The organism is Ruegeria sp. CJ2 (assembly GCF_056536745.1).
The window spans coordinates 220125-277795 of sequence record NZ_JBQFQF010000006.1 but is presented as its reverse complement, the minus strand read 5'-3'; the positions used below and the strand labels follow the sequence as shown (position 1 = coordinate 277795).

Genomic DNA, 57671 nt, shown 5'->3' with positions numbered 1-57671 from the left:
GGCGCTGGCGGATATACCTGGGCGCAGTTCGACGCGATTGCCCTCGACCCAGAGGCATGTGCCCGGCTGGACGTGGAATATTTCCTGGAGGGGTTGCGTGACATCCTGCGCCAACGCCCTGATCAGGAAACCGTCAACATGCTGGCCGCTTACTGCGCCATCACCATTCAGAACGGGCGTGGCCTGAATGAGAAGGCTGATGAGGTGCGCGCGCAGATTCACGAGGCCGCAAACTGGCTGATCCGCGACCACATGACCGAGCTGCATCCGCTGATTTGGGCGCATGCTGCGAATGGGTTCAACAATTCGGTCCGCATCAACTCGCCCGAACGGTTTGCGGCGCGTGGTCACCGCGATGCCCTGCGTGCGATTGGCGATTTGTTCCGCGAAGAATTGCGCAGCGGCATGGACGTCACCTTTACGCCTTCGGGTCTGCACCTGTCAGGTCACTGATTCCCCCTTGCTCCTTTGGCGCAGCGCGCCTAATACGCAGGCTTAGACTTCTGCGGAAATAGAGGCGCGCCATGCTCGACCTGACATACGAAATGCCCAAAATCAAAACCATTGCCGGGGCCAAGCACGATTGGGAACTGGTGATCGGGATGGAGGTGCACGCTCAGGTCTCATCCAACGCCAAGCTGTTTTCCGGTGCCTCGACCCAATTCGGGGCCGAGCCAAACTCGAACGTGGCCTTTGTGGACGCGGCGATGCCGGGGATGCTGCCGGTGATCAACGAATACTGCGTGGAACAGGCGGTGCGCACCGGGCTGGGCCTGAAAGCGGATATCAACCTGAAATCGGCCTTTGACCGCAAGAATTACTTCTACCCCGACCTGCCGCAAGGATATCAGATTTCGCAGCTCTACCACCCCATCGTAGGCGAAGGTGAAGTGCTGGTCGAGATGGGCGACGGCACCGCGCGCATGGTCCGCATCGAACGTATCCATATGGAGCAGGACGCGGGCAAATCCATCCACGACATGGACCCGCATATGTCCTTCGTCGACCTGAACCGGACGGGCGTCTGCCTGATGGAGATCGTCAGCCGCCCCGACATCCGTGGCCCCGAAGAAGCCGCCGCCTATATCGCCAAGCTGCGCCAGATCATGCGGTATCTGGGCACCTGTGACGGGAACATGCAGAACGGCAACTTGCGGGCGGATGTGAACGTCTCAATCTGTTTGCCGGGTGCCTATGAGAAATATCAGGAAACGCAGGATTTCTCGCATCTGGGCACCCGCTGCGAGATCAAAAACATGAACTCGATGCGCTTTATCCAACAGGCCATTGAGGTCGAAGCCCGCCGTCAGATCGCCATTGTCGAAGGTGGTGGCACCGTCGATCAGGAAACCCGCCTGTATGATCCGGACAAGGGTGAAACCCGCTCGATGCGGTCCAAGGAAGAAGCGCATGACTACCGCTATTTCCCCGACCCGGATCTGCTGCCGCTTGAGATCGAGCAGGCGTGGGTCGACGACATCGCCGCCAAGCTACCCGAACTGCCCGACGCCAAGAAAGCGCGGTTCATCGAGGCGTTTGGCCTGACGGATTACGACGCCTCGGTTTTGACTGCCGAGGTGGAAAGCGCCGCGTATTTCGAAGAAGTCGCCAAGGGTCGCAATGGCAAACTGGCCGCGAACTGGGTGATCAACGAACTGTTCGGCCGGTTGAAGAAAGAAGACCACGACATCACGGACAGCCCGGTTTCGCCCGCGCAGTTGGGTGGGATCATCGACCTGATTTCCTCGGACGCGATCTCGGGCAAGATCGCCAAGGACCTGTTCGAGATCGTCTATACCGAAGGCGGCGACCCCGCGCAGATCGTCGAAGATCGCGGCATGAAACAGGTCACCGACACCGGCGCGATTGAGGCTGCGTTGGACGAGATCATCGCCGCCAACCCCGCGCAGGTCGAAAAGGCCAAGGTGAACCCAAAACTGGCGGGCTGGTTCGTCGGTCAGGTGATGAAAGCCACCGGCGGCAAGGCCAACCCCAAGGCTGTGAACGAGCTGGTGAGCAAGAAACTGGGCGGCTAAGTCATCGGAAATTCGTGCAAGGGCGGCATGGGGCATCCCCTCTGCCGCCTTTCTTTTGCGCTGTGCTGTGGCAACACACGCCGCAGACTGCGCGAAGATGACTTTCCCAATAGCCTCAACATGCTAGATTGCCGGGAACGAACAGGTAGGAAGATCCGATGCCGCGCTACGAATACAAAGTTGTCCCCGCCCCGCAAAAAGGCGGCAAGGCGAAAGGAGCCAAAACCGCCGAAGACCGGTTCGCGGCCTCGGTTGAACAGGTGCTGAACCAGATGGGGCAGGACGGCTGGGAATACCAGCGCGCGGAACTGCTGCCCAGCGAAGAGCGTTCGGGCCTGACCAGTTCCACCGTGAACTGGCGCAATGTTCTGGTCTTTCGACGCGAAATTGAAGTGGGCTTTGTCTCAACCCGTGGCCCAAGCGAAACGCCCGAGGGTGTGCCGCTGGCGCAGCCCTTGCCGGGACCTGAGGCCGTAGTTGCCCCAGCTCCGATCGCCGAAGAGGTAAAGGAACCGCCGCTGTCACTGAAAGGGGCAGAAGCCCCCGAGCCTCAGGAAAAACCTTAGCGGGGGTCGAACTTATCCGCAGCACGCCTGCCCTGCTTGGATCGGCGGGCATGGCACTGTTGCGTAAGAGCAGTAGACACAGCAATCACCTTCCAGCGGCTTCAGAACTTCACCACAGGATTTGCATTCGTAAAACCACTGGCACGCGTCTGTTGGCATGGTTTCCGTTTCGACATACCCGCAGGCGGGACACGTCAACGTCGATTCCAGTGTAACGATTGTCTCTTTGGCTTCCATCTCCCCCTCCTCAATAAACGAGCTGGCGCGGTCACTCACCAATATCCAGCGCCAGCGCGTGGATGCGCGGCACGATGTCTCCCAGCGCTTTATGGACCGCCCTGTGACGTGCGACGCGGGATTGTCCCTTGAAGGCCGTGGCGCGGATACGGACGTTGAAATGGCTCTCACCGCCGTCTTGATAGCCGGAATGCCCACGATGGCTTTCGCTGTCGTCGACCACCTCAAGCTCATGCGGATCAAAGGCAGCTTGCAGGCAGGTTCGGATTTCGTCAGTCACAGTCATTTTTACGCCTAGCGGCAAAAATTTTACCGCCCCCCTCTTCTACTTTCGGCTGCTTAGACTAAACTGCTGCCTCCGAGTCGAGAAGATGCGTTCTTAAGGATCACAGCATGACGAAATCAGACCCTTTCGGATTCGATATGTCCGTCTCCAACGCCAAGAAAAAGAACCCGCGCGGGCGTCGGGGGATGTCGGGCGCGTCTGAGACATCGGTGCGAATCTGCGACCACGAAGGCTGTGAAGAGGCGGGCAAATTCCGCGCGCCCAAAGCGCCGGACGTGCTGGACGATTTCTTCTGGTTCTGCCAGCAGCACGTGCGCGAATATAACCAGAAATGGAACTTCTTCGACGGCACGACCGAGGCTGAACTGAACGCGCAGCGATCCAAGGATAAAGTGTGGGAGCGCGAGACCAAGCCCATGGGCGACCCCGAAGCGCGCGCATGGGCCCGTTTGGGCATCGAAGACCCGCATCAGGTTCTGGGCGCGAACGCCACCAAGAACCCCGGCCGCACGTCGGGCGGTGGCGGCCGCCGTCTGCCCCCCACGGAACGCCGCGCGATTGAGATTCTGGAAGCCAATGACAGTTGGACCAAAGCCGAGGTGCGCAAGGCCTACAAGAAACTGATCAAGGTGCTGCACCCGGACATGAACGGCGGCGATCGCAGCCAGGAAGAACAGTTGCAAGAGGTCGTCTGGGCCTGGGATCAGATCAAGGACAGCCGGAACTTCAAATAATTCGGCAGATCGTCAGAACAAACCTTGCAATGCGCTGGCTTCGGCCCGCTTGAGGCAACGCAGCCGCGTTTGTTGCCTTGACCTGTTGCTTTCCAGTTCGGGAAACAGCGCAAGCAATTCGGCGACGTCCTCGCGCTGAAAGGACTTCAGCGCGCGATCCCCAAGAAACAGGCTTTCGCTGCGCAAACCGTGGGAAGTCAGAATGGCGTGTTCCTCGCAGGCGATGTGATAATACGTCACCGGCTTATCTGCTTGCACCTGATGAACCGTATCTCCGTTGACCAGATGAATGGCGGCACAAAATACGCTTTCTTCACCGAACAGCAATTCGGCCCGCCACCCCTCGAGAACGATCCGATGTTGCGGCGACACATATAGATCGCGGTTGGGCAATCCCGCACCCAACGCATCCCGTTGGATCCGCACTGGCCGGTACTTTGGCTGTAAATGCAAGGTCTGTGCAGTAAGGGTTCGCTGACCGATCCAGACAATGGGTAGAGATTGCCCCTCGGCCCCAAGAACCCAATCGCCGACTTTCAGGTCCTCTACCGCGCGTGAACCTTGATCTGTCTCGATCAACGTACCCGCGACAAAGCATGGCGGGTCCGTCGGATCGAGATCGCCCTGATCAATCTTCCAGTTGCCGGTTTGCATTGGGCCAGTCGGATTGTCGGTATCCCAAGCATAGATATTGCCGCCTACTTGGATAAATTCACCGGATTCCCCGGTTCCCCGATAGTTCCCCTGACCAAGATAGGTATAGGGCTGATAGGTCGCCCCCCCATCAAACGAGATTGTCTGGCCATCAATGATTGCAGTTTGCGTCGAGCTGCGAACGGAATAGTCGCCGATGCCATTGGTCCTGACATCATGAAGAAGCACGTCAAATGCCATGCACTGCACCCCTTGCCCGGTAGGGCCTCAAAACGGTCCAGCCATCGCCCGCCATAGCGCGACAATCAGAAGTGGGTTTGACCTTGGAAACCATGACCCCGCACTCAGTACTCTTTACAAAACCCTGCACATCGTGAGCTTAATCATCAACTCGCGCAAATCAAAGCAACATATTAACTGATTATTCGCATGATTGCCGCGGTGCTCTTCGACAATTGCTGGTTCATCCTGACAGAGGAGCGATTTTCAGACGTGCATGGGGCCGTGAATGAACGCAGCTAAACGAAGCCAGCAGCGACATGTCTCAGTGACGAAAAATACACGACTTTGCGGCCAACACCGAAGAAACACTCGCCTGCGTCACGACGCGGGCGGCTTTCCCTTGCCCTCACTCGTAAATTGTTGCACCACACACAGGGTCGGAGGCCCCTCGTGAGGCTGCGGTATCAGGATAAGGACGACAGGCATGGATTGGCCGATTGACGCAAACGCAAAACCATCAGAAGAGATTTCGGTTCGCGAAGTCTTCGGCATCGACACCGACATGCACGTCAAACGCTTCTACGAAGTGACCGAGCGGGTGCCCGAAGTTGATCCGACCTACAAGTTCGACCCTGAAACCACGCTGGCGATTTTGGCTGGATTTACCCACAACCGCCGGGTGATGATCCAAGGCTATCACGGCACGGGTAAATCGACGCATATCGAACAGGTCGCCGCGCGTCTGAACTGGCCCGCCGTGCGCGTGAACCTCGACAGCCACATCAGCCGGATTGACCTGATCGGTAAGGATGCGATCAAGCTGCGCGATGGCGTTCAAATCACTGAATTCAGCGAAGGTATCCTGCCTTGGGCCCTGCGCAATCCGGTTGCGATCGTGTTCGACGAATACGACGCCGGGCGTGCGGACGTGATGTTTGTGCTGCAGCGCGTGCTGGAAGCCAACGGCAGCCTGACCCTGCTGGACCAGAACGAGATTCTGACGCCGCACCGGTATTTCCGTATGTTCGCCACCGCCAACACTGTTGGTCTGGGCGACACGACGGGCCTGTATCACGGTACCCAGCAGATCAACCAGGCCCAGATGGACCGCTGGTCTCTGGTCGCAACGCTGAACTACCTCAGCCACGACGCCGAGACGATGATCGTTCTGTCCAAGGCGCCGCACTATAACACGGCAGAAGGGCGCAAGATCGTCAGCCAGATGGTCACCGTTGCAGACCTGACGCGAACCGCATTCATGAACGGCGATCTGTCGACCGTCATGAGCCCCCGAACCGTCATCAACTGGGCGCAGAACGCCGAGATTTTCCGCAATGTCGGCTACGCGTTCCGCCTGTCCTTCCTGAACAAGTGTGATGAGCTGGAGCGCCAGACGGTCGCGGAATTCTACCAGCGCTGCTTTGACGAGGAACTCCCGGAAAGCGCGGCAAACGCCTCGTTGGGATAAGTCGTAGATGTTGTTCCGATCTGACCCGTGCCCGACCACCGGGCTCGGTGTCTTTGAAGGAATAGTCGACCGGATCATTGTCCTGAGCCTTCCCGAGGCTCAGGAGCGTCGCGATCGTATCCCCTCTCATCTGGCAGAGTTCGGGATCACCTCATTTGAATGGCACGACGCTTTTACGCCGGATCATCCAGCCGTTCAGTCGCTCTATGAAGAACAGCGCATAGCGACCTTCCCGCCGTGTTTTCGGTGCGGGAAGGATGATTGCGATTGCCCCAATAACGTGCTGATTCCTCAGCAGGTCGCAAACTTTGCCAGTCACTTGGACATATGGCGGCTGACCAGCCAGCAGGACGGTCGGGTTCTCGTGATGGAAGATGATATTGTGCTGCACCCGTGGACGTCGCGTGTCTTGCGAAGGCTCTGGCACGGAATCGAGCGTGGAAACATCGACTTCACCCCAAGATCAACAATGATGTTGCGACTTGGGTGGGCATTGTCCAAGGATCATGGCCGTTTCAAGCGGTTCCGCACAAATCACAAGGTCAGAATGTCGAACCCGTGTTATGCGCTCACTCCGGGGTTTGCCGCAAAGCTTATTGATCGCTTCGACCGCGTGGACACGACATCGGATGTGTTTTTGCATGACCAAGTAGCGACGCCAGAGGATTCGCTCACGATATTTCCGCCCGTTGCATCCGATTTGTCTTGGTCCGAAGGCGCAACGGATTCCTATATTCACCCCAAGAAAAACCGCTTGGAATACCTGAAGAAACACAAGCGGGACACGGAACTGGCCGAGTTTGAGCGTCGGTTGAAGCAACATGTTCAACATGTCTATCAACGACCAATTCTATGTGTTGGTCATCCCCGAACCGGAACCGGATTCGTGGCCGAACTCTGTACCAAATCTGGTCTGGATGTCGGCCACGAAGCTGACGGACAAGACGGCATTAGTTCGTGGATGTTTGCGGTGGACGCGGCGGAAAACCCTTGGGCCGCTGACCCTGTTGCCCAAACGCGCAAGGCCCTGAAGTGGCAGTTCATGATCCAAACGGTTCGGGATCCGGCAACCGCCATTCCCTCGATTATCCGCGAAAACGAACATGCCCCCGCCTCGTACGAGTTTCGCCGCACGCATATTCTGGCGGAAACCGGGATTGATCTGAACAGTTTTGAGACGGATATCGAACGGGCCATCGCGTCGCTTTGCTTGTGGGCGACCATCATTCGCGGGCAGAACCCGGACTTTGTATTCCGAATTGAAACCGACTCTGAGGCCCTGATCGACTTTCTTCAGGACAAAGGTTTCAAGGTTCACAAAGACAATCTGGATGTCGGCCCTGTAAACGCCGAGAAGCTCTATAAGGGCAAGCACCACGACAAACCTCAGATAGACGCGAAACAGTGGGAAAAGATCGGCCCACAGGCCCGGGCGCTTCTGAATGAATACTGTGAGGAATATGGCTACAGCTCACCCGTGGGTGCGATGTAGTCAGCGTTTCAGCCTAATCGAACTCTGGCTTAGCGCGCCCATAGGTCAGACCCATATATCGTCAGTTTCGGGATCATACGCCCCAATGTTGTGTATTGATCACATAAACCGATGTAATTTGTATAATTAACGTATATACAATAAATATCCATGCTATAGTCATTGCATGTCGTGTTTCCGATATTTTTCAGTTGTGACCACGGTTGCCGTCTTGTTGGCCTCGCCGGTTCTGGCCCTTCCAACTGGTTCTTCTGACCGGGCCGAGTTATTTGCGGTATGTTCAGGGCGGCTCGAAGCATTGGCCGCGCGTCAAAAGGCCCGTTTGGGTGAAACGGCGGGTTCGGCAGAAACGCTTCATAATCAATTCGACCTGATGCTCGAAGCGGTCTTGCCATGGGCGCTGTCAGAAGGTGTTGAAGAGCATCAGCCCAAACGCTGGCGTGTGCGGGGCTGGGTTGAGGTTGCGTATCTGTTGGCCGATATGGATTACAGCTTTGATGCTCGGATCGCTGCGGGGGCTGAACGGCAGTTGGAACACCGGATATCCGAGTGCCGCGCCGTCCTGTTGTAGCTCAGTTTGTGTGAAAACAGGGCTGGCCCTATGGTCAAGACCCCGGAATGGTTCTAGGTTGCCGGGACAGAACAAGACCGGACCTGCCGCCGATGAGCAAACCAAACGATAACCCCGCTGATCCGTTCAAGAAAGCTTTGGCCGAAGCCACGAAAGTGATGGCTGATGACCCCGAGCTGAACGTCTCATACACGGTCGATCCGTCGGGCATGTCGGGTGAATCGATGCGCCTGCCACAAGTCAGCCGCCGCATGACGCGCGAAGAGGTGCTGCTGGCACGCGGAACCGCAGACGCTTTGGCGCTGCAACGCAAGTACCACGATGACGCAACGCACGCACGCTATGCCCCTCCGGGGGATATGGCGCGGGACCTGTACGAAGCGATGGAGACCGCCCGATGCGAGGCGATGGGTGCGCGGGACATGCCCGGCACCGCGTCCAATATCGACGTGAAAATTGAACATGAGGCGATCCGCCGTGGGTACGATCAGTGCAAGCAACCCGCCGATGCGCCCTTGTCGGTTGCAGCAGGGTACCTGATCCGCCATCTGGCCACTGGTCGCGACCTGCCCCCGGCAGCCGAGAACATCATGACCCTCTGGCGCGGGTTTATCGAAGAACAGGCTGGCGGCACGCTTGAAAGCCTCGATGAAATCCTCTCGGATCAGGCAGAGTTTGCGAAGTTTGCCCGCCAGATGATCAAGGACCTGGGATACGGCGACCAGTTGGGGGATGACCCTGACGAATTGGACGACGAGCAGGAAGATCAGGCCGAGGACGACGCAGAAGAACAGCCCGACCCGGATAGTACCGGTCAGGACGATCAGGATGAGCAGGATGCTGATGCCACCCCTGAGCAATCCCAGGAGGAGCAGCAGGATCAGTCGCAGGCCCAAGTCTCGATGGACGAGATGGCCGACGAAGAGATGGGCGAAGAGGCCGAGATGCCCGAAGGCGAAGCCCCGCTAGAGCCGCCTGCCCCGCCGCCTGCGTCCGAGGCGGACCCTGATTACAAAGTCTACCTGAATACCTTCGACGAAGAGATCGAGGCCGAGGATTTGGCCGAACCCGCCGAACTGGAACGGCTGCGCGCCTATCTCGATCAACAGCTTGAACCGCTGAAGGGTGCGGTTAGCCGTCTGGCCAACAAGCTGCAACGCCGCCTTCAGGCACAGCAAAACCGGTCGTGGGAATTCGACCGCGAAGAAGGCATTCTGGATGCCGGACGTCTGGCGCGTGTCATCGCGAACCCGACGACTCCGCTCAGCTTCAAAGTCGAGAAGGATACCGAGTTCCGCGATACCGTCGTGACGCTGTTGCTGGATAACTCGGGGTCGATGCGTGGGCGTCCGATCTCGATCGCGGCAATCTGCGCCGATGTTCTGGCGCGTACACTTGAACGCTGCAACGTAAAGGTCGAAATTCTGGGCTTCACCACCCGCGCCTGGAAGGGTGGTCAGGCGCGCGAGGCATGGCTGAACGACGGCCGCCCCCAGCAGCCCGGCCGACTGAACGACCTTCGCCATATTATCTACAAGGGCGCAGATGCTCCGTGGCGTCGCGCGCGCCCCAATCTGGGCCTGATGATGAAAGAAGGGCTGCTGAAGGAAAACATCGACGGCGAAGCGTTGGAATGGGCGCATCGACGGATGATGGCCCGGCGCGAACAGCGCAAGATCTTGATGGTGATTTCGGACGGTGCGCCTGTCGATGATTCAACACTCAGCGTTAACCCCGCGAATTATCTGGAAAAACACCTGCGTGACGTGATTGCAATGGTTGAGAAGCGCAAGATGGTCGAACTGCTGGCCATCGGGATCGGCCATGATGTGACGCGGTATTACGACCGCGCGGTCACAATTACGGATGTCGAGCAACTGGCCGGTGCAATGACCGAACAACTGGCCGCACTGTTTGACAGCGACCCAAGGGCACGCGCAAGGGTCATGGGGATGAGGAAAGCAGGCTAAAGCGCCGAATCCTATAACAAAACGGAGTGCACTCCGATCTGAACGAGGTGAGACATGTTTCAATCCTTTGCCGTGACCGCACGTCCGGAACAGGGCCCTCCGCGCTTGGCCGCGTTACGGGCCGAGTTTGCGCAAGAGGGGTTGGATGGGTTCCTGATCCCGCGCGCGGACGCGCATCAGGGCGAATATGTTGCCCCCCGGGACGAACGTCTGGCGTGGTTGACCGGATTTACCGGGTCCGCCGGGTTTTGTGTTGCCCTGTCGGACATCGCGGGTGTGTTTGTTGACGGACGCTACCGCACTCAGGTCAAGGCTCAGGTCGCATCCGATTACACTCCGGTGCCGTGGCCCGAAGTTGGGTTGACTGAATGGTTGAAGGAACAACTGCCCAATGGGGGAAAAGTTGGCTTTGACCCTTGGCTGCACGCCGCCGGGCAGATCTCAGCCGCTCAGAAAGAGTTGTCCGGCAGCAGCATCGAACTGGTGCGCAGCCCCAATTTCGTCGACCGTATCTGGAGCGACCAACCAGAACCGCCGCTCAACCCCGTCAAAGCGCATCCGTTGGACTTTGCCGGTGAAACCACAAAGAGTAAAATCACGCGCCTTGCCAAAGACCTGCGCGATGCAGGATGCTCGGCCGCTGTGATTACCCTGCCGGACTCGATCATGTGGCTGCTGAACATTCGCGGCTCAGATATCGGCTACAACCCTGTGGCACACGGGTTCGCGATCCTACATGCTGATGGGCTGGTGGATCTGTTCATGGCCAAGGAGAAACTGGTCATTCCTCTGGGTGACAGGGTGAATATCCACGAGCCGAACGCGTTCTTGGACAACCTCGCTGCGCTTGAAGGCAAGGTACAGGTCGATCTGAGCACGCTGCCCCAAGCCGTGGCAGATGTCTTGCAAGACCGGATGGTCGACGGCGGCGACCCGTGCGCCCTGCCCAAGGCCTGCAAGAACTCGGCTGAAATCGCCGGCAGCGCCGAGGCGCATTTGCGCGACGCTGTTGCGGTTGTCGAAACCCTGTGCTGGCTGGATGCACAGCCCCCCGGCACAGTGGCCGAAACCCAAGTCGTCACCCGGCTGGAAGAAAACCGGCGCAGGGATAATGCACTTCAGGACATCTCGTTCGACACGATCGCCGGAACCGGCCCGAACGGTGCGATCATGCACTATCGGGTAACCGAAGAAACCGACAGCGTGTTGAACGACGGGCACATACTGGTTCTGGACAGCGGCGGCCAATATTTGGACGGCACCACGGACATCACCCGAACCATCGCCATCGGAAAGGTGGGCGATGAGGAAAAAGCCTGCTTTACTCGCGTGTTGAAGGGCATGATTAACATGTCCATGCTGCGCTGGCCCGTCGGTTTGGCCGGGCGTGACATCGAATGCATCGCGCGGGCACCGCTTTGGGCGGCGGGGCAGGATTTCAACCATGGCGTCGGCCATGGAGTCGGGGCGTATCTAAGCGTTCACGAAGGCCCACAGCGGCTATCGCGTGTCAGCTCAGTCCCACTGCAACCCGGCATGATCCTGTCAAACGAACCGGGTTATTATCGCGAGGGTGCCTTCGGAATCCGGATCGAAAATCTGGTGGTCGTACAGGAGGCGCCTGCCCTGCCCAGTGGTGATACCGAACGCGCGATGCTGAACTGGCGTACTCTGACCTTTGTCCCGATTGACCGGCGGCTGATCGTGGTTGAGATGCTTACCACCGACGAGCGCGATTGGCTGAACGCCTATCACCGCGACGTTGCGGAAAAAATCCGGCCAAGGCTGGGCGCGGAGGCGCAACTGTGGTTGGATGCCGCAACCAGTCCGGTCTGACACCGGACTGTTACAAACACCGGGCAGAGGAGAGGCCCAGAAAAAAGGGAAGGAACAGGCATGACCGAGATCACAATCCGCAAAGCGCCGGGAAAGTGGAGCGTCCGCTCCGGCGGTGCAGTCCTTGGTGAAAGCACAAATGCGCTGGAGCTTTTGGAGGGTGATCTGGAACCTGTAATTTACTTCCCACGGTCAGACATTGCGATGGCGTTTCTGGATCGCACCGACAAACGCACGCATTGCCCGCACAAGGGCGATGCCGCCCACTTTTCGATCGTGAACAAATCCTCTGTCACGGAAAACGCGGCGTGGAGCTATGAAGACCCGATCCCCGCAGTCGCCGAAATCAAGGGATACGTTGCCTTTTACCGGATCGAGTCGGTCAAGGTCGAACAGATCTAAATCGCTTCTTTTACTGCCTCAACTGCCGCCATGTCATGGCGAACACGCCCGTACGCTTGCGCCATTGACGTCAATGTGTGCGGAGGGCAGCCAATCTCGGGCAGGCAAGATGCGTCGATCACGCGGACCTTCCCATTGAAAGCAGATCGCACGACCTGATCCACGGGCTCATGCTGCTGCCCAAGGGTCAACCTGTGGTAATGAAACCCTTGCCCGGGATCGGTGATACCCAAGGCGCCGCGCACGCCATGAGAGGCGAGCCAGTCGAGAAGATGTTGCAAGTTTTCGTCCCTATCCGGGTTCGGCGTCTGTATCGCTTCTATCCGGTCCTGCCCCGGCAGATGGTGAAACTGCACCAGCGTTTTTGGTGTCCAAATTCGCACTGGCTGTACAAAATCAATAATGCGCCCAATGCGCCGACCGCGGAAATGCGGACCCAAGCCGAACCGGGTCGTCAGCATGCTCAGCGGGGCTTGGGACACCGTGTAGACCGAGGCGAACAGCTTACAAAGCCCGTCTTGTTTCCACTTGAGCGTCAGCGCGTTGAAATTCCCCCGGTTCGTATAGCTGCGCGGCGATCCCAGCACACGGCCAAGCCTGAGGCAGTTGATCGTATAGGGTGCATGGTCGCGAAATCTGATCTCGGTCGCTGCTTGCAGGCTGCGCGCCAGCAGGGTTGCCGTGCCAAGGACACCGGCAGCCAGAAACACGCGACGGGCCTTGATCCGGGTGCCGTCGTCAAGCTCCAACCGCACCAGTTCCTGTTCGGTTTCAATACGCTGCACGCGACCGTTGCGGATTTCGACATCCGACATCTGACGCAAGCGTTGTTCCACCGCATTTGCCATAGCGCGCAGTCCGGACCCCGGTTTTTCCTTGGTGCCCGTCAAAAGGCGCGGTGCGCTTTTCTCAAACCCGTTTTCCAGTGACTGCCGCCGAACTCCGCCAACTACCTCGAAATCGGATTGAACGGCTTCACACGCGTCACGATATGCCCTCCAATTTTCCAGGAAGCGTCCCTGCCCCCAAGGGTCATCCCGGTCGTAGACCTGAAGCTGCTTTCCCCAGTAATTGGCCAAACCACCAACTTCTGCGGCAACAAACATAGGAGGGGCATCTCCGGACACAGCCGTTCGTTCGGCCAGATACGCGGGCTCGCGCCGTTCATAGGCGACCGAAACGATCTTGGCCGGTCCACCCTCAAAGGGTTTGGACGTGGCACCCGTGACAACAACCAACGACCCGGAAAAACCTCGCATCGCGGTCAGGGCGGCATAACCTGCGGGACCAGCGCCGATCAGGGCGGCATCAAAAACCCGCATGGCACGACCCTTTTTTGCAAGACGCCAAGTTCAAAACCGGATTTCTATCCCGACAATTCACCGGAACGTGGGCGTGAACCAAGGGCTGCTCTGCGCGTCTTAACGCGGCGGCGTGGAATATTGCGCACTTCAACAAGCGATCCTTGACCCGATTTCTGTCGGGCAACCGCAAAAGCGCCGAACACCACGCGCGCGCGTGGAGTGTTGTGTAATTCAAAGAACACAAAGCGAGACGCAGTAAAAACATAGTAAATTGCCCCCAAATCTCATGAGCCTTGGTGCAAGTTCGTATTTTTGTCGTCTAGTCGTTTGAAATTACGTGTATTTGTAGTGCCAGATACCCGGTTAAGAAGAACGAATTTCGGTTGAATTCTAAAAATAAGCCGGGCCAACTTTGCCGATAATAGCTGAAAATTGCTGTTTGAATCAAGAAAACAAGACGTTCCGATCAGCGCCGGACAAGTTCCACGGGTGGTTTGGCGCGCTCTTAGGCACGTTGGGAAACCTAACGCCCAAGTTTCCCGCCACTGCTCTTTCCGAGCATAAACCCGTTCAGCTTCAGGCACGCCCGAAGCTTTCCTTCACCCGAACATCAGAGATTATTCAGCCTGCTCCCGCAGTGAAACAAGGATATCCACCAAGGCATTAATAACTTCCGGGTCGTCCAGCGCCGGGTCAGGCATCGAGGTTTCTGCGGCCACGGACTGCGGATTGTCCAGAAACGCAACCAATTGCTCGCGCGTCCACTCTCCTCCGACCGAGGCAAGCGATTGAGAATAGTCGAAATCCGTGAGACCCGCGATCTTTCTGCCGTAGACTTCGCCCAAGGACGGGGCGCTGGCGCTTGGGAGTACGCCAAAGCCGTGGCATTCGGCGCAGCCATCCAACGCCGTTTCAACCGCGCTGGCAGTTCTGTTCGACAGATCAAGAGCGCCAATTTTGGCAACAGCAAACTGGTAACTTGGATCAAATTCTCCGACCGTCAGATGCAGCACTTTCTTCTGGTCAGTCCAAAGCACGATCGAGTCATCATGCTGATGGACATAGCGGATACGAAACCCGAGCGGAATGCGCTCTGCAAACAGGATGCTTTCACCGTTCGTGCGGATTCGGAACAGGCTGTTTCCGGCCAGCGATCCCGCGAGCAGATCACCGTCCCACGCAGGATGGAAATCGTCCACCGGCGCCAGCGAGCTTACGGCGACCGAGGGCAACCATGAGTAAGCTGGAAGCTGGAATTCCGGGTGACGGCCATAGTCAAGCGTATCGGGCAGAGGCAGTTTGTTGTAACGCGTGCCCAGTGAAACCTGCGGCCACCCATAATCTGTCCCCTCACGAATGAGGTTCAACTCATCCCCTCCGCGACGGCCATGCTCGACCGTCCACAACCGCCCCTCAGCATCAAGCGCGATCCCCTGCATGTTCGAGTGACCCTGACTGACAACACTGTGGTCACCGGTTGCCGTATCGACGGCAATCACCTTTCCATACATCTGGTCAGGGTCCTGCGACAGCGCCACCGGCGCATATATTCCGTCCATCGCATAGTCGCCGGCGGCCAGGTACAGCATGCCATCATCGTCCACGCGGAACCGGCCACCCGCCATGTGGCCCTGAATCGCGCGTCCATCCGGGTTGGGGGCAAGGCAGGGGTCTGTCGCGTAAAGAATGGTCCAGTCACCCGAACTGATCGAAACCGCGTCGGCAGAGGTGCCGTTCAGCGGAGCAGTCGACAAGGTCGTGCGGTAGCAATTGTCTGCTTCGACCCACTCGGTGAATGAGACGATTAGGTTTCCGTCGACGATGTCTACGTCGTTATAGCGAAAGAAAAAATGCGCAAAGTTGTAGTCCGGGTTGGTCTTCTCGAAGTCAAGCATGGCCTCCCATCCGTTCGGCGGCGGCGCGATATCAAGCGTTACGGCTTCGTCGCCGCTGACTTCGAAGAACCCCCCTTCATGGGTCATGACGATCAGGTCATTTCCCAAACTGGTCAACGCACCACCGCTGCCGGCACGTTCAACCGGGACGTCCAGCTCTTTCATGTTGAGGGCGGTGAAAATGGTTTCGACCTGCGCCACGCGATCACTGGACCAGACCGGGGCGGTATGAGTTATTCCAACGTGACTTTTGCGCAGTTCGTGGACTTCCCACATCATCAGGCCCAGCGAACCCGCCAATGTCACCGAGATAACGGGGCTACTCAACAGTCGTTTCACGATGCTCATTGCCTGACCTCAACCAATTTTTTTGTTATCCGCGATTACTGCGGGTTCTGCTCGGGCTCATAGAAACCGGAAATTCCAACAGTATCAACCCGGCTTACCAATTCCGTCAGGTGGTTGCGGCCATTCGACTGCAGCCATAGCCCGAACCGAACAAACTTCACGCATTCCTCACGCGCCTGTTCAATGCAAGTGATCCGATTTGCAGGCAAAATGGCGAAGCACATCATCGGAGAAAACCATGTCGATCACCCGCCGCAGTTTCGTCGGAACATTTGGGGCTGGGCTTGCCCTGCCGACAGCGTTGTGGGCGCAGTCCGATCCGGTTTTGCAGGCCGTGCGGTCCACGCTTTACGGCAGCAATTCCGAGTTCGCAGAGGGCATGACCTATCTGGTTGAGCGTGGAAACCCGGATGTCGTCCCTGCCCTTCTGACCGCGATGCGCTATGGGCGGCAGCGCAGCAGTGAGATCTCGGGCGTGATGCGCGATCTTACGGGCGAGACGATTGGAACCGATTGGTTCGACTGGATGCTCTGGCAGGAAAACAACCCGCAACTGACCCCGCACCCATCGCTGATTCCGTTCAAGCGCGAGGTGCTATTGGGGATCGACCCCAATTTCGACGACTTTCTGCGCCCCGAATACTTGCAGCCCAAGAAGATGAAAATCCGGCTGGAAGAAATCGCATGGGGCGGCGTTCGTAAGGATGGAATCCCCTCTCTGGACAACCCCACGCTTGTGCCAGTGTCTCGGGCGGACTACCTGAAAGACGATGATCTGGTTTTTGGCGTCTCGATCAACGGGGACCAGCGCGCCTACCCGCTGCGGATCATGGGCTGGCACGAAATGTTCAATGAGGTCATTGGCGGCGTCCCAGTCGCATTGGCCTATTGCACGCTGTGCGGTTCGGGAATTCTGTTTGAAACGCAAGTGGCGGGTCGACGCGCGCCTCTGGTCTTTGGCTCGTCCGGTTTCCTGTACCGCTCGAACAAGCTGATGTTCGACCGCGAGACGCATTCGTTATGGAACCAATATACCGGCAAACCGGTTGTCGGCCCGCTGGTCAACAGCGGGATTGAGCTTAAGCAGCGCCCGGTTGTGATCACCACATGGCAAAGCTGGAAAACATCGCACCCCGACACCAAGGTTCTGTCCGTAAAAACTGGGCACCGGCGAAACTATGGATCAGGCGTGGTCTATCGCGATTATTTCGCATCGTCCGAGCTGATGTTCCCCGCGCTGGTCGATCAATCCAGCCATCAGCAGAAAGATTATGTGTTCGCCATCCGTCAATTCGGCGCGGCACGGGCGTGGCCTCTGAACGCGTTCAGCAAGACCCGCGTGATCAATGACGCAATTAACAACAAAGCGCTGGTTTTGGTCGGAAATCCGGACAAGCGCGCAATCCGGGCCTATGAGAGGAAGTCAAACCGGTTCACGGCATCTGACGGCGGCTTGGTCGATCAGGCGGGCCGGAAATGGACAATGACCGAAGAGGCCTTGATCGGACCTGATGGCACACAATTGCCGCGTGTTGCGGGGCATATCTCGTACTGGTTTGCGTGGGATAACTATCTGGGGGACGCCGCGACTGTGTATCCCGGTTAAGAATGTTCCTCGGCCGCCGTCGCCGCCAAAGCCCGATTATAGGCTTTGAGCGCATCAATATGATACAGGGCGCCAACGGGTTCTTCGCAGCCGTCTTCATCCACCAAGACGACCGGAATGCACGGGATGTCCACCCGGTCGAAATACGGCATTGCGGCCTCTAACGTGGCACTGGCCTGAACGCACAGGCCCTGCTCGATCAGCTCCTGCGCTTCCTCCTTGGTGATTGACCGTGGATCACCGATGGGGCGCATCACTGATCCGGCACGAAGCATCGCCAACAGATAGGCTTGCGGGCCAGCGGCCAGATGGACATCGCGGCGTTCCAGTTGTGTCAGGAAGAACGATCTGTCGACAAGGCGCGAAGCCAGCGCGGTGGACATGGACACTGAAACCATAACGGCCAAGCCGATCTGCCAGTCTCCGGTCAGTTCAAAGACGATCATCGTTGTCGATATTGGCGCGCCCAGTACCGCGGCAGCAACGGCCCCCATACCAGCAAAAGCATAGAGGGTATGTGTACCCGATACATCCGGCAGCAACCCTGTTGCGATCAGGCCGAACGCCAACCCGGTCAATGCGCCAATCATCAACGAAGGAGAGAAAACTCCGCCCCCCATCCGGCCCCCCATCGTGATGGCCAGCGCAATTGTTTTGACCACAGCAAAGACGATGGCGGCGGACAGCACCAAATCTCCGGTCAAGGCGCGGACCGTGGTTTCGTAGCCCACGCCGATGATATGCGGGAACCAGATCGCCAGAAGCCCCAGCATCGCGCCCGATACCGCTGGCCGCAACCAGCGCGGCAGGGACAATCGGGCCTGAATGTGGCTGCCAATATCCTCTGCAAAAAAGATCGACCGCATCAACAGCAGGGAAACCAGCCCGCAAATCAGGCCAAGGATCAGAAAGGCGGGTAGTTCGACATAGAATTGCAGCGAACCGGGTGTATCCAATACGAACTCGGTGACGTCGCCATATTCCAGCCTGTTGATCACCGTGCCCGCCACCGAAGCGATGACGATCGGCGCAAATGCATGAACCGCAAAGTGCCGCAAGACAACCTCGAGCGCGAAGAGCGCGCCCGCGATCGGAGAGTTGAAGCTGGCCGATACCGCAGCCGCCACCGCACATCCCAACAGGTCGCGCCCGGTGATGCCGTCGGCGTTGATACGGTCGCTGACCCATGTCGAGATAACGCCCGCCATATGCACCACCGGGCCTTCCCGACCCGATGACCCACCTGTACTCAAAGTAATCAGGGATGCAAAAAACGATGCGACCCCTGCCTTGCGTTCCACCCGGCCATCAGTCAGCGCTGCGCCTTCGATCACATCGGCGACGGAACGAACGCGCCCGTCATCGGTGAACCTGTGCAGGATGAGGCCGACCACCAGACCGCCAATGATGGGCGTGATCAGGATCACGAACCACGGCAGCTTTTCCGCATGGCTGTGCAGCAGCAGGATGTCTTCGGTGTCGTAGACATAGGCCTGAAGCGCACGAATTGCCTTGCGAAAGCCCAACGCCATGAAGCCAGCCGCGATCCCGATGGCCAAGGCAATGAACCAGAACTGTATTTGGCTGGGGCCCCGACGCCGCATCACACGCCATGCATCCTTCATCGCGGCCAGAGCCTGATTGAGCTGGTTGCGCAAAACGGTGCGGGTCGACTGGGTCATGTGCCCTCGGGGATCAATACTTATGCCTTACTAAGCCACGGGCGGCACAGTTAAAAGCCAGATCGCGCGGGTGTGAGCGGCTATGCGTCCAACAGGGCACGGGCGGCGGCGCGTGCTTCGTCAGTTATGGTATCGCCAGCAACCATGCGGGCAATTTCGTCTACCCTGTCCGGATCAGCCAGCGGGATTACCGTCGAAAGCGTCTGCCCATCCGTGACATGTTTCTGCACCCGCCAGTGATGTGCAGCTCGGGCGGCAACCTGAGGTGAGTGCGTCACCACAAGAACCTGTCCACCATGGGCCAAGGACGCAAGTCGACGGCCAACAGCATCCGCCGTGGCACCGCCCACACCCCGATCAATCTCGTCAAAGATCATGGTGCGGGCGCTGTCTTCACCGGTCAAACACACTTTGAGCGCCAGCAGAAACCGGCTGAGTTCCCCACCGGACGCGATCTTGTTCAACGGGCCGGACGGAGCGCCGGGGTTGGTGGCAACCGTGAACGCAACCGCGTCAACACCTTCGGGGCCAGGCTCGCCTGGGGTCACTTCGGTCCGGAACACCGCGCGTTCCATTTTCAACGGCGCGAGTTCTGCCATAACCGCTGCATCCAACTCGGCCGCGGCCTGTTGTCGTGTAGCACTCAAGGTCGCAGCAGCCGCGTCATAACTTTCCTGCGCGGCCGCAACCGCAGCGCGCTGATCGGCCAGATCTGCATCCCCTGTTTCCAGCCGGTTCAAACGGTCGCGCAAAGTCTCGGCAAAGCCACTCAGATCATCCGGGGCAACGTCATGTTTTCGGGCCAGCGCGCGAATAGCAAACAGACGCTCTTCGGTCAGTTCCAACTCTGCCGGGTTGAACTCCAACGCCTGAAGGCAGGCGCTGACGCCGTCCTGCGCCTCACCCAATTCAATCAGGGCACGGCCCAACGCGGCAATCGGTTCCTCTAGCTGCCCACCCGCATTGTCGGATACGCCTTCCAACCAACGCACCGCGTCGGACATCGCACCCTCTGCGCCGTCCCCGCCCAGCAGATCAAAAGCGCGGGCGACATCGTCACGGGTACGCTCGGCGCCCTGCATCAAACGACGGCGGGCATCCAGTTCTGCATCTTCGCCCGGTTGCGGGTCCAACTGATCAAGTTCAGCCACCGAATGGCGCAGAAACTCTTCTTCGGCGCGCATTGCTGCCAAAGCGGTCTCAGTCTGGGTAAGAGTTTTGCGGGCGCGCGACATCTCGGACCACGCGGCGCGAACGGCTGCAAGCTGTTGATCTGCCCCCGCATAGCTGTCCAGCATGGCCCTGTGACCGCGCGGATTCAACAATCCGCGATCATCGTGCTGGCCATGCAATTCCACCAGTGTCTCAGACAGCGCCCGCAGCACCTCGCCCGAACAGCGCCGGTCGTTGACCCAGGCTGTCTTGCGCCCTTCGGCCGTGTTTACGCGGCGCAGGATCAACTCCTCTCCGGCAGGCAAACCAGCCTCCGCCAAGATCGCATTGGCCGGATGGTCCGGGGATATCTCGAACTCGGCCACAACCTCGCCCTGCGCAGCGCCCTGGCGCACCAGTTCGGCCCGTCCGCGCCAGCCCAGAACGAAGCCAAGGGAATCCAGAAGGATCGACTTGCCCGCCCCCGTCTCGCCGGTCAACGCGTTCAAACCCGGCTGGAACGTCAGTTCCAACCGGTCGATGATCAGCATGTCGCGGATATCGAGGGCGCGCAGCATCGGGTCTTAGCGTCCCACGCCTTTGGTCATGGCGATTACAACCACTCACCCTTGATCGTCTGGCGATAGATCTGGCTGAGCCAATTGTTTCCTCGGCTCTTCAGGTCCAGCCCACGCGAGGTCAACAGCTTGTAACCCGCGTCGTACCACTCGGACGACTGATAGTTGTATCCCAAGATCGCACCGGCCGACTGCGCTTCGTCCACCAGACCCAGCGACAGATAGGCTTCAATCAAACGATACAGGGCTTCGGCGGTGTGCGACGTGGTCTGGAAGTCCTCAACCACGACACGGAACCGGTTGATGGCTGCGGAATAGTGATCTTGGCGCAGGTAATAGCGGCCAATCTCCATTTCTTTTCCGGCCAGATGGTCAAAAGCCAGATCGAATTTCAGCACTGCCGACGTTGCATACTCACTATCGGGGTAAACTTCGATGACCGTGCGCAAGGACTGAAGCGCCTGAAATGTCAGACCCTGATCCCGCCCGACCTCGTCAATCTGGTCATAATAGCTCAGCGCCAGCAGGTACTGCGCATAGGCCGCATCTTCGTCCGTGGGGTAAAAGTCGATATACCGCTGCGCCGCTGCGCGGCTTTCTTCATAATTCTTGTCCGAATGGTACGAGAACGCCTGCATGATCAGCGCGCGTTTGGCCCAATCGGAATAGGGATACAGACGTTCGACTTCCGAAAAGTACCACGCCGCATCATCCGAACGATTCTGCGACAGCTCGTATTCACCACGCGTGAAAATCTGTTCCGGAGTGAACCCTTCCAGGTTCTGATCGCGGTCTGCGCCTTGTCTGCCGCAAGCCGTCAAAACTGCTGCCAGAAGAATCGCCGCTGCGAATCTGACTGCCGCTTTGGTGCCAACCATTCCGCCTATCCTTGTCGTCTTGATTATTGGGGCAAACCCCGGATTTGGCCTTGGTTTAGCACATATAATTGCGGGGCAAAACGCCTTAGTAAGCCCTCTGGCGCAATTGTCGACAGAGTTGATCCAATCAGGCGACTTCGGGGATTTCGTCCCAGACAAGGCCTTGCCCCGGCAGGCGCGCGGCCTGTTCGGGCGTGCAAAGGATCGGACGCACGGCACCCGGCGTTTCGAACAGCTTGCGCAGCAATGTGTTCGTCATCGCATGACCTGACTTGTCACCTGTGAAATGACCCAGAATCGGCCCACCGGCCAGATAGAGGTCACCCAGCGCGTCCAGCATCTTGTGACGCACAGCTTCATCGGCATGGCGGAAACCGCCGGGGGTCAACACTTCGTCCCCCTGAACAACCACCGCGTTTTCCAGCGTTCCGCCAAGCGCAAGGCCGTTCTCGCGCATTTCTTCGACGTCTGTGCGGCGGCAGAACGTCCGGCAATCGCTCAGCTCACGCGCAAAGGATCCGTTACGCATATCCAGCGTCTTGGTCTGGCTGCCAATTGCTGCGTCTTCGAAATCTATGTGGAAGTCGATGATCAGGCCATCGGCGGGCGCGATTGACGCGCTTGCGCCTTCACGGGTCGCCGTTACGGGCTTGAGCACTTCGTATGCCAGAACAGGGCTCGCCTGCCGACGCACACCCTTGGCCATGATGCCGCGCACGAAATCAATCGAGGATCCATCCATGATCGGAACTTCCGGGCCGTCAATCTCGATCAGCGCGTTGTGAACACCGCATCCTGCCAAGGCTGCCACGATATGTTCGATCGTCGACACCGACACACCCGCGTCGTTCACCAGACGGGTGCAAAGCGGGGTGCGCTCCACCACATCATAGATCGCCGGGATCAATGCGTTGCCCAGTTCGATATCCGATCGCTTGAACCAGATGCCATGACCCGCAGCCGCTGGCTTCAGGACCATCGTCGCTGGCTTGCCGCTGTGCAGCCCGACGCCTGTAAACGTGATCGGAGTTTTGAGCGTATGTTGCAAAATGAACCTCGGTGAGTGGTGTCCGGCCCATCCCGGCCGTGTTGGACATTCAGTTAAGGAACGCGGGCAAAAGGCTCAACTCACTCTTTGTAACTGAATGAAACATGTATGTAACAGATCGGCAAAAGACTGCTTACAGTCACTTAACGCTATGCTTTTAAATGAAAAAGGGCCGCCAAGCGGCGACCCCTTTAACGTATATTGTTACCGCGATCAGTTCGCTTGACGGCGCAGAAACGCCGGAATTTCGATGCGATCCTGCTCAGGGTCTGCCTCATCCTGTGCTGGTGCCGTAGCGTCAGATTGGCGCATAACCGGCTGTTGGCGCTGTGGTTGCGCCGGCGTATCGGCCGCGTGACCGGTCATCCGGTCAATCAAACGGTTGAACCCGAAACGGGGACGATCAGCTTCAGCATGGGCCGCTGGCTGTGGCGCGGGCTGCGGTGCCGGACGCGGCGCTGGGTGGCCACGCTCGGATGCAGGGACATTCTGAACCGCGGCTTGCAGGCGCTGCAGGGCCTCGGGCGACGGGGTACCCGCCGCTGGTTGAGGCTGAGGTGCGACATAGTTTTCCGGAGCAGGTTCAACCGGCTCGGGGGTCGGTTCGAAATCAGCGACCTGCGGCTGATAGGCCGGAGGGGGCAGGCCATCATCGTCTTGTTCAGCACGCGGCTGGAACTGCGGCTCGGCAGGTTCCTCAGCCGTTTCGAACAAGGAAGGTTCGCGATTCACTTCGGGCTGAGGTGCAGGTGCGGCCTCTTCCGCTGCAACGGGGGTCTCTTCCTGCATCGGCTCTTCTGCCGAAACAGTGCGTGTCAGTGGGGCTGACATCGAACGACGGGCAACGGGGACGTCATCGTGCTTTTCACTGGCGTCGATGCCGGTGGCCACAACCGAAACGCGCATGCCGCCTTCCATCGCGGTATCCAGGGTCGAACCAACGATGATGTTCGCCTCTGGGTCCACTTCCTCGCGGATGCGGTTTGCGGCTTCGTCCAGTTCGAACAGGGTCAGGTCGTGCGAACCGGTGATGTTGATCAACACGCCCTTGGCACCCTTGAGGCTGATCTCGTCCAGCAGCGGGTTGGCGATTGCTTTCTCCGCCGCCTGAACTGCGCGATCTTCGCCGGTGGCCTCGCCCGTCCCCATCATCGCCTTGCCCATCTCGTCCATCACGGCGCGAACATCAGCAAAGTCGAGGTTGATCAGGCCCGGACGCACCATCAGGTCGGTCACGCCTTTCACGCCCTGATACAGAACATCATCGGCCATCGAGAATGCTTCGGTGAACGTGGTCTTTTCATTGGCCAGACGGAACAGGTTCTGGTTCGGGATGATGATCAGCGTGTCGACGACCTTTTGCAGCGCCTCAACACCGTCTTCGGCCTGACGCATCCGCTTGGCGCCCTCGAACTGGAAGGGTTTGGTGACAACACCCACGGTCAGCACACCCAGTTCACGGGCTGCCTGCGCGATGATCGGCGCAGCGCCCGTACCGGTTCCACCGCCCATACCGGCGGTGATGAAGCACATATGCGCGCCTGCCAGGTGATCGACGATCTGTTCGATGCTTTCTTCGGCAGCGGCTGCGCCAACGGTTGGCCGCGCACCCGCGCCCAAACCTTCAGTCACTTTGACGCCCAACTGCACCCGAGCCGAGGAATGGCTTTGCTGCAGCGCCTGTGCGTCGGTATTGGCGACGACAAAATCCACGCCATCCAACTGTTTTTCAATCATGTTATTGACAGCGTTACCGCCCGCGCCACCAACGCCAAATACAGTAATCCGAGGCTTCAGTTCGTCGTGCCCGGGCATCGAAAGATTCAATGTCATGCTCTGTCCGCCTGTTTATATGATCCGCCAAAGCGGTGTTTTTCTTACCTATCCATAAACAATCCTACCGACCGAAACGGCAAAGGTCACGCCAAAAATCGCCAGAATCCACAAAATATGGAGGAAATAAGGCGGATCACCGCCGTATTTCGCATTGATTGCCAGATGTTGCGGAATGAACTCAAAGCACCACAAAAAATGCGACTCGCACACCGCAATTGACGGGCGCGTCACCTGAAAATTTATCTTCTTCTGAGTGCGGAAAACTGCTCGGGTCCTGCCGCGGGGCCTCTGACGGGCCTTGTGGATATTTTGCGGGATTTCAACGGCGTCCGCAACACATTTCTTTAGCTAATTGGGGTACTTGGGCAGTTTAGACCGTCCTCGGAAATATCACGAACTTCCTGGATTTCAGTGTAAGCGAATGTGGCCAGCCGAACCATCAACTGGTCCTCATGAAGAAAGGGCCACCAGCAAACCGGGATACCGTCGATGTCATCATCGTAAAGAAAGCAGACCTGCCCGTCTGGAGTTGTAATCTGACCATAGACACAACCCCTGCCCTCCATTCGCCAAACCGAGAGAGTCGGGCTGAGGAATTCTTCGGTCCCCACCAGATCGCCACTTGGGTAGTCGTGGAACTTGACGGTCTTGCCCTCGACCGCGCTTAGAAACGCCTCGGGCGTGATGCGAGTCTGGGCTGATGCAGTAAAGGGAATCGCGGCGACAAGCGCCGCAACAAGTATCCTACCAATTGTCACGGAACCAGCGCACCGCACGCTTGAAGGGGCGCGCCGCATAGGTATCAACCGGGATTTCAAAGTCCCACCATTCATCCTGCGGATGCGCCGCAAACAGGCTGAGACCCACCGCCGAGGAAAACCCCGGCCCGGTTGCCGATTGCGGCAATCCGTGAACACGAAGGGGGCGGCCCAAGCGGACGCGCTGACCCAGAACACGGGTTGCAAGCCCATCGAGGCCCATGATCTGACTTCCACCACCCGTAAGCACGATCTGCTGGCTGGGCATGTGTTCGAACCCCGCAGCATCCAGACGAATGCGCACTTCTTCAAGGATTTCCTCCACACGGGGACGCATGATCCCGATCAATTCGGCCCGGCTTACGGTCCGGCGATCGTGTTCCCAGTCGCCAGTATCGCCACCGATGTCGATCAGGTCACGGTCATCTGCACCGGTCGCATGAACCCCACCATTGAAGGTTTTGATACGTTCGGCCACATGCGCGGGAACACCCAACCCCATCGAGATATCCGAGGTCACGTGATCACCACCCATGCGAACGCAATCGGCATAGATCATGTGTTTCTTCATGAAAATCGACACGCTGGTCGTACCACCGCCCATGTCGATACAGGCCGCGCCCAGCTCCTGCTCGTCCTCGACCAGCGCGGAAACACCTGACACGTAAGCCGAATTCGCGATCCCGGCGAGTTCCAGATCACACCGCTTGATACAGCGCACGATGTTCTGGATCGCCGCAGCATCGACCGTAAGCATGTGCATGTCGACGGCCAGCGATTGCCCCATTTGACCACGAGGGTCGATCAGGCCAGAGCGGTTGTCCAAGGCAAAGTTCACCGGCTGCGCATGCAGTACTTCCCGCCCCGCACCGTAATCTGGAACATCGCAGGCATTCAGAACGCGGCCAACCTCGGCCTCGGTCACGACCTGCCCTTCCAGATCGACCTGAGCGTCCAGCCCGTAAGACCGGGGATTGGCCCCCGAGAAACATGCGATCACGTGATCCACACGGATATCTGCCATCTTTTGCGCGGTTTGCAGAGCCGTCCGAATGGCGCGCTCGGTCTCTTGCATGGCCGTGACTTCACCGAACTGCACGCCACGCGACCGGGTCGTTGCTGCACCGATCACACGGAACCCGGACTGACCGGCCAACGATCCGATCCCGCTGTCTTCGTTCAGGCGACCGGCGCCATCAAACCGAAGCACAAGGCAGGCAATCTTTGAGCTGCCGACATCCAGAATGGCAACCACACCGCGCTGCATCGCCTGTCTGCGCATTTGCCGCATGGCCCGTTGAGACTGATAAAGGTCGGTCATCATAATCGTTACTGCCCGCTACTTACATCTACTTTTGTATTCCACCAGTCTTCGCTGGCAGCTTTGGTCATTCGAATGGTTGGTCGCTGCCCCAGACGCATATCAACAACGGCCACGTCGCGTTCCAAGAGGTCCTGAACCTCATTTACCGCCAGCACACGTTCCAGTGCCCGGACGGGGCGTTCGGTTGGCAGCATGATGCGCTGACCGCGGTCCAACACCAGATCCCAGCGCCGTTCGCCTATACGCACAAGCCCGCGCACCCGGTTGCCAAGGCTGCGCGCCGTCGCCAGCAACTCCAAGGCTTCTGGCACATGCGCGTCGGCGCCCTTACCCGCAATCAGCGGCAGACCCGAGTGGTCTTTGCGCGAGGCAATTCGTTCGACATGCGCGCCAGTGTCATCCAGCAGCTCGATACCGCCACGCGTCCGCCAGACAACAACAGGCTGACGTTCAACAACGTCGACCTGCAGGATTCCCCCCGGACGCACGCGCACGGTCGCTGATTTGACAGGGTCCAGCCCCGTGATCGTGTCGCGGATCTGATCTGCGTCCAGATCCCAGGAACTGATCGGGAAATCCAGCGGCACTACCGCCCGGATATCATCCGCCAGACCGGGGCCTGCCCCGTCGATCGCCATCAGATTGACCATGAATTCCGGACGTTGCTGGATAGAGGTCTTGATATCGTTGGCATAAGCTACCAACGCGTCGCGCCGCTCTGCCGCGCTGAAATAGAGGCCGACGACCGCGCAGATCGCAAAAATCGGCAGTCCAACCTTCAGGCCCCGCCGGACGCCCGGCGTCAGCATCCAGCGCTGCATCCGGTAGCTGAGGCGCGAGGGCGCAGGGTCAAAGCGCCGGGATTTGCGGCCAAACAGCTTTGCGCCCTGCAAGCGCAGTTTCGGCTCAACGTCGTGGTGATCGCCCGACGCGAAATCAGCGTCCGGCCCCGACAACGGTTTTGATCGGTGAATGACAGGTGCGCGGGTGGCTCTTAACGGTCGCATGAGGCGTCCTCCACCATCCAGGCGCAAAGCTGTCCGAATGTCATACCGCAATGTTCTGCCTGTTCCGGCACCAACGACGTTGGCGTCATGCCCGGTTGCGTGTTGGTCTCAAGCAGGAACAACCCGTCCGCACCCATGCTGTCATCCCAGCGATAGTCGGTACGGCTTACGCCCTTGCAACCCAGAGCGTTATGGGCCTTTACCGCGTAATCCATACAAAGCTGGAAGATGTCCTGCGGAATGTCCGCGGGCAGTACGTGCCAAGATCCCCCCGGCTTGTACTTGGCGTCATAATCGTACCAGCCGCCATCCGTCATGATTTCGGTCACGGTAAGGGCGCGATCCCCCACCACGGTCACCGTCAATTCACGCCCGGCCACGTATTTTTCGACCATGACATGCTCGGGCATATCATCCGACAGCTGCGGCGGGCCGTTGGAACCTTCGTGGACGATGTAGATCCCAACGCTGGACCCTTCGTTATTGGGCTTGGCCACGTAGGGCGGCTCCATCACGTGAACTTCGACAACCTCGACCTTGGGCACGATCACGCTGGGTACGATGGGCAGACCCTCGGTCTGGTAAATCTCTTTGCTGCGCTGTTTGTCCATGGCCAAAGCCGAAGCCAGCACGCCGGAATGCGTGTAGGGAATTCGCATCCATTCCAGCAGGCCCTGCACACATCCATCCTCGCCCCAGCGACCATGCAAAGCGTTAAAAACAACATCTGGCTTGATGTCCAAAAGGCGCGCGTAAAGGTCGGGACCCGCGTCCAGCTCGACCACTTCAAAGCCTTCTCCCCTGAGGGCGGCTGCGCATTCGCGCCCGCTGCTGAGTGACACCTCGCGTTCTGCCGAGGGGCCGCCCATCAATACCGCCACTTTGGGGTGTGTCCTGCTCGACTTACCCACTTAGCGCCTCAATGTCCCCGGACCTTATCTGGTGGTCCGTATACGTTTATACCCTTGATCCGTCGCCTGAATTTGCCTGTTTTGGTCTGACGGTTGGGGTCTTAATCTGTCTGCGGATCACCGACCCGCATGATTTCCCACTCTAGCGTGATGCCGCTTGTTTCGTAAACCTTTTTTCGCACCTCTTCGCCCAGACCTTCGAGGTCGGCGGCGGTTGCGGTGCCAGTATTGATCATGAAATTCGAATGCTTGGGGCTCATCTGCGCGCCACCCTTGGTCGCGCCGCGCATTCCTGCATCGTCAATCACCTTCCACGCCTTCAGATCATGTACATCATCGGCACGACCGGTTGAGGAAAATCCAGCCGGATTGCGAAAAGTGGACCCCGCGCTGCGATCCTTGGTGGGCTGGGTTTCGTCGCGTTTCTTCAGTTGCGCGGCCATGCGATCATGCAAGACCTGCGGATCAGCAGAAGGCCCCTCAAACGTCGCCGAGATCAGCACCGCACCTTCGGGCAGGTCCGACTGGCGGTAGCTGAAATTCAGCTCGCCCGGGCTCAGATCCACAACATCACCCTGACGCGTCACAATGGTCGCCTCGCGCAAAACATCCGCTGTGTAGGTGCCATAGCACCCGGCGTTCATACGCACAGCACCACCGATGGATCCGGGAATGGTGCGCAGGAAGGTCAGGTCCACACCGGCATCCGCCGCCTTGCGCGCCACATGCGCATCCAGCGCCGCAGCCCCTGCCGTTACGCGGTTGCCTTCGACCGAAATCCCGTTGAACCCGCGCCCCAGTCGGATCACAACTGCCCTCAGCCCTCCGTCGCGCACAATGAGGTTAGAGCCGACACCCATCGGAAAAACCGCCATGTCCGCAGGAAGCCCCCGCAGGAAATCCTTCAGGTCCTCCAAATCGGCTGGCTGAAACAGATAGTCCGCCGGCCCGCCGACGCGCAGCCAAGTGAGATCGTTCAAAGGTCGGTTTTCAGAGAGTTTGCCGCGGGGCGTGGGAAGAGCTGTCATGGCTGCTAATTCGCGGATTTGAACCTGCAACGCAAGCCGTATTGGTCAGGGTGTCGCGCCGAGTATCTTACGCACCCAGCGCCCCAGATAAATTACCGGCCAGCGCAACACGGACATTCCCGCCGCCAGAACGACCAAACCGATCCAAGGGCCATTTTGCAAAGTGACGTAACCGAGGATCGGGATACCGACTGCGATCAAAACATAAGCCCTGGTCCAGTGGTTATCTTTGCTTGGGATCATCGCCAGCACATTCGCAGCGATCCCCCACACGAAAGCAAGGGCAAGAGACAGGTTCACTCGTCAACCTCCTGCCCCGTCCAGCGTCGCCAATAGTGGCGGATGGGATTGCGAAACATTGACGCAAAAGCTGCGAAAGCCAGTACCGAAAAGAACCAGCCGAAGTCATGGCCCAACCAGACGATCAGTGCAGGTGCGGCCACGAACAGAACAACGCCGGGTGGAAATTGCAGACGCATCGGCAGCATGGCCACGACGGTCGAGGCCACCACCCACAATCCTGCAAATACCACTGAATAAACCATTCGCCCCTCCAAGGACGCTTTATGGCGAATCCGACCACGCTCTTTAAGGTTGTGCGTCGGCAGAGTCCATTGTCTTATCCAGCCTGCTTTCGCAGCAAACGCTCGGGCAGACCATTCGCCCATGCACTGATCGTACCGGCGCCAAGGCAGACGACCATGTCACCGGGGCGGGCCTGTTCTCGGACCAGACGTTCAAGATCGTTCTCATCCAACAGCGAGCGGGCATGGCGGTGGCCGTGACGGATCAGCCCTTGCACCAGATCATCGCGCGAAGCCCCCTCGATCGGGTCTTCTCCGGCGGCAAAGATTTCGGCAATGGCGACCACGTCGGCGTCATTGAAACAGGTGCAGAAATCGTCAAACAGGTTCGACAGGCGCGAATAGCGGTGCGGCTGATGCACCGCGATCACGCGGCCTTCGGAAGCCTGGCGCGCGGCCTTCAGCACGGCTGCGATTTCAACCGGGTGGTGGCCGTAATCGTCGATGATGGTGACACCGTCGACCTCTCCCACCTTGGTGAACCGACGATTGACTCCGCCGAAATTGGCCAGCGCCTCGCGGATTTCCGCGGTTTTCATACCCAGATGACGAGCGACGGCCACTGCGCTCAACGCGTTCGAGACATTATGGTCGCCCGGCATCGGCAGCGTGCAGCCTTCGATCACCGTGTCTTCATATTGCAGGTGGACATCGAAATGCGCGACGCCGCCCTTATAGGTCAGGTTCACCGCCCGCACATCGGCCTGCGCATTGAACCCATATGTGCGCACGCGGCGGTCGGTGATACGGCCGACCAGCGTCTGCACCTCGGCATGATCCGTGCAACACACCGCGAGGCCATAGAAGGGAAGGTTCGAGACGAACTCAAAGAACCCGTCGCGGAGTTTATCGAAATCGCCCCAATGTTCCATATGCTCGGGGTCGATATTGGTGACGATGGCAATGGTCGCGGGCAGACGGTTGAACGAGCCGTCCGATTCGTCGGCCTCGACCACCATCCATTCGCCCTGCCCCATCCGCGCGTTGCTGCCATAGGCGTGAATGATCCCACCATTGATCACGGTGGGGTCGAAATCGCCCGCCACCATGAGTTCAGCCATCATTGTGGTCGTAGTGGTTTTGCCGTGGGTTCCGGCGATGGCAATGTTCGACTTCAGGCGCATCAGCTCGGCCAGCATGTCGGCGCGGCGCACCACCGGCAGACCCTGCGCACGGGCTCCGTCCAATTCAGGGTTCCCCGCCTTGATCGCGGTAGACACCACAACAACGGCTGCGTTTTCAAGGTTTTCGGCCCGCTGGCCTACGAAAATCTCGGCCCCCAAACCGGCCAGACGGTCGGTGATCTTGGACGCTTTCAGGTCCGAGCCCTGCACCCTGTAGCCAAGGTTCAGCAGAACTTCTGCGATCCCGGACATCCCAATCCCGCCGATCCCGACAAAGTGGATCGACCCTACGTCTTGCGGCAGTTTGGTTGCTGGATTCATGTGGTCTCCTTCTGCGCCAACTGTTCGACGAGGTGTACCAGACGCTCGGTCGCATCCGGTGCGCCAGTCGAGAGGGCGGCGTGGGCCATCTTTTGCGCGGCTTCGGGGTTTGTCAGAACTGCGGTGATTTGCTCGGTCAGCGCGGGAACGTCAAGCAGGTTTTCCGGGATCATGATCGCACCACCTGCCTGCACCAGCCCACGCGCATTGGCGGTTTGATGATCTCCGGCAGCGGCGGCGAAGGGGATCAGGATCGAGGGTCGCCCGATCACCGAGATATCGGCGACGCTGGAGGCACCCGAGCGGCTGATGACAAGCTGCGCGTCGGACATGCGTCGCGGGACGTCATCGAAGAATGGCAGGACTTCGGCACGAATTCCGTTGTCGGCATAAAACGCGGTGACGCGTTCACCGTCCTCATCCCGCGCCTGATGAGACACCCGGATATGGGCGCGCAGATTTTCGGGCAATGCCGCAATCGCGCCGGGCACAACGTCGCTGAGGATACGTGCCCCCTGCGAGCCACCCATTACAAGGACGGACATCGGATAGTCGCCGGGGGGGATGTACCCAGACGCCGCACGCTCCAACACGGCGGCGCGGACCGGGTTGCCGGTGTGGACGCCCTGCGCGCCGTCTGGCAGGTCGGTGGGCCAGACACCGCAGGCCACCTGCGCAACCCGCTTGGCGAATAACAGGTTCACACGGCCCAACACACCGTTCTGTTCGTGGATCATGCGCGGGATATTCAGCAATGTCGCCGCCCCCAGCGCAGGGATTGAGGGGTATCCCCCAAAGCCGACAACCACGTCAGGCCGGTCGCGCATCATCTGCATTGCCATGCTGGTCACGCCGCCCGCGATCTTTGGCCCCACCATCGCCTTGGCAGCCAAACCACCCCTCGCGAAAGTGGCCGAGGATGCCTCGACTATCTCGGTCGAATGGGGAAATCCGCCGGTATAACGCGCACCGCGCGCGTCGGTTGACAGACGGACACGCCAGCCTTTGTGCAGCATCGCCTCGGCCAGCGCCTGCGCCGGGAACATGTGACCCCCGGTACCGCCAGCCGCAATCAGAAGATAGGGTGCTGTCATCAACCTCGTCCGCGCAGAATGTCGCCAAGCTCGCCCTGTGGCCGGGTTCGGGTAAAGGCCAGCAACATGCCGACTGCAATACCACCCGCGATCAGCGAGGAACCTCCGTAGCTGACGAAGGGCAATGTCATGCCTTTAGCGGGCAGCAGACGCACGGCCACGCCCATGTTGATCATGGCCTGAACGCCGAACATGCAGGCCAACCCGGTTCCGGCCAGACGGATGAACATGTCACGCTCGCGCATCAACCGCAGCAGCGAGCGCACGACGATCAGGGAATACAGCGCGATGATGATCAACACGAGGATCAGCCCGTATTCCTCGGCCGCCACAGCGATGATGAAATCCGTATGCGCGTCGGGCAAGGACCATTTCACCTGCCCCTCACCCACACCCACACCGAACAGTCCGCCCTCGCGGATGGCGTTGGTGGCATAGCCTAGCTGGGTGGTCGGATCGACCTCTTGGTTCAGGAAACCGTCGATGCGGCGGGCAAAGTGTTCGGAATTCGAATAGGCAAACATCCCGCCCAGAACGACAGCACCCGCCATGCCAACCAGCAGCAACATCGGTGCGCCCGCGACGAAATACATCACGCCCCAGCCAAACAGGATCAGGCAGGCCTGCCCGAAATCCGGTTGCAGCACCAGCATCGCCACAATCGCCATGCACAGCGCAAAGGACCACAATCGCCCCGGAGGGCCGTTGATCTCTTGCGACGCGGCCAGCAGCCATGCAGCGACAACGATAAAGCCGGGCTTCAGAAACTCGGACGGTTGCAGTGAGGCAAAGCCCAGCGAGTACCAACGCACCGCGCCCTTGCCGAAGTCGGTCCCGAAGACAGGCAGGAAAGCCAGCGCCACAAACGCGCCCAGAAAACCCAGCACCGCCAGTCGCCGCACCAAAGTCGGCGACATCATCGAGGTCAGCAGCATCGCAATCAGAGCCAAGCCACCGAACAAAGCCTGCCGTTCAACATAATGAAAAGGATCGAACCCGTTGCGACCGGCCAGCGGCGGCGAGGACGCCAACCCCAGCAACAAGCCGATGACAAACAGGATCAGAACGCAGGACATCGTCCAGCGGTCAATCGTGCGCCACCACTTTGGTAGAATCGGTTCGCCGCGCTGGTCCTGGACCGCGCCATACACCATCTCAGTCATGAGATACCGCCACTCTCTGCCTCGTTAACGTCCCGTTTTCGGGATCTGATTGAGAGTCTATCCCGATTTTTGCGTCTGGGCCAGTAAAATGAGGGGTTTGAGCAAAAACAGCGCGTCGTCAGCAAAGTCCCGCCGGGACGGGGGTTTGCAGAACAAAGCTGGCCTAAATCTGACTACTCAACGTCTTCAACCGGCGCGCCGGACTTGGCCCAGGCGGTAAACCCGCCTTCGATATGAACGACCGGTTTTAGGCCCATCTCCATCGCAGTTTTAGCGCTGAGCGCCGACCGCCACGCGCTGGCGCAATAGAAAACGTATGTCTTGTCCTGATCAAAGATGTCCTTGTGATACGGGCTTTCAGGGTCAATCCAGAACTCGAGCATCCCTCTGGGGCATGAGAATGCACCGGGTAATTTGCCAGACCGCTTTAATTCACGAAAGTCGCGCAGGTCGATCAGAACGTAATCGTCGCTTTCTATCATGGCCTGTGCCTGCTCAACCGAAACCGACGAAACAACCGCATTCGCTTCGTCCAGCAGTACCTTGATTCCCTTTGTTATTGTCTGAGGCATATTGGACCTTTCCTGAATACGTCATGCGCCGGTGCAGAGAATACCTGACAGCTCATAGCATCAAAGAAAGCGTGACGACAAACGTGGCGCGTGCCAAGCCCTCTTGCCATCGTCGATAATCCGCGCCATGCGCAGCACATGGACTTTGACACGATCATCCTTGGTGCCGGCGCAGCCGGTATGATGTGCGCCGCCCATTGCGGTGGGCGCGTGTTGGTGATCGACCACGCGAAGGCAACGGGTGAGAAAATCCGTATCTCGGGCGGCGGGCGCTGCAACTTTACGAACATGTATGCCGGGCCCGGCAACTTCCTGTCGCAGAACCCGCATTTCTGCAAATCCGCACTGGCGCGGTACACCCAGTGGGATTTCGTCGATCTGGTCGGGCGGCACAAGATTGCTTGGCACGAGAAAACGCTGGGGCAGTTGTTCTGTGACGGCTCCTCAAAACAGATCATCCAGATGTTGCTGGATGAAATGGCGAATGCGGGGGCCGACTTGTGGGTCCGGACCGAGTTGCGGGACCTTCACAAGACGGAAAGCGGGTTCGCCCTCGACGTCGATCGCGAGGGACAGCGCGTTTCCCTGACCTGCGCCAATTTGGTGCTGGCGACCGGCGGCAAGTCGATCCCCAAAATGGGCGCGACGGGGCTGGCCTATGACATCGCGCGACAATTCGGCTTGCGCATGACCGAGACCCGGGCGGCACTGGTGCCCTTTACGTTCTCGGACGCAAAATTCAAGGAACTCTCGGGCGTATCCCTGCCATCGCGCCTGTCAAACGCGCGTAACAGCTTTGACGAAGCGCTGCTATTCACCCATCGCGGCCTCAGCGGGCCGTCAGTCTTGCAACTGTCCTCGTACTGGCGCGAGGGTGAGGACATCAGCGTCAATCTTATTCCTGATCTGGCGTTGTTTGATGCGCTGCGCGATCAGCGGCAGGCCGGAGGGCGCAAGGCTTTGACCACCGAACTGGCCCGGCACCTGCCCGGCCGTCTAGTGGAATACCTCAGCGGCTTCATCCCCATGCAAGGCAACCTGGCCGATCAATCTGATGCCGCTTTAAGTGAACTGGTCGCAGCCCTGTCAAACTGGCAACTGACCCCATCCGGTACCGAAGGCTACCGCACCGCCGAGGTCACGCTGGGCGGCATCGACACCGATGATCTGTCGTCCAAAACGATGGAGGCCAGGGATGTCCCCGGCCTCTACGCGATTGGCGAAGCGGTGGATGTCACAGGGTGGCTGGGCGGATACAACTTCCAATGGGCGTGGTCATCGGGCCACGCCGCCGGAACTGCAATCGCAGGCCGTTAACCTACGACGTTGTACCCACGTCCGCGCATACAGTTACGCACGATCACTTCCTGATTTTGGGTATTGTTGATCGCGCTCGCACCCGCGCCTACCAGCGCACCCGCAACGGCGGCACGACCCAGATCGCTGGCGCTGTCGTCAATGATCGCCTTGGTCCCGGCAGCACCCGCCGCGCCAATGGCAGCAGCGCCAGCAGTCCGGCTATCCACCGTTGGCTGAGACCGTGCAAGCGCCTGACACTGGGCCAGATCCGCGTTGTAGTTTGGCCCAACCGGTCCATCGACGACCGGCTGGTAGTTGGCACCGACATTGGAGCAGGCTCCAACCACCAGAATAGCGGGCAGGATCAAAGAGAATTTACGGTATGGCATAATCATAACCTCACGTTGAATTTGAAGGCAGGCAAAACCAATAATCTTGGCGCGTCAAGCTGATAGCAATTCAGCTTCGCTCAACCGGCGGTCTATTGCAAATGTCTATTGGGACAGTCTCTGCCGAACCTGCGCCTCGAAGTCTTCTCCGCGTCGCTCAAAACTGTCGTATTGGTCAAAACTGGCCGCCGCTGGTGCCAACAGAACGGTTTCACCCGGCTGGGCATCCGACATGGCCTGCGCCACGGCCTCGGCCATTGTCGTGCAGACCAGCGTTTCCGCGTCAAGCTGCATGGCAAATCCGGCAGCCTCGCGGCCAATCACATAGGCTTTGATGACCCGGTCCGAAGCTGCGTTCAACGCCGATAATCCGCCCTCTTTCTCGAGCCCACCGCAAATCCAGCGGATTTTGCTGAACGCGTTCAGCGCCTTCAAAGCGCTGTCTACGTTGGTGGCTTTGGAGTCGTTCACATAGGTGACGCCATCTGCTTCGGCGATGATTTGGCTGCGGTGCGGCAAACCCGGATAGCTGTGCAGGGCGTCCTCGATCACGCGGGGAGCCAATCCCAGCGCGCGACAGGCTGCGTAGGCTGCGCAAGCGTTTTGGTGGTTATGCGAACCGGGCAGTCCCTTGATCCCGCGCATGTCAATTGACCCGGCCTGCCGGCCTTTGCGGTATTCGGACAGAAACCCCTTGCGCGCAAAGACCTGCCAACCGGGTCCAGTCAGTTTACGCGCGACCGATACGCGGATCACCCGGTCGTCAGAGGGCCCCTCGGCAAGCTGACCGGCCAGAAACGCCCCCTCTTTCTCGTCGATGCCGATCACAGCTCGGTCCGGTCCGCCTTCGGCAAACAACCGTCGTTTGGCCGCAAAATACCCGCCCATTCCACCGTGGCGATCCAGATGATCCGGCGAAAGATTGGTGAAAACTGCGACATCCGGCGTCAATGCGCGGGCAAGTTCTGTCTGATAGCTGCTCAGTTCCAGCACCACGACAGAGCCATCCCCACCCGGCTCAATATCCAGAACGCCCCGCCCGATATTCCCCGCCAACTGAGCCTCTCGCCCCGCTTCGGTCAGGATATGGTGGATCAAAGCGGCCGTGGTCGATTTACCGTTCGACCCCGTCACCGCAATCACGCGCGGAGGCATATCGTAGTTGTTCCATTCCGCCCCCGCGAAAGACCGGAAGAACAACCCGATGTCATTGTCTACCGGCACACCCGCGTCCAATGCGGCGGCCACTACAGGGTTCGGGTCGGGATAAAGATGCGGAATACCCGGCGAAACGATCAGCGAGGCGATGTCGTCAAACGCACCATGGCGCAGAAGATCGGCACAGGCGAAACCTTCGCCTTCCGCCTTCTCGCGCGCGGCGGGGTTGTCATCCCAACAGACCGGCTCTGCGCCACCAGCCCTTAGTGCGCGTGCGGCGGCCAGCCCTGACCGGCCAAGCCCCAGAACCGCAACTTTATGGCCTGAAAACCCTTTGACCGGGATCATGCTGCCCACCCTTTTTTGACTTTGGTTTGGGCGTCACCCTGCGCAGAAGACCCCGTCATTGGCAAGGGCATAGACAGGCTCGCGCGCCAGCGCGAGCCGGGCCCAACAGGTGGCAGGTGGACCAAAGGTCCGCCGAACCTGGCGGGAGGGCTACCGGACCTTCAGTGTCGCCAGACCAATCATCGCGAGGATCAGGGAAATGATCCAGAACCGGATCACGATCGTCGGCTCTGCCCACCCCTTTTTCTCATAGTGATGGTGGATCGGTGCCATCAGGAACACGCGGCGCCCGGTGCGTTTGAAGTACAAGACCTGAATGATCACGCTCAGGGCTTCAACGACGAACAGACCGCCGACAACGGCCAGCACCAACTCGTGCTTGGTGGCAACTGCGATAGCCCCCAGCGCGCCCCCCAAGGCCAATGAACCGGTATCGCCCATGAACACAGCGGCAGGCGGCGCGTTATACCAAAGAAACCCTAGCCCCGCGCCGAAAAGCGCCGAGGTAAAGATAAAGATTTCACCCGTTCCCGGCACATAATGCACGTCCAGATATTCGGTGAAGTCGACCCGGCCCACCGCATAGGCGATGATCCCCAGCGTCGATGCCGCGATCATGGCAGGCATGATCGCAAGCCCGTCCAGCCCATCAGTCAGGTTCACGGCATTCGCCGCGCCCACGATCACGACAATCGCGAACGGAATGTAGAATATCCCCAGATTGACCAGCGTGTCCTTGAAGACCGGCACGGCAAGCTGGTTCTGCAAAGCCTCCGGATGGTGCAAAGTCGCCCACAGAGACGCCAGAACCGCAATAATGACCCCCAGAGCAAGCCTCATCTTGCCCGAAACACCCTTGGTGTTCTGTTTGGACACCTTGGCATAGTCATCTGCGAATCCGATTGCCGCGTAAGCCAAAGTGACAAACAACACCATCCAGACATAGGGGTTGTCCCACCGCGCCCAGACCAAAGTCGACGTCACAAGCGCGCCCACGATCAGCAGACCGCCCATGGTTGGCGTTCCCGCCTTTGAGAAATGCCCCTCGGGACCGTCATCCCGGATTGGCTGACCCTTGCCTTGTTTTCTGCGCAATACGTTGATCAGCGGTTTTCCAAACAGAAACCCAAAGATCAACGCAGTCATGAAGGCCCCACCTGCACGGAACGTGATGTACCGAAAGAGGTTGAAGAAATCCCCCCCGTCCGACAGGCCGGTCAACCAATAAAGCATATTAAAACCTTTCTCGTGCGGCGATCATGGGTCAAGCGCGCTCCCTTGCCCCATTTTCCGCAAACCGTCAACAATCTGCGCCAAAGCCATGCTCAATGAGCCTTTGGCCAATACCGTGTCACCGTCTTGGATCAGCTCTGGCAAATGCGCAGCCATTTCAGCGCTGGTTTGAAACCAGAGACCGCGTTTTTCGTCCGGCAAAGCGTCGTGAAGCGCCTTCATCAGCGGACCGATACAGTGAACACGATCAACCCGCTGCATGGCCTCCACCCGGACCATATTGGCATGCATTTCGGTTTCCTGAGCACCCAACTCTTTCATATCGCCTAAAAATGCGATCTTGCGGTTACCCTGCGATGCGGCCAGCACGTCCAACGCGGCCTCCATCGAGGTTGGATTGGCATTATAGCTGTCGTCCAGCAATTCGACCTGACCGCCAGACGCCAGAGCAATCTGTTCTCGCACCCCGCGTCCCTTGACCGGAGACCACCGGGCCAATCCAGCAATCGCCTCGTCCAGTGCTACGCCCATCTCGACACAAGCGGCCAATGCCCCCAGTGCGTTCATCGCAAAATGAGTTCCGGCGGACTGTACATCAAACGTGAATTGGGTATCGCCGACCATCGCCACGGCATGTATCGAATCCGAGGCTTGCGTGACATCTTTCAGCACATAGTCCACAGCGGATCGCCCGAACTCTACGACGCCCGCCCCGTTTTCCGCGGCACACTCGCGCAGAATTTCTGTGTGCTCCACATCCGCGTTGACGATCGCCGCGCCACCTTCGGTCAGACCTTCGAAAATCGCGGCCTTTTCATGGGCGATCCCGGCAACGGACTCGAACGCCTCAAGGTGGACAGCGGCGACAGTGGTTACCAATGCCACGTGGGGGCGGGCCTGCCGCGCCAGAGGCGCGATCTCTCCGGGGTGGTTCATGCCAATCTCGATCACCGCGAACTCGGTGTCGCGTGGCATACGGGCCAATGTCAGGGGAACGCCCCAGTGATTGTTGTAGCTGGCTACGCTGGCATGAGTTTTTCCCTGCGTTTCCAGGATGGTAGACAGCATTTCCTTGGTCGAGGTCTTGCCGACGCTGCCCGTGACACCCATCACCCGCGCATTCGTGCGCGCGCGCGCGGCCTGCCCCAGCGCCTCCAACCCTGTCTGAACGTCGTCCACGATCAGCAAGGGCGCATCTTCAGATACACCGTCGGGAACACGGGACACCAAAGCGGCCCCCGCCCCTTTTTCCAACGCCTGCGCGACGAACTCATGCCCATCTCGCGCGGCCTTCAACGCTACAAAAAGATCGCCGGGCTGCAGGGTACGCGTATCAATGGACACGCCGTTTGCTGTCCAATCCGTTGTCGCGCGCCCACCGGTTGCTTGGGCGGCCTCGGATGCGGTCCACAAGGTCATGCGACCCTCCCATCAAGTGCGGCGACGCTTATACTGGCCTGTTCCACATCATCAAATGGCAGAACCTGATCGCCGACGATCTGTCCGGTCTCATGCCCCTTGCCTGCAATCAGCAGCGCGTCGCCGGGTTGCAAGGCATCGACACCGCGCAGAATGGCCTCAGCCCTGTCTCCGACTTCGGTTGCACCCGGCGCCCCTTGCATCACGGCCTCGCGGATCACTGCGGGGTCTTCGCTGCGCGGGTTGTCATCTGTTACGAATACGACATCGGCGTTATTCGCCGCGGCCTTGCCCATCAGAGGGCGCTTCCCCGCATCCCGATCGCCACCCGCGCCTACGATTGCAATCAGCCGACCCATGACATGCGGACGCATCGCCTTGAGCGCGGTCGCAACCGCATCCGGCGTGTGGGCGTAGTCCACGAAAACCGCCGCCCCATTCTCTCGCGTTGCGGCCAGTTGCATGCGTCCACGCACGGTTGTCAGGTGCGGTAAGGTTTCAAAGACACGCTCGGGGTCTTCCCCCCCTGCGATCACTAGCCCGCAGGCCAATAGGACATTTTCGGCCTGAAACCCTCCGATCAGGTTCAGGCGCGTTTGAAAGACCTTTCCTTTCCATGAAAAGCGCAGGTCCTGACCCGTGGCGTCGAACCGCTGGTTCATCAGACACAGGTCTGAATCCCCCAACCCTACGGTCAGCACATCCTGCCCCCGGTCTTCGGCGATTTTCCGGACCCGTTGGCCTTTGGGGTCGCTCATGTTGATGACGACCGTTCCATCCTGGGGCAGCACGCGATCAAACAAACCAGCTTTGGCCGCAAAATAAGCCTCGAATGTTTCGTGGTAGTCCAGATGGTCCTGCGTGAAATTTGAAAAGCCCGCCGCAGTCAGGTTCACCCCGTCCAAGCGCCGCTGTTCCAAACCGTGCGAGGACGCCTCCATCGCGGCGTGGGTCACGCCGTTCTCGGCCGCTTCCGCCAGACACCGGTGCAGGGTGATTGGCTCTGGCGTTGTATGGGCCAGTGGCGCGGTCCACGCTCCTTCAACCCCGGTTGTGCCAAGATTGACTGCGGCGTGGCCCATCTCCATCCAGATCTGACGCACAAAGGTTGCAACCGATGTCTTGCCGTTTGTCCCGGTCACGGCAACGATGGTCTGCGGCTGGGCGCCAAACCAAAGCGCCGCACAGCCCGCCAATGCCTGACGAGGGTCTTCAACGACGACCAGCGCAGCATCCGAGCGCGACAATTCATCCGCCGCAATCGCAGCACCCTCGGCATCCGTCAGGATGGCCGCCGCGCCCATCCGCAGGGCGAACTGAATAAACTCGCCCCCGTGAACCCGCGTTCCGGGAAGGGCTGCGAACAAGTAGCCGTCCTTGACCTCTCGGCTATCGACGGCCAGCCCGGTAATTTCCGGGTTTGCGCCACCTCGGGCGGTCAGGGCCAGTTGGCTGAGTTTCTTTGTCCTTGTGCCCATCGCCCACCTCTTGCCGGACAGTCTAATTTGAGGTCAGCGTTATAGCAGCGCGCGCCTCAGGCTCAAGCCGGGGACGCAACCCCAGCAAAGGCGCAACGCGACCGATCAATTCGGCGGCCACGGGCACCGCTGTCCAGCCTGCCGTGCGGCGTTTTTCGCCGTAGGCAACGATGGACGGTTCGTCCAGCGTGACAATCAGAACGTATTTGGGGTCATAGGCCGGAAAGATCGTCGCAAAGGTCGCGATGACCTTGTCGTCGTAATAGCCGCCACGTGGCTTCGGCTTGTCGGCTGTGCCGGTTTTACCCGCAACATCATACCCCGCCACGTCCCCGAAACTGGCCGTCCCGTCCGTAACCACCTTGCGCAACATCTTCTGCGCCTGAAGCGCGGCACCATGTGACAGCACGCGGGGACCATACTGAGGGCCATTCCTTCGCAAAATCGTCGGGCTGACATAGTGCCCGCCGTTTGCGATCGCCGCATAACCGGCGGCCAGATGCATAGGGCTGGTCGACAACCCGTGGCCATAGGAAATGGTAACGGTGCTCAACTCACCCCACTTCTTGGGCTTGAGGGGCTCGCCACCCGCGGCTTCGACAATCTCAAACGGTGTGGGTTCGAACATACCAAGCGCGCGCAAGAATTCCTGTTGACGCTGCGCCCCGATTTGCAGGGCCAGCCGTCCGGTGCCCCGGTTCGAGCTGTGGACAATCACATCCGCAACGCTGATTTTACCGTAGTTCTTGCCATTGAACTCACCAATCGGGAAACGCCCGATTTTCATCGGCCCAGAGGTGTCGATGATCGTCTCAGAGTTCACCAGCCCCAGTTGCACCGCCTGCGCAGCCGTGAAGATCTTGAAGACCGATCCAAGCTCGTAAACACCCTGCACATAGCGGTTGAACAAGGGGCTGTCAGAGGGGTCAAACCCCGAGGTCGGCGGGCGCGGACGGTCATTAGGGTCAAATGACGGCAACGACGCCGCCGATATCACTTCGCCCGTATGCGCGTTCATCAAAACAGCCGAGGCACCCTTGGCGTTCATGATATTCATGCCGCCATACAGAACCTGTTCGACCGCAGCCTGAATGGTCAGGTCCAACGACAGTTGCAGCGGCTTGTTCCCATTGGCAGGGTTGCGCAGATAGTCATCGAACTGTTTCTCAACCCCGGCAACGCCAATCACCTCGGCAGCACTGACGCCTTCGCGCCCAAAGCCCGATCCGCCAAGAATATGCGCGGCCAGCTTGCCGTTGGGATAGAGCCGCATTTCGCGCGGGCCGAACAGGATGCCGGGATCACCAATGTCGTGAACGGCTTGTTTCTGTTCCGGCGAGATACGCTTCTTGATCCACAGGAACTTGCGGTCGCCGGTGAAATCCTTGACCAGACGTTCTTTTTCCAGATCCGGAAAGATCGCGACCAACTGATCAGCAGCAGCCACGGGGTCGATCATCAGGGGCGGTTGGGCATAGACCGAATAAGTATCCAGATTGGTTGCCAGAATACGCCCCTCACGGTCGACGATATTGGCCCGCTGCATAGCGATAGCCGCGCCGGGGGCGCTGGCCAGCGGCTCTTGCGCCTCGGATGTCGCCAGCATCCCCATGCGAAACCCAACCACTGCGAAAGCACAGAAAAAGAACAGGCCAAGCACCAAAAGCCGCCCTTCCGCACGGGCGCGGGCGTGGTCCTTCATATCTTCGTGGCGTTTCCTGATATTTTCGCGCTCGATGGCCTTGGGGTTTTCCCCGCGCGCGCGTGCGTCAAGGATACGGGCCAGAGGTCGGAGGGGCGTGCGCGTCATGGGATCTGCACCTCACCCAAAGCCTGAATGTTGGTCAGCGCCTGCAGCTCGAACGGGTCCACGATCGGCAGGTCAGGGTCTTCTGCATAGGCGATCTGGTCCGCGCGCCCGAACTGCTCGGCACGCAGGGGAAGCAATCCCAGACGCTCAAAATTCAGATCAGCCAGTTCGCGCAGGCGATCCGGGCGGTTAAGATACGCCCATTCCGCGTTCAATACCGCCAGTCGCACCTGAGCCACACCAATCTCGCGCTGTAGCTTCTGAGTTTCTTTCGCAACCTGCTGGGTGCGGTAATTCTCCTGATAGGCCCAAAGCGCCAGTCCGAATACGGCCAAGGCAGTCAACACATACAAAACACTTTTCATTTTGCCCTTCCCCCAAGTTGCGGCATCCCAATGGCGCGGGCATCAATTTCCCCCGCCGGTGCCTCGGTCCGCACAGCAACACGCAGCTTGGCCGAGCGCGCGCGCGGATTTTCCTGTAATTCCTGCTCATCCGGCCCGACAGCCTTGCGAGTCTTGAGCGTAAACTGCGGCTGCTCCTGCTCCACCTCGGGCGCATAACGATTTGCGCGCCCGGTCTTGCCAGCACGGGACTGAAAGAACCGTTTGACCATGCGGTCCTCGATAGAATGGAACGTCACTACGGCCAGTTGCCCGCCCGGTTTCAAAGCGCGTTCAGCAGCCATAAGGCCTTGGAACAGCTCTTCATATTCCGCGTTCACCGCGATCCGCAAACCCTGAAAGCTGCGCGTCGCCGGATGCGATTGACCCGGTTTGGCGCGCGGAAGGCAGGATTCTATGATCTCTGCCAGACGCAGCGTTGTAGAGATCGGCGCTTCGGCCCTGGCCTTCACGATGGCCTTTGCAATCCGGCGGCTGGCGCGTTCCTCGCCAAAATGGAAAAGGATGTCGGCCAGCTGCGCCTCGCTTGCCGAATTGACCAGATCGGCGGCACTCTCACCGTCCTGACTCATCCGCATGTCCAACGGACCGTCTTTCATGAAAGAAAAACCACGCTCCGCCTGATCCAACTGCATAGACGAGACCCCAAGGTCCAGCACCACCCCATCCAGATCCTGCGCGTATTCGTCCATCCGAGAGAACACGCCCTGCTGCATCACCAGCCGATCGCCGTACTCGCCCACCCAATCAGCGGCCATCTCAAAGGCCAGCGGATCCCGGTCCACGCCGATAACCTTATCGGCCCCGGCCTCCAGCAAGCCGCGCGTGTACCCTCCCGCGCCAAAGGTTCCATCCAACCAGACACCAGACACGGGCGCCACGGCCGCAAGCAACGGGCGCAGAAGGACAGGGATGTGAGGTTTCTCGGTGGGGGTTTCAGCGCCGGCCATGCCGTTACGCATCCCCGGTGCCATCTAGGAACTCCAGAGGATCAAAATCCCCCGGTTGTTCGTCCAACCATTCTTCGGCCGAAGCCAACTCTTCCGATTCATATGTCTCGGGCTTCCAAATCTGGAAAGTATCCCCGGCGGCAATAAAGAATGCCTCACTCTCAAGTCCGATCTTGGTTCGCAGCTTGGCCGGCAATACCAGACGACCGGTCTCATCCACCGTGGTCGGGAAAGACTGACCATGAAACATGCGCTGCAGCAGCTTCCGCTGCATCGAGCCGCGCGGCAATGCGTCGATCTTGTCATCAACCTCGTCGATTGCCCGCATCGTATAGCATTCAAGAAATTTCCGACGGTGGTCGCCGTAGACAATCACAAGCTCTGGATTATCGCCGGGCTGCCAGTTGGGGTCACAGGATTCAAGCACACGGCGAAAAGAGGCCGGGATCGAGACCCTGCCCTTCGTGTCCACCTTATGGTGGCTTTCACCTCTAAACCTGCGCGCCAAGACGACTGTCCCTTTCGCTTGCGCCCCACCTAAAATTCACGTTCCCCCCGGATGAAAAACGGCGGGTTGATCTGCTGCCACTGATCAACCCGCCGCATTGACCCGCCTTGCGGGATGTCCAGCTGCGCGCGCCACCTGGGGGGATGTCTGCTCGCCCGCGCGCCGGATCTCTTGAGTGATGAAAGCGAGATGCCTGTATGAAACCTGTATTTTTTGGTTCGGGGTCGTTTGGCGCCCCATGTGCCTCGTCCTCATCGGATGAATAAGGGATGACATGGGAATTCATGGAAATCAACAGGAAATTTTACCCAGTTAGGGCAGAATCCCTATCCTAATCAAGGCGCATTCAAATGAAAAGATCGCTTATGGCACCATAAATGGGATGCAAAGAAACACTATATACCACATATAGATAAATTTGAAGCAGCCCAGCCTATCCCACGATTTCCCAAAAAATTTTCACTTTATGTGATTCCAAGCCCAACGAAACCGCAACACCACGCAAAATCAGTCGAATCATGCCACTCCACACGGCCCCCTCGCCTGAATTCGGACATGAACCCATGCACAGCCCATGAATTCCCGTAGAGGTAAAAACGCCCTGCCCGAGCCCCAAAACTCAAAATGGGACTTACAATTTGCACAAATTTCAGAATATACCGCCTAAAGAAGGGGCGGACCCATGCCCTCTGAAATCACTCTGAGACTCGCCCCTTCATGTGCGATTGGCGAAAAGCCATATTTTAAAGGCGCTTTCACCGTCAGGTTTACAACTTGTTGATATCCATGCACTTGCTGCATAGCAGCAATGACGACGTTGGCTATTGTGCAGGCGCAGCATTCGCCTATTTTCGTAATCAAGCAAACGCTGGAACGCTCCGGCGACAACATACAAACCGGGTTACACACATGGCCGTAGCAACACATCATACTGCGCTGAAGAACGCACCGGCAACCGGCCTGGCTTCGCTGATCGAAGCTGCAAAAACCCGGTACGCGCGTTACCGCGTCTATCGTCAGACCGTAAATGAGCTGTCTGAACTTTCGAACCGTGAACTGGCCGATCTGGGCCTGCACCGTTCAATGATCCGCCGGCTGGCACTGCAGGCCGCGGAAGACTTCGCCGCGCGCTAAACGCGGCACGACATAACCGAGATCAGGTCCTTCCTCCTCCCTTTAGGACCTGTATTACAGCAGCGGCATCTCTCCTCCTCCCTGATGTCGCTGCACCAAATACCGGCCCAACCTGCCGGAAACTGATACACCGGGTACTCCTCCTCCCTTTCTCGGTGTTGAAAGCGCGCGGCGACGTCTCTCCTCCTCCCTGACGTCGCCGCGTCTTACAGATACCGGGATCAGACCCGGAGACAGATACATCGGGGCTCTCCTCCTCCCTGCCCTGATGTTGAAAGAGCGCGACGACACCTCTCCTCCTCCCTGGTGTCGTCGCGACTTACACATACCGGGATCAAACCCGGGTTCGGATACATCGGGACTCTCCTCCTCCCTGTCCTGATGTTGCAAAGAACGGCGGTTTCCTCTCCTCCTCCCTGGAAACCGCCGTTTTTCTTTGCCCAAACAAAAAAGAGGGCACGAACGCCCCCTGCTTCTTCTGTTCAAAAATACTTCGGAGCGCGAGGCAGAGCCTCGCAAAAAAACTCAGAATGGAACGTCATCCTTGGCGGACAAGAACCGGGACACCACTTTCTTAATCCCTGCCTTGTCAAAATCGACTTCGACCTTGTCGCCTTCGATCCCAATAACCGCGCCATAGCCGAACTTTTGGTGAAACACCCGTTCACCCAATGTGAAACTCGCCAATGCAGTCGCATCAATCACAGTGTTCCGGCTTTCGCGGGGCTGAGACGTCCCGTATTGCCCCTGCCGCGCCTGCATCCTTTTCCAGCCCGGAGAATTATAGACATTTGCTTCGGCTGCGCGGTTTTCGATACTGGCCGTCACCTGACCGCCACCATAAAGACCCGGAGGCGTCAGAACCTCCACGTGATCTTCGGGCAATTCGTCAATGAAACGCGAGGGCATAGAGTTCTGCCACTGCCCAAACACCCGCCGGTTGGCGGCAAATGAAATCGTACAAACTTCTTCAGCGCGGGTAATCCCCACATAGGCCAGCCGCCGTTCTTCCTCGAGCCCCTTAATCCCGGATTCGTCCATCGACCGTTGTGAGGGGAACAACCCGTCCTCCCACCCCGGCAGGAACACGGCGGGAAACTCCAACCCCTTAGCCGCGTGCAGCGTCATGATCGAGACCTTGGCCCCGTCGCCATCCTGTTCATTGTCCATGACCAGACTGACATGCTCCAAGAACCCCTGCAGGTTCTCGAAATTGTCCAGTTGGTTCACCAATTCCTTGAGGTTCTCCAAGCGCCCCGGCGCCTCGGGCGTCTTTTCATTCTGCCAATGGGCGGTATAGCCGGATTCATCCAGAATGATCTGCGCCAGCTCGATATGCGAGACTTCGGGCTCGCCAAACCGCAGCGGCGCACCGTCGTCGATGACCGAGTCATCCTCGACCTCGATCCGCGGCCCGCGCGTCATCGCGTTCCAGCGTGCCAGCCCGTCGATCAACTCGCGCAGCGCCTTGCCGCCTTTGCCCTTAATCAGCCCGCTTTCAACCGCAATCCGCGCCCCGTCGACCAGCGACACACCATGGTCGCGCGCCGTCATCTGAATTGTCTGCTGCGCCTTGTCGCCCAATCCACGTTTCGGCGTATTCACAATCCGTTCGAACGCTAGATCGTCGCCGGGGCTGACCACAAGCCGGAAATAGGCCATGGCATCGCGGATCTCCATCCGCTCATAAAACCGAGGGCCACCGATCACCTTATACGGCAGGCCGATGGTCAGAAACCGATCCTCAAACGCGCGCATCTGGTGTGAGGCACGGACGAGGATGGCGATCTCATCCAGATTCATCGGACGAATCCCGCGCGTGCCCCCTTGCAGCGCGTCGATTTCTTCGCCGATCCAGCGGGCCTCTTCCTCGCCATCCCAGTGGCCGATCAGATTGACCTTGTGGCCGTCCTCGGCATCCGTCCACAGTTCTTTGCCCAGACGGTTTTCATTGCCGCGGATCACATTCGACGCAGCGGCCAGAATATGCGGGGTCGAGCGGTAATTCTGCTCTAGTCGCACCACGAACGCGCCGGGGAAATCCTTTTCGAACCGCAGGATATTGCCCACCTCTGCCCCGCGCCAGCCATAGATCGACTGGTCATCATCGCCCACGCAGCAGATGTTCTTATGCGCCCCGGCCAGCAACCGCAGCCACAGGTATTGGGCGACGTTGGTGTCCTGATACTCATCCACCAGAATGTACCGGAACCAGCGTTGATATTGCTCCAGGACATCCACGTGGGTCTGAAAAATCGTGACCATGTGCAACAGCAGGTCACCGAAATCGACCGCGTTCAGCTCGCGCAGACGGGTTTGGTACTGGGCGTACAACACAATGCCTTTGTTGTTATACGCCCCCGCATCCGCAGCGGGCACTCTATCGGGTGTCAGAGCGCGGTTCTTCCAGTCGTCGATAATCCCCGCCAGCATCCGTGCGGGCCAGCGTTTGTCATCAATATTGGCCGCTTGGATCAATTGCTTGAGCAGCCGGAGCTGATCATCCGTATCCAGAATGGTGAAATTCGATTTCAGATCGACCAGCTCGGCGTGACGGCGCAGCAGCTTGACGCAGATCGAGTGAAACGTCCCCAGCCACGGCATCCCCTCGGCGGGTTGTCCAAGCAAGCGGCCCACACGCTCTTTCATCTCGCGCGCGGCTTTGTTGGTGAAAGTGACCGACAAAATCTCGTTCGGGCGCGCGCGTCCGGTACTGAGCAGATGTGCAATCCGCGCCGTCAGCGCCTTGGTTTTGCCCGTCCCGGCACCGGCCAGCATCAGCACGGGACCATCCAGTCGCTCGACAGCTTCACGCTGGGCTGGATTCAATTCGTCCAGATAAGGCGTAGGTCGCGCGGCCATGGCGCGCGCGGACAGTGATGCGCCTTCAAAGGCGTCCATTTCGTCGAAACTGCTCATATCGCCAAACTACGCTGGATAGGCCGCGAGGGAAAGAGTTTGTTCACGCCTTGTTCACAAGGCTTTCGGTGTTGATTTCGCAGAAATTCTACCGGTTCGGTGTAACCGTCCGTTAGAAAGATGTCCCTCCTCCAACGCTCGCGCGCAGTGTTTGCGACCTGATTTACCGGTGCCAGACAGAAATCGGAATGGGCTGCTCGGGGAACATGCGCCGACCCAGATGCGCCAAAAGGTTAATTTCCTTGCCGAATCGCGCCCTAGGTCTGATCAATCCGTATGGACCTACACAGCAGCTATCCCGGAATTGCCGACCTGAAACGCCGCGCCAAACGCAGGATTCCGCATTTCGTGTGGGAATATCTGGATAGCGGAACCGGGTCCGAGGCAACTTTGCAGCGCAACCGGGCCTCGCTGGATCGCTTAGGATTTTTGCCGTCGATCCTGCATGGCCCGTTGGAGTTTGACACGCAGCGCCAGTTTTTGGGTCAAACCTATCCTTTGCCGTTTGGGGTCGCGCCGATCGGCATGGCGGGGTTGATCTGGCCTGACGCCGAGGGGCTTCTGGCACGTGCGGCGGCAACGGCTGGCCTGCCCTTTACCCTGTCGAACGTCGCCACGCAAAGCCCCGAGGATGTGGCCCCTCATCTCGGGCAGAATGCGTGGTTCCAGCTTTACCCGCCCAAAGACCCCAACATTCGCCGCGACCTGCTGGATCGTGTGAAACAGGCCGGCTTCACAACCTTGGTGATGACCGCCGATGTTCCGGTTGCGTCCCGGCGCGAACGTCAGACGCGGTCCGGCCTGACCAACCCGCCAAAGCTGACACCGCGCCTGCTGATGCAGATTGCGCAGCGTCCGGCATGGGCAATAGCCATGGCACGCAGTGGTCCGCCAAGGATGCGGACGTTGGACAAGTACACCGACAACTCCAGCAACCTGCCCCCGACAGCGCATGTCGGGTATCTGCTCCGAACCTCTCCGGATATGGAATATGTGCATTGGTTGCGCGACGCGTGGGACGGCGACCTGATCGTCAAGGGTGTGATGCGGGCCGAGGACGCAGACCCCCTAAAGAAGGCTGGCGTTGACGCGATCTGGATTTCGAATCACGGGGGGCGTCAGTTCGACGGCGCCCCGTCCAGCATCGAGGCCCTGCCAGCGATCCGGGCGGCAACCGACCTGCCCCTGATCTTCGACAGCGGGATCGAAAGCGGGCTGGACATATTGCGGGCGCTGGCGCTTGGGGCTGATTTTGTCATGCTGGGCCGTGGTTTCATGTACGGTCTGGCCGCATTGGACCAAAACGGACCAGCGCATGTGATCGACATTTTACGGCAGGACCTGCAGTCGAATATGGGGCAGTTAGGGGCCGCATCGCTGGAACAAATACCACCGTTCCTAACACTGGATTGATGCCGCAACGCAGCGCGTGTAGTAAGATAGCGCTAACAGAAGGCGTTTGCGAGCGTTAACATGCCGGTTCTACCCAGAACGACTGATATACGTGCGCGTATTGTCCGCCTATCAACACGGCCAAACAAGTAGGACCGGGACCTGACATGACCGACTTTACCAAGATCCTGATCGCCAATCGCGGCGAGATTGCCATTCGCGTGATGCGCGCAGCCAACGAGATGGGCAAACGCACCGTCGCTGTCTTCGCCGAAGAGGACAAGCTGGGCTTGCACCGTTTCAAGGCGGATGAGGCATATCGCATTGGCGAAGGGATGGGCCCGGTTGCGGCATATCTCAGCATTGATGAGATCATCCGCGTCGCCAAGGAATGTGGCGCTGACGCGATCCATCCCGGCTATGGCCTTTTGTCGGAAAACCCCGACTTCGTGGATGCCTGTGTTCAGAACGGCATCACCTTCATCGGCCCCAAGGCCGAGACCATGCGCGCCCTTGGCGACAAGGCCAGCGCGCGGCGCGTCGCGATTGAGGCCGGCGTACCCGTAATCCCCGCGACCGAGGTGTTGGGCGATGACATGGACGCGATCCGGGCCGAGGCTGCCGAAATCGGCTATCCGCTGATGCTGAAAGCGTCGTGGGGTGGCGGCGGACGCGGGATGCGCCCCATCGAATCCGAGGACGAGCTGGAAGAAAAGGTTCTGGAAGGCCGCCGCGAGGCTGAAGCCGCCTTTGGCAATGGCGAGGGCTATCTGGAAAAGATGATCACCCGCGCCCGCCATGTCGAGGTGCAGATTCTGGGCGACAAACACGGTGAGATTTATCATCTGTACGAACGCGACTGCTCGGTCCAGCGCCGCAACCAGAAGGTCGTGGAGCGCGCCCCTGCCCCGTACCTGTCGGATGAACAGCGCGCGGAAATCTGCGAGCTGGGCCGCAAAATCTGCGCCCATGTGAATTACGAATGCGCGGGCACGGTCGAATTCCTGATGGATATGGAGACCGGCAAGTTCTACTTCATCGAAGTGAACCCCCGCGTGCAGGTCGAACACACCGTCACCGAAGAGGTCACCGGCATCGACATCGTGCAGGCGCAGATCCTGATCGCTGAGGGGAAAACCCTGGCCGAAGCAACCGGTGCCGCCAGCCAGTCGGATGTGCATCTGAACGGCCACGCATTGCAGACCCGGATCACCACTGAGGACCCGCAGAACAACTTCATCCCCGATTACGGCCGCATCACCGCCTATCGCTCGGCCACCGGGATGGGCATCCGTCTGGACGGCGGCACGGCCTATGCGGGCGGGGTGATCACGCGGTACTACGATTCTCTGCTGACCAAGGTCACCGCTTGGGCACCGACGCCGCAGGCCGCGATTGCGAGGATGGACCGCGCCCTGCGTGAGTTCCGTATTCGCGGTGTCAGCACCAATATCGACTTTGTTATCAACCTGCTGAAGCACCCGACCTTCCTGTCGAATGAATACACCACCAAGTTCATCGACACCACGCCGGACCTGTTCACCTTTAAACGTCGCCGCGACCGGGGCACCAAGGTTCTGACCTATATCGCGGATATCACCGTGAACGGGCACCCTGAAACCAAGGACCGCCCCGAACCCCGCGCCGACCTGAAAGAGGCCAAGCCCCCCGCGTTGAAGGGCGAACCCAAGATGGGCACCCGCAACCTGCTGGAACAAAAAGGCCCGCAGGCCGTGGCCGACTGGATGAAGGCGCAGCGGCAGTTGCTGATCACCGACACCACCATGCGCGACGGGCATCAGTCGCTGCTGGCCACGCGGATGCGGTCGATCGACATGATCAAGGTGGCACCGACCTATGCCGCCAACCTGCCGGAACTGTTCAGCGTTGAGTGCTGGGGGGGTGCGACGTTTGATGTGGCCTATCGCTTCCTGCAGGAATGCCCGTGGCAGCGTCTGCGCGACTTGCGCGAAGCGATGCCGAACCTGATGACCCAGATGCTACTGCGCGGGGCCAATGGCGTTGGCTATACCAACTACCCCGACAACGTGGTGCAGGAATTTGTGCGTCAGGCGTCGCAAAACATCGACGTGTTCCGCGTGTTCGACTCGCTGAACTGGGTCGAGAATATGCGGGTTGCCATGGATGCGGTCGTCGAGAATGGCAAAATCTGTGAAGGCACCGTTTGTTATACCGGCGACATTCTGGACCCGGATCGCGCCAAATACGACCTGAAATACTATGTCGGCATGGCGAAAGAGCTGCGCGACGCAGGCGCACATGTGCTGGGTCTGAAAGACATGGCGGGTCTGCTGAAACCGGCCTCGGCCCGGATTCTGATCCGCGCGCTGAAAGAAGAGGTCGGGTTGCCGATCCACTTCCACACCCATGATACCGCTGGCATTGCCAGCGCCACCATTCTGGCGGCGTCCGAGGCGGGCGTTGACGCGGTGGACTGCGCGATGGACAGCTTTAGCGGCAATACCTCGCAGGCGACGCTGGGCACCGTGGTCGAGGCGCTCCGCCATACCGATCGCGACACCGGGCTGGACATCAAGACCATCCGCGAGATCAGCGATTACTTTGAGGCGGTGCGCGGCCAATACGCGGCGTTTGAATCCAGCCTTCAGGCCCCGGCCTCCGAGGTCTATCTGCACGAGATGCCCGGCGGTCAGTTCACCAACCTCAAGGCGCAGGCGCGCAGCTTGGGGCTGGAGGAACGCTGGCACGAGGTTGCGCAGATGTATGCGGACGTGAACCAGATGTTTGGCGATATCGTGAAGGTGACGCCCTCGTCCAAGGTGGTCGGCGACATGGCGTTGATGATGGTCAGTCAGGGTTTGACTCGCGATGACGTGGAAAGCGCGGATACGGATGTGGCCTTCCCCGACTCGGTCGTCGATATGATGCGCGGCAATCTGGGGCAGCCTCCGGGCGGGTTCCCCGATACGATCATCAAGAAGGTACTGAAGGACGAGGCCCCCAACACGGACCGCCCCGGCAAGGACGTGCCTGCCGTCGATCTGGAAGCGACCCGTGCCGAGCTGTCGCAACTGCTGGAAGGCAAGGACGTCGATGACGAGGATCTGAACGGATACCTGATGTATCCCAAAGTCTTCCTCGATTATATGGGGCGCCACCGCACCTATGGCCCGGTCCGCACCCTGCCCACGCGCACTTTCTTCTACGGCATGGACCCGGGTGAAGAGATCACGGCCGAGATCGACCCCGGCAAGACGCTGGAAATCCGCTGTCAGGCCATCGGTGAGACTGATGAGAACGGCGAGGTCAAAGTCTTCTTCGAACTCAACGGCCAGCCCCGTGTGATCCGGGTGCCGAACCGTCTGGTAACGTCTTCAACGCAGGCACGGCCCAAGGCCGAGGCCGGCAATCCCAACCATATCGGCGCACCGATGCCGGGGGTTGTCGCCACAGTCGCCGTTTCCGCAGGCCAAGAAGTCAAGGAAGGCGATCTGCTGCTGACCATCGAAGCCATGAAAATGGAAACTGGCATCCATGCGGAACGCGACGCAGTGGTCAAGGCCACTCACGTCCAGCCCGGCGGCCAGATTGACGCAAAGGACCTTCTGGTCGAATTGGAGTGAACGCTCTAGTTACAGAATCAAGTGACGGGCCGCTCGGACAACCGGGCGGCCTTTTTCGTTAATGAGGGAGGGGAACCATGATGCTTTCCATTACGCCGATCTACGCCGCACTGCTGGCAATCGTTTATGTCTTTCTCAGCGGATGGGTCATCAATACGCGCCGGAAACAGAAGATTTCCTACGGTGATTCCGGTGACTCCAGCATGCTCAAGGCGATGCGCACGCATTCCAACTTTGCCGAATACGCGCCATTCGCGTTGTTGCTGATTGCGATGGTCGAACTTCAGGGCGCAGGAGCTGACTTGGTAAATATTCTGGGGCTGGGTCTTTTGGTGGGAAGGTTGTTGCACGCCTATGGGTTCGGCAAAACGCCGCAGATCGTCCTTCTGCGCCAGATGGGTATGATTCTGACCTTCGCCGTTCTGCTGGTTGCTGCAGTCGCCAACCTTGTTCTTGCGCTTTGAATCGTTCTCGGGCTGCAACGCCGAAAGGCGTTCAGCCTGTCAGAGGCTTGGACACGATCGTGTGGGCTGACCTCCAGACCTGCGCGGGTTCGACGCTTGGCTCTGCAGGAATATGCGAAAGGATTGCGGCAAGAGTCATCAATATGGCCAATGCCGTGATTTTGTATCTTTCTTTGGGTTTCACCTGTCACCTCTGTCGTTTTTTGCAACTCTCTGAACCTTCAACGCATTCACCGCAGAGTTCCGTCGCCGAAAAAAGAAATTTTCCAAGAGATGCGTTTTTCCGCTTGCAGCCCCGCTTGGGAATTTATACATCCCTCCTCACTCAACGGCGCGGGCGTAGCTCAGGGGTAGAGCATAACCTTGCCAAGGTTAGGGTCGGGCGTTCGAATCGCCTCGCCCGCTCCATTGAGAGGTCTTTAGGACCGACATATATGTATCTGATGCGGGCGTAGCTCAGGGGTAGAGCATAACCTTGCCAAGGTTAGGGTCGGGCGTTCGAATCGCCTCGCCCGCTCCAGATACGATTGTTTCCCAAACTTTTCTGGTTTCCTGCGGAATGTTGCGCCATTGTATTGGCATTAACGATTGCAGGATTTTAACGATGTCAGATTATTCTATCCGGCCCCTTTCGGCCGAAGAGTTGCACTATGCCGTCGATTGGGCAGGCAGCGAAGGATGGAATCCGGGCCTGCGCGATGCAGAATGCTTCCGCTCCACCGACCCAGAGGGATTCTTGGGCGGGTTCCTTGATGGGGACATGATCGCCTCGGTCTCAGCGGTGAACTACGACGACGCGTTTTCCTTCCTTGGCTTTTACATCGTGCGCCCCGAGTTTCGTCACCATGGTCACGGGCTAGAAATTGCGCAGCATGCTCTGGCTCATTGCGAGGGGCGCAACATGGGGCTGGACGGCGTGGTCGAGCAGCAAGACAACTACCGGAAGTCGGGCTTTGCCTTTGCCTATAACAACTATCGTTTTGGGGGCGTCATTGGCGAAATCCTACCGGAACTTGGCCAAGTTCTGGGTAACGGCGTTGCTGCGCTGGACACTGCCACAAGCGCGCTGCGTGCTTACGATCGCAAATTATTCCCGGCACCGCGCGACGCTTTCCTGCAAAGCTGGCTGGGCGCATCGGATCACATATCGCGCGTTTATTCCGAGAACGGGCAGATAAAAGGCTATGCCACGCTGCGCCCCTGCCAAACCGGTTACAAGGTTGGTCCGCTTTTTGCCGATGAGGTGGGAATTGCCCGAGCACTTCTGGCCAGCTTGCTGGCCGCCGTGCCCGAAGATCATCATGGTCAGGACGTCTTTGTCGACATGCCACAGCCCAACAATGCCGCGTTTGCCATGGCTGGACAATTGGGGTTGACGAAAGTCTTCGAAACCGCCCGGATGTATTCCGACCACGAACCGGAAATCGACCTCAACCGAATCTTCGGAGTGACCACGTTCGAGCTTGGCTAACGCCAGGTTTCGGGACCCCACTTCGACGTCCAACCTTTTGCGCAGGGGCTTTATGCATGCTGGGAGAACACCAAAAACGGCTGTTGCAGGACATGTTCGAAAACCTGCCGGGGGTCAGTTTTTTGATCCTGTCCCGAGCCACTGACGATTTGCGTCTGGCCGGGTGGGTCGGAACCGCGCTCGCGACCCTTGTGTGCCTGGCGTATGTCAAACGGGTTCTGCGCGCTCATCCCATCTTGTTGGGGATCAATATCTTCATGGTAATCGTCACACCGCTGATCGAAATTCTGGTGCTGTCCGGCGCTCGGAACGCGGCTGATCTGTTGATCGGTAATATCGATTCACTTGTGCTGGGCAGTGTTTTCGTAACGGGCGTTGTGTTGACCTTGTTCACAGCCAACGGCTTTCTGACCTATGACGCAAAAAGCCCCAGGCAAATGCGCCTCCAGTCCACGGCAATGTTGACGCTTTGCGTCGCCGGGATCGTCTGGTCCGCAGCCATGGGGCAGAACTACCTGATATCGCTGGCGGTTCCGCTCATGGTGCTTTTTGGATGTCAGCGCTTCCTGCGTGCGGGCGCGACAGACCGCCAATCGCACGGGGGCATTGCGCTGAGTGGAACCATCCCGCTGGACGCCCCTGCCGAGACCGTTGCCTGACCTAGAAGGCCTTGAAGGTCATTGTGGTCAGCGACCTTTCTATATTCGGTATCACCAGCAGGTGTTCGTTGATGAAATGCCCGACATCTTCGGTCTCGGGGATATAGAGCTTTAGCAGCAGATCATATTCGCCGCTGGTCGAATACAGCTCGGAATGGATTTCGCGCAGGGCGATTTCCTCGGCCACCTTGTATGTTGTGCCAGGTTTGCAACGGATTTGGATGAAGACGCAGGTGGACATGGGCCGGGCCTTGGTTGTTCAGGTTGCGTGCAGGCTGGCACGGGCTGCGCCGGGGTGCAATCCCCTGCAACAGTTTGGCGAGAATGACAGATGCGGTCTGGAA

51 protein-coding genes and 2 tRNA genes (1 of these 53 only partly in view) are annotated in these 57671 nt (G+C 58.9%); 20 read left to right on the top strand and 33 right to left on the bottom strand.

Going from position 1 to position 57671, the window contains the following annotated elements; genetic code table 11:
• The 3 genes from ACR0MS_RS11405 to ACR0MS_RS11395 all read left to right on the top strand — a co-directional run.
• Window positions 1–453, top strand: partial view of a hypothetical protein gene (locus tag ACR0MS_RS11405; RefSeq protein WP_480572020.1) — the 3' portion only. The gene continues 804 nt to the left of window position 1, outside the view; 453 of the gene's 1257 nt are visible here — the last part of the coding sequence; the start codon falls outside the window, past its left edge; it ends in the stop codon at window positions 451–453.
• 71 nt (window positions 454–524) lie between these two features.
• Window positions 525–2036: an Asp-tRNA(Asn)/Glu-tRNA(Gln) amidotransferase subunit GatB gene (gatB, locus tag ACR0MS_RS11400; protein ID WP_480572023.1), complete on the top strand. Its 1512-nt coding sequence runs from the start codon at window positions 525–527 to the stop codon at window positions 2034–2036.
• 158 nt (window positions 2037–2194) lie between these two features.
• Window positions 2195–2602: a DUF4177 domain-containing protein gene (locus tag ACR0MS_RS11395; RefSeq protein WP_480572025.1), complete on the top strand. Its 408-nt coding sequence runs from the start codon at window positions 2195–2197 to the stop codon at window positions 2600–2602.
• Window positions 2603–2614: 12 nt separating this feature from the next.
• On the opposite strand, the gene ACR0MS_RS11390 is transcribed toward ACR0MS_RS11395, so the two are convergent.
• Window positions 2615–2839, bottom strand: coding sequence for a GDCCVxC domain-containing (seleno)protein (locus ACR0MS_RS11390; protein ID WP_480572028.1), 225 nt, complete (start codon window positions 2837–2839; stop codon window positions 2615–2617).
• A 31-nt stretch (window positions 2840–2870) separates the two neighbouring features.
• Window positions 2871–3125 carry a BolA family protein gene (locus ACR0MS_RS11385; protein ID WP_480572031.1) on the bottom strand — a complete coding sequence of 85 codons (255 nt, stop codon included), beginning with the start codon at window positions 3123–3125 and terminating at the stop codon, window positions 2871–2873.
• A 107-nt stretch (window positions 3126–3232) separates the two neighbouring features.
• Between ACR0MS_RS11385 and ACR0MS_RS11380 the strand changes: the two genes are divergently transcribed.
• Complete coding sequence (locus tag ACR0MS_RS11380; protein WP_171122553.1) at window positions 3233–3859, top strand: J domain-containing protein; 627 nt, start codon at window positions 3233–3235, stop codon at window positions 3857–3859.
• Window positions 3860–3871: 12 nt separating this feature from the next.
• Here ACR0MS_RS11380 and ACR0MS_RS11375 read toward each other — a convergent pair whose 3' ends face one another.
• Entirely contained in the window at window positions 3872–4753 is an 882-nt protein-coding gene (locus tag ACR0MS_RS11375) for a Hint domain-containing protein (RefSeq protein WP_480572034.1), read from the bottom strand.
• A 466-nt stretch (window positions 4754–5219) separates the two neighbouring features.
• Between ACR0MS_RS11375 and cobS the strand changes: the two genes are divergently transcribed.
• The 6 genes from cobS to ACR0MS_RS11345 all read left to right on the top strand — a co-directional run bounded on the left by cobS (window position 5220) and on the right by ACR0MS_RS11345 (window position 12474).
• Window positions 5220–6203 (top strand): cobaltochelatase subunit CobS, encoded by a 984-nt coding sequence (gene cobS, locus ACR0MS_RS11370; RefSeq protein ID WP_480572037.1) that lies wholly within the window; start codon window positions 5220–5222, stop codon window positions 6201–6203.
• Window positions 6204–6210: 7 nt separating this feature from the next.
• The gene (locus ACR0MS_RS11365) at window positions 6211–7695 is read left to right on the top strand and encodes a glycosyltransferase family 25 protein (RefSeq protein ID WP_480572040.1); all 1485 of its coding nucleotides are present in this window, start codon (window positions 6211–6213) and stop codon (window positions 7693–7695) included.
• Window positions 7696–7888: 193 nt separating this feature from the next.
• Window positions 7889–8266 (top strand): hypothetical protein, encoded by a 378-nt coding sequence (locus ACR0MS_RS11360; protein ID WP_480572042.1) that lies wholly within the window; start codon window positions 7889–7891, stop codon window positions 8264–8266.
• A gap of 92 nt (window positions 8267–8358) precedes the next feature.
• On the top strand, window positions 8359–10236 hold the full coding sequence (gene cobT, locus ACR0MS_RS11355; RefSeq protein ID WP_480572045.1) for a cobaltochelatase subunit CobT: 1878 nt from the start codon (window positions 8359–8361) through the stop codon (window positions 10234–10236).
• Between the two features lie 54 nt (window positions 10237–10290).
• The gene (locus tag ACR0MS_RS11350) at window positions 10291–12072 is read left to right on the top strand and encodes an aminopeptidase P family protein (protein ID WP_480572048.1); all 1782 of its coding nucleotides are present in this window, start codon (window positions 10291–10293) and stop codon (window positions 12070–12072) included.
• Window positions 12073–12132: 60 nt separating this feature from the next.
• Complete coding sequence (locus ACR0MS_RS11345) at window positions 12133–12474, top strand: DUF427 domain-containing protein (RefSeq protein ID WP_480572051.1); 342 nt, start codon at window positions 12133–12135, stop codon at window positions 12472–12474.
• Here the strand turns inward: ACR0MS_RS11345 and ACR0MS_RS11340 are convergent.
• From ACR0MS_RS11340 to ACR0MS_RS11330, 3 genes are all read right to left on the bottom strand, one after another.
• Entirely contained in the window at window positions 12471–13796 is a 1326-nt protein-coding gene (locus tag ACR0MS_RS11340; protein WP_480572054.1) for an NAD(P)/FAD-dependent oxidoreductase, read from the bottom strand. The two genes, ACR0MS_RS11345 and ACR0MS_RS11340, sit on opposite strands and share 4 nt — an antisense overlap.
• Before the next feature lie 599 nt (window positions 13797–14395).
• On the bottom strand, window positions 14396–16021 hold the full coding sequence (locus ACR0MS_RS11335) for a PQQ-dependent sugar dehydrogenase (protein WP_480572057.1): 1626 nt from the start codon (window positions 16019–16021) through the stop codon (window positions 14396–14398).
• 35 nt (window positions 16022–16056) lie between these two features.
• Window positions 16057–16182, bottom strand: coding sequence for a hypothetical protein (locus tag ACR0MS_RS11330; RefSeq protein WP_480572060.1), 126 nt, complete (start codon window positions 16180–16182; stop codon window positions 16057–16059).
• Between the two features lie 77 nt (window positions 16183–16259).
• On the opposite strand from ACR0MS_RS11330, the gene ACR0MS_RS11325 reads away from it, so the two are divergent.
• Window positions 16260–17627, top strand: a complete 1368-nt coding sequence (locus ACR0MS_RS11325) for a DUF3179 domain-containing protein (protein WP_480572063.1) — start codon at window positions 16260–16262, stop codon at window positions 17625–17627.
• Here the strand turns inward: ACR0MS_RS11325 and ACR0MS_RS11320 are convergent.
• From ACR0MS_RS11320 to ACR0MS_RS11245, 16 genes are all read right to left on the bottom strand, one after another.
• Window positions 17624–19309 (bottom strand): chloride channel protein, encoded by a 1686-nt coding sequence (locus ACR0MS_RS11320; RefSeq protein ID WP_480572066.1) that lies wholly within the window; start codon window positions 19307–19309, stop codon window positions 17624–17626. The genes ACR0MS_RS11325 and ACR0MS_RS11320 overlap by 4 nt on opposite strands.
• Window positions 19310–19389: 80 nt before the next feature.
• On the bottom strand, window positions 19390–21039 hold the full coding sequence (gene recN / locus ACR0MS_RS11315; RefSeq protein WP_480572069.1) for a DNA repair protein RecN: 1650 nt from the start codon (window positions 21037–21039) through the stop codon (window positions 19390–19392).
• Window positions 21040–21074: 35 nt separating this feature from the next.
• A complete protein-coding gene (locus tag ACR0MS_RS11310) occupies window positions 21075–21917 on the bottom strand; it encodes an outer membrane protein assembly factor BamD (RefSeq protein WP_171210427.1) in 843 nt (280 codons plus the stop codon).
• Between the two features lie 127 nt (window positions 21918–22044).
• Entirely contained in the window at window positions 22045–22965 is a 921-nt protein-coding gene (gene lpxC, locus ACR0MS_RS11305) for a UDP-3-O-acyl-N-acetylglucosamine deacetylase (protein WP_480572072.1), read from the bottom strand.
• Between the two features lie 213 nt (window positions 22966–23178).
• Window positions 23179–24798: a cell division protein FtsZ gene (gene ftsZ / locus ACR0MS_RS11300; RefSeq protein ID WP_480572075.1), complete on the bottom strand. Its 1620-nt coding sequence runs from the start codon at window positions 24796–24798 to the stop codon at window positions 23179–23181.
• Between the two features lie 347 nt (window positions 24799–25145).
• A complete protein-coding gene (locus tag ACR0MS_RS11295; RefSeq protein WP_480572078.1) occupies window positions 25146–25559 on the bottom strand; it encodes a hypothetical protein in 414 nt (137 codons plus the stop codon).
• Window positions 25546–26880: a cell division protein FtsA gene (ftsA, locus tag ACR0MS_RS11290; protein ID WP_480572691.1), complete on the bottom strand. Its 1335-nt coding sequence runs from the start codon at window positions 26878–26880 to the stop codon at window positions 25546–25548. The genes ACR0MS_RS11295 and ftsA overlap by 14 nt, the downstream gene beginning before the upstream one ends.
• Window positions 26881–26888: 8 nt before the next feature.
• Window positions 26889–27890: a cell division protein FtsQ/DivIB gene (locus tag ACR0MS_RS11285; RefSeq protein WP_480572081.1), complete on the bottom strand. Its 1002-nt coding sequence runs from the start codon at window positions 27888–27890 to the stop codon at window positions 26889–26891.
• Window positions 27878–28801 carry a D-alanine--D-alanine ligase gene (locus ACR0MS_RS11280; RefSeq protein WP_480572084.1) on the bottom strand — a complete coding sequence of 308 codons (924 nt, stop codon included), beginning with the start codon at window positions 28799–28801 and terminating at the stop codon, window positions 27878–27880. The genes ACR0MS_RS11285 and ACR0MS_RS11280 overlap by 13 nt, the downstream gene beginning before the upstream one ends.
• Window positions 28802–28902: 101 nt before the next feature.
• Window positions 28903–29829 (bottom strand): UDP-N-acetylmuramate dehydrogenase, encoded by a 927-nt coding sequence (gene murB, locus ACR0MS_RS11275; protein WP_480572087.1) that lies wholly within the window; start codon window positions 29827–29829, stop codon window positions 28903–28905.
• Window positions 29830–29874: 45 nt separating this feature from the next.
• Window positions 29875–30129: a DUF2484 family protein gene (locus ACR0MS_RS11270; protein ID WP_480572090.1), complete on the bottom strand. Its 255-nt coding sequence runs from the start codon at window positions 30127–30129 to the stop codon at window positions 29875–29877.
• Complete coding sequence (locus tag ACR0MS_RS11265) at window positions 30126–30374, bottom strand: DUF2484 family protein (RefSeq protein ID WP_480572093.1); 249 nt, start codon at window positions 30372–30374, stop codon at window positions 30126–30128. The genes ACR0MS_RS11270 and ACR0MS_RS11265 overlap by 4 nt, the downstream gene beginning before the upstream one ends.
• A 74-nt stretch (window positions 30375–30448) precedes the next feature.
• Window positions 30449–31858, bottom strand: coding sequence for a UDP-N-acetylmuramate--L-alanine ligase (gene murC, locus ACR0MS_RS11260; protein WP_480572097.1), 1410 nt, complete (start codon window positions 31856–31858; stop codon window positions 30449–30451).
• The gene (locus tag ACR0MS_RS11255) at window positions 31855–32952 is read right to left on the bottom strand and encodes a UDP-N-acetylglucosamine--N-acetylmuramyl-(pentapeptide) pyrophosphoryl-undecaprenol N-acetylglucosamine transferase (protein WP_480572100.1); all 1098 of its coding nucleotides are present in this window, start codon (window positions 32950–32952) and stop codon (window positions 31855–31857) included. The genes murC and ACR0MS_RS11255 overlap by 4 nt, the downstream gene beginning before the upstream one ends.
• Window positions 32952–34115: a putative lipid II flippase FtsW gene (gene ftsW, locus ACR0MS_RS11250; protein ID WP_170384375.1), complete on the bottom strand. Its 1164-nt coding sequence runs from the start codon at window positions 34113–34115 to the stop codon at window positions 32952–32954. The genes ACR0MS_RS11255 and ftsW overlap by 1 nt, the downstream gene beginning before the upstream one ends.
• Before the next feature lie 173 nt (window positions 34116–34288).
• On the bottom strand, window positions 34289–34687 hold the full coding sequence (locus ACR0MS_RS11245; RefSeq protein WP_480572103.1) for a rhodanese-like domain-containing protein: 399 nt from the start codon (window positions 34685–34687) through the stop codon (window positions 34289–34291).
• A 138-nt stretch (window positions 34688–34825) separates the two neighbouring features.
• On the opposite strand from ACR0MS_RS11245, the gene ACR0MS_RS11240 reads away from it, so the two are divergent.
• Window positions 34826–36004, top strand: a complete 1179-nt coding sequence (locus ACR0MS_RS11240) for a BaiN/RdsA family NAD(P)/FAD-dependent oxidoreductase (RefSeq protein ID WP_480572693.1) — start codon at window positions 34826–34828, stop codon at window positions 36002–36004.
• Here the strand turns inward: ACR0MS_RS11240 and ACR0MS_RS11235 are convergent.
• The 9 genes from ACR0MS_RS11235 to mraZ all read right to left on the bottom strand — a co-directional run bounded on the left by ACR0MS_RS11235 (window position 36001) and on the right by mraZ (window position 45683).
• The gene (locus tag ACR0MS_RS11235) at window positions 36001–36375 is read right to left on the bottom strand and encodes a glycine zipper family protein (protein WP_254428667.1); all 375 of its coding nucleotides are present in this window, start codon (window positions 36373–36375) and stop codon (window positions 36001–36003) included. The two genes, ACR0MS_RS11240 and ACR0MS_RS11235, sit on opposite strands and share 4 nt — an antisense overlap.
• A 105-nt stretch (window positions 36376–36480) precedes the next feature.
• On the bottom strand, window positions 36481–37881 hold the full coding sequence (murD, locus tag ACR0MS_RS11230) for a UDP-N-acetylmuramoyl-L-alanine--D-glutamate ligase (protein ID WP_480572107.1): 1401 nt from the start codon (window positions 37879–37881) through the stop codon (window positions 36481–36483).
• Between the two features lie 150 nt (window positions 37882–38031).
• Complete coding sequence (mraY, locus tag ACR0MS_RS11225) at window positions 38032–39114, bottom strand: phospho-N-acetylmuramoyl-pentapeptide-transferase (RefSeq protein WP_480572110.1); 1083 nt, start codon at window positions 39112–39114, stop codon at window positions 38032–38034.
• 24 nt (window positions 39115–39138) lie between these two features.
• Window positions 39139–40533: a UDP-N-acetylmuramoyl-tripeptide--D-alanyl-D-alanine ligase gene (locus tag ACR0MS_RS11220; RefSeq protein ID WP_480572113.1), complete on the bottom strand. Its 1395-nt coding sequence runs from the start codon at window positions 40531–40533 to the stop codon at window positions 39139–39141.
• Window positions 40530–42011, bottom strand: coding sequence for a UDP-N-acetylmuramoyl-L-alanyl-D-glutamate--2,6-diaminopimelate ligase (locus ACR0MS_RS11215; protein WP_480572116.1), 1482 nt, complete (start codon window positions 42009–42011; stop codon window positions 40530–40532). The genes ACR0MS_RS11220 and ACR0MS_RS11215 overlap by 4 nt, the downstream gene beginning before the upstream one ends.
• Window positions 42012–42033: 22 nt before the next feature.
• On the bottom strand, window positions 42034–43821 hold the full coding sequence (locus ACR0MS_RS11210) for a peptidoglycan D,D-transpeptidase FtsI family protein (protein ID WP_480572119.1): 1788 nt from the start codon (window positions 43819–43821) through the stop codon (window positions 42034–42036).
• Window positions 43818–44186, bottom strand: coding sequence for a cell division protein FtsL (gene ftsL / locus ACR0MS_RS11205; protein WP_480572122.1), 369 nt, complete (start codon window positions 44184–44186; stop codon window positions 43818–43820). The genes ACR0MS_RS11210 and ftsL overlap by 4 nt, the downstream gene beginning before the upstream one ends.
• On the bottom strand, window positions 44183–45175 hold the full coding sequence (rsmH, locus tag ACR0MS_RS11200; RefSeq protein ID WP_480572695.1) for a 16S rRNA (cytosine(1402)-N(4))-methyltransferase RsmH: 993 nt from the start codon (window positions 45173–45175) through the stop codon (window positions 44183–44185). Before rsmH ends, ftsL begins: the two co-directional genes overlap by 4 nt.
• Window positions 45176–45179: 4 nt before the next feature.
• Window positions 45180–45683: a division/cell wall cluster transcriptional repressor MraZ gene (gene mraZ / locus ACR0MS_RS11195; protein WP_480572126.1), complete on the bottom strand. Its 504-nt coding sequence runs from the start codon at window positions 45681–45683 to the stop codon at window positions 45180–45182.
• A gap of 909 nt (window positions 45684–46592) precedes the next feature.
• Between mraZ and ACR0MS_RS11190 the strand changes: the two genes are divergently transcribed.
• Window positions 46593–46817, top strand: coding sequence for a DUF1127 domain-containing protein (locus ACR0MS_RS11190; protein ID WP_480572129.1), 225 nt, complete (start codon window positions 46593–46595; stop codon window positions 46815–46817).
• Window positions 46818–47342: 525 nt separating this feature from the next.
• Here the strand turns inward: ACR0MS_RS11190 and ACR0MS_RS11185 are convergent.
• Complete coding sequence (locus ACR0MS_RS11185) at window positions 47343–49736, bottom strand: ATP-dependent helicase (protein ID WP_480572132.1); 2394 nt, start codon at window positions 49734–49736, stop codon at window positions 47343–47345.
• A gap of 276 nt (window positions 49737–50012) precedes the next feature.
• Between ACR0MS_RS11185 and ACR0MS_RS11180 the strand changes: the two genes are divergently transcribed.
• The 7 genes from ACR0MS_RS11180 to ACR0MS_RS11150 all read left to right on the top strand — a co-directional run bounded on the left by ACR0MS_RS11180 (window position 50013) and on the right by ACR0MS_RS11150 (window position 57327).
• A complete protein-coding gene (locus ACR0MS_RS11180; protein WP_480572135.1) occupies window positions 50013–51149 on the top strand; it encodes an alpha-hydroxy acid oxidase in 1137 nt (378 codons plus the stop codon).
• Between the two features lie 146 nt (window positions 51150–51295).
• Window positions 51296–54733 (top strand): pyruvate carboxylase, encoded by a 3438-nt coding sequence (locus tag ACR0MS_RS11175; RefSeq protein ID WP_480572138.1) that lies wholly within the window; start codon window positions 51296–51298, stop codon window positions 54731–54733.
• A 77-nt stretch (window positions 54734–54810) separates the two neighbouring features.
• Window positions 54811–55197: an MAPEG family protein gene (locus ACR0MS_RS11170; protein WP_480572142.1), complete on the top strand. Its 387-nt coding sequence runs from the start codon at window positions 54811–54813 to the stop codon at window positions 55195–55197.
• A 333-nt stretch (window positions 55198–55530) separates the two neighbouring features.
• Window positions 55531–55605 (top strand) — tRNA-Gly (locus ACR0MS_RS11165).
• 37 nt (window positions 55606–55642) lie between these two features.
• Window positions 55643–55717: transfer RNA gene (locus ACR0MS_RS11160), tRNA-Gly, on the top strand.
• A gap of 84 nt (window positions 55718–55801) precedes the next feature.
• Window positions 55802–56668, top strand: coding sequence for a GNAT family N-acetyltransferase (locus ACR0MS_RS11155; protein ID WP_480572146.1), 867 nt, complete (start codon window positions 55802–55804; stop codon window positions 56666–56668).
• A 56-nt stretch (window positions 56669–56724) separates the two neighbouring features.
• Complete coding sequence (locus tag ACR0MS_RS11150; protein WP_480572149.1) at window positions 56725–57327, top strand: hypothetical protein; 603 nt, start codon at window positions 56725–56727, stop codon at window positions 57325–57327.
• A gap of 1 nt (window position 57328) precedes the next feature.
• Here the strand turns inward: ACR0MS_RS11150 and ACR0MS_RS11145 are convergent, their stop codons facing one another.
• Window positions 57329–57568 carry an Lrp/AsnC family transcriptional regulator gene (locus ACR0MS_RS11145; RefSeq protein WP_050602861.1) on the bottom strand — a complete coding sequence of 80 codons (240 nt, stop codon included), beginning with the start codon at window positions 57566–57568 and terminating at the stop codon, window positions 57329–57331.
• Window positions 57569–57671: the final 103 nt, after the last annotated feature.

Excerpts from the sequence above, each read along its gene's own strand:
- gatB (WP_480572023.1), top strand. The coding sequence starts at position 525 with ATGCTCGACCTGACATACGAAATGCCCAAAATCAAAACCATTGCCGGG.
- ACR0MS_RS11395 (WP_480572025.1), top strand. The coding sequence starts at position 2,195 with ATGCCGCGCTACGAATACAAAGTTGTCCCCGCCCCGCAAAAAGGCGGC.
- ACR0MS_RS11390 (WP_480572028.1), bottom strand. The coding sequence starts at position 2,839 with ATGGAAGCCAAAGAGACAATCGTTACACTGGAATCGACGTTGACGTGT.
- ACR0MS_RS11385 (WP_480572031.1), bottom strand. The coding sequence starts at position 3,125 with ATGACTGTGACTGACGAAATCCGAACCTGCCTGCAAGCTGCCTTTGAT.
- ACR0MS_RS11380 (WP_171122553.1), top strand. The coding sequence starts at position 3,233 with ATGACGAAATCAGACCCTTTCGGATTCGATATGTCCGTCTCCAACGCC.
- ACR0MS_RS11375 (WP_480572034.1), bottom strand. The coding sequence starts at position 4,753 with ATGGCATTTGACGTGCTTCTTCATGATGTCAGGACCAATGGCATCGGC.
- cobS (WP_480572037.1), top strand. The coding sequence starts at position 5,220 with ATGGATTGGCCGATTGACGCAAACGCAAAACCATCAGAAGAGATTTCG.
- ACR0MS_RS11365 (WP_480572040.1), top strand. The coding sequence starts at position 6,211 with ATGTTGTTCCGATCTGACCCGTGCCCGACCACCGGGCTCGGTGTCTTT.
- cobT (WP_480572045.1), top strand. The coding sequence starts at position 8,359 with ATGAGCAAACCAAACGATAACCCCGCTGATCCGTTCAAGAAAGCTTTG.
- ACR0MS_RS11350 (WP_480572048.1), top strand. The coding sequence starts at position 10,291 with ATGTTTCAATCCTTTGCCGTGACCGCACGTCCGGAACAGGGCCCTCCG.
- ACR0MS_RS11345 (WP_480572051.1), top strand. The coding sequence starts at position 12,133 with ATGACCGAGATCACAATCCGCAAAGCGCCGGGAAAGTGGAGCGTCCGC.
- ACR0MS_RS11340 (WP_480572054.1), bottom strand. The coding sequence starts at position 13,796 with ATGCGGGTTTTTGATGCCGCCCTGATCGGCGCTGGTCCCGCAGGTTAT.
- ACR0MS_RS11335 (WP_480572057.1), bottom strand. The coding sequence starts at position 16,021 with ATGAGCATCGTGAAACGACTGTTGAGTAGCCCCGTTATCTCGGTGACA.
- ACR0MS_RS11325 (WP_480572063.1), top strand. The coding sequence starts at position 16,260 with ATGTCGATCACCCGCCGCAGTTTCGTCGGAACATTTGGGGCTGGGCTT.
- ACR0MS_RS11320 (WP_480572066.1), bottom strand. The coding sequence starts at position 19,309 with ATGACCCAGTCGACCCGCACCGTTTTGCGCAACCAGCTCAATCAGGCT.
- recN (WP_480572069.1), bottom strand. The coding sequence starts at position 21,039 with ATGCTGCGCGCCCTCGATATCCGCGACATGCTGATCATCGACCGGTTG.
- ACR0MS_RS11310 (WP_171210427.1), bottom strand. The coding sequence starts at position 21,917 with ATGGTTGGCACCAAAGCGGCAGTCAGATTCGCAGCGGCGATTCTTCTG.
- ftsZ (WP_480572075.1), bottom strand. The coding sequence starts at position 24,798 with ATGACATTGAATCTTTCGATGCCCGGGCACGACGAACTGAAGCCTCGG.
- ftsA (WP_480572691.1), bottom strand. The coding sequence starts at position 26,880 with ATGACCGACCTTTATCAGTCTCAACGGGCCATGCGGCAAATGCGCAGA.
- ACR0MS_RS11285 (WP_480572081.1), bottom strand. The coding sequence starts at position 27,890 with ATGCGACCGTTAAGAGCCACCCGCGCACCTGTCATTCACCGATCAAAA.
- murB (WP_480572087.1), bottom strand. The coding sequence starts at position 29,829 with ATGACAGCTCTTCCCACGCCCCGCGGCAAACTCTCTGAAAACCGACCT.
- ACR0MS_RS11265 (WP_480572093.1), bottom strand. The coding sequence starts at position 30,374 with ATGGTTTATTCAGTGGTATTTGCAGGATTGTGGGTGGTGGCCTCGACC.
- murC (WP_480572097.1), bottom strand. The coding sequence starts at position 31,858 with ATGAATCCAGCAACCAAACTGCCGCAAGACGTAGGGTCGATCCACTTT.
- ACR0MS_RS11255 (WP_480572100.1), bottom strand. The coding sequence starts at position 32,952 with ATGACAGCACCCTATCTTCTGATTGCGGCTGGCGGTACCGGGGGTCAC.
- ftsW (WP_170384375.1), bottom strand. The coding sequence starts at position 34,115 with ATGACTGAGATGGTGTATGGCGCGGTCCAGGACCAGCGCGGCGAACCG.
- ACR0MS_RS11245 (WP_480572103.1), bottom strand. The coding sequence starts at position 34,687 with ATGCCTCAGACAATAACAAAGGGAATCAAGGTACTGCTGGACGAAGCG.
- ACR0MS_RS11240 (WP_480572693.1), top strand. The coding sequence starts at position 34,826 with ATGGACTTTGACACGATCATCCTTGGTGCCGGCGCAGCCGGTATGATG.
- ACR0MS_RS11235 (WP_254428667.1), bottom strand. The coding sequence starts at position 36,375 with ATGCCATACCGTAAATTCTCTTTGATCCTGCCCGCTATTCTGGTGGTT.
- murD (WP_480572107.1), bottom strand. The coding sequence starts at position 37,881 with ATGATCCCGGTCAAAGGGTTTTCAGGCCATAAAGTTGCGGTTCTGGGG.
- mraY (WP_480572110.1), bottom strand. The coding sequence starts at position 39,114 with ATGCTTTATTGGTTGACCGGCCTGTCGGACGGGGGGGATTTCTTCAAC.
- ACR0MS_RS11220 (WP_480572113.1), bottom strand. The coding sequence starts at position 40,533 with ATGACCTTGTGGACCGCATCCGAGGCCGCCCAAGCAACCGGTGGGCGC.
- ACR0MS_RS11215 (WP_480572116.1), bottom strand. The coding sequence starts at position 42,011 with ATGGGCACAAGGACAAAGAAACTCAGCCAACTGGCCCTGACCGCCCGA.
- ACR0MS_RS11210 (WP_480572119.1), bottom strand. The coding sequence starts at position 43,821 with ATGACGCGCACGCCCCTCCGACCTCTGGCCCGTATCCTTGACGCACGC.
- ftsL (WP_480572122.1), bottom strand. The coding sequence starts at position 44,186 with ATGAAAAGTGTTTTGTATGTGTTGACTGCCTTGGCCGTATTCGGACTG.
- rsmH (WP_480572695.1), bottom strand. The coding sequence starts at position 45,175 with ATGGCCGGCGCTGAAACCCCCACCGAGAAACCTCACATCCCTGTCCTT.
- ACR0MS_RS11190 (WP_480572129.1), top strand. The coding sequence starts at position 46,593 with ATGGCCGTAGCAACACATCATACTGCGCTGAAGAACGCACCGGCAACC.
- ACR0MS_RS11185 (WP_480572132.1), bottom strand. The coding sequence starts at position 49,736 with ATGAGCAGTTTCGACGAAATGGACGCCTTTGAAGGCGCATCACTGTCC.
- ACR0MS_RS11180 (WP_480572135.1), top strand. The coding sequence starts at position 50,013 with ATGGACCTACACAGCAGCTATCCCGGAATTGCCGACCTGAAACGCCGC.
- ACR0MS_RS11175 (WP_480572138.1), top strand. The coding sequence starts at position 51,296 with ATGACCGACTTTACCAAGATCCTGATCGCCAATCGCGGCGAGATTGCC.
- ACR0MS_RS11170 (WP_480572142.1), top strand. The coding sequence starts at position 54,811 with ATGATGCTTTCCATTACGCCGATCTACGCCGCACTGCTGGCAATCGTT.
- ACR0MS_RS11155 (WP_480572146.1), top strand. The coding sequence starts at position 55,802 with ATGTCAGATTATTCTATCCGGCCCCTTTCGGCCGAAGAGTTGCACTAT.
- ACR0MS_RS11150 (WP_480572149.1), top strand. The coding sequence starts at position 56,725 with ATGCTGGGAGAACACCAAAAACGGCTGTTGCAGGACATGTTCGAAAAC.
- ACR0MS_RS11145 (WP_050602861.1), bottom strand. The coding sequence starts at position 57,568 with ATGTCCACCTGCGTCTTCATCCAAATCCGTTGCAAACCTGGCACAACA.